The organism is Maribellus sp. YY47, assembly GCF_023111095.1.
Classification (GTDB): domain Bacteria; phylum Bacteroidota; class Bacteroidia; order Bacteroidales; family Prolixibacteraceae; genus Draconibacterium.
In genome coordinates, this window is the sequence record NZ_JALGYW010000014.1 from 115343 (window position 1) to 158979 (window position 43637).

Genomic DNA, 43637 nt, shown 5'->3' on the forward strand with positions numbered 1-43637 from the left:
GATTTTGATTTCGGTCTTTTTTAACTCCGGATGGCCCAGAATAATAAAACTCAGCAAAATCATAAGGTTGGAGTTTTCAGTATCCAGCGAATTGATCCAGATATGAATGCCGTTTCGCATGTTCATGGGTTTTTCCGAACAGGCCAGAATACAAATGTCGAACCGGCCACTGTTGACCAATGCAAAGTTTTCAATCACTTTTTTCAGGTTGTCGGGCTGCTCCTTGTCGTATTCAAAAATAACCATGTTGTTTTCCATTCCGGCAATGCCCGGAATCTGGATGGCCTGCGATATAGCCGAAGTGTAGGATGGAGAAATGATGGTATCTACATAAACAAAGTTGTCTACTTCGTTGATGGCTTCCAATATTTCACCCAGCTTTTTCTCTGCTTCTTTCACGGTATTTTTAGAGTAATAATCTTCAATTAAATGGAGGTAGGTGCCAAAGCCGTATTTGTATGAAATCCAGTTGAGCAGTTGAAAAGCTTTGTTTTTATGAATGGGCTTGTTTGAGATGCAGATGGCACTGGGGCGCCATTCCTGTTGCATAACTTTTGAACGTTTCTTTTGCAACATGATCTGTATGTCGCGGTTCAGCTGAAAAATGGCATTGGCAAAAATCGAGGCAAAACCTTTCCGGTGTTTGTGGTAGTGGTTCACATACAGGTAAACCAGGGTCATTACAACAATGGCAAGCAGGGCGTAAGTGGTACTTATTTTAAACATTACCCAAACCGAAACCAGAAAACCCACCAGTGAAATGTACCAGCGCGATTTAAAAGTTGGCCGGTACGATGGCGACGAACCGAAATGATTCAGGAAGGAAATTAAGCAGAGCGAACCATAGGTTACCATAAAAAACATGGAAATAATAGATGCTACTGCGTTTACGTTCCCCAGCGCCACAAACACAAAGGCGATTACTGAAGTGACCAGTGAAGCGTGTTTCGGTTCATTGTCTTCGGGATTTCCGGCAGAAAGCCAGGTATTTATTTTCTTCGAAGGAAAAGCTTTGTCTAAAGCCAGCGCCTGCAAAGTTCTCGGAGCCACCATAAACGAACCCAGCGCCGAAGAAAAAGTGGAGGCTGCCAACCCGAGCGGAATTACCACCGCTCCTGCTATGGCAATGTCTCCCATAACCAGTTGCTTGTTTAATAAATCCTCGACAGAAGCAGAACCGGCGAGTTTAAAAATCACAAAAAAGTAAATAATCATTCCGGAAAACGTGGCCAGAATCGTTCCAAGTGGAATCGATTTTGATGGCTTTTTTAAATCGCCGGAAAGACCAACACCTGCGGTCATGCCGGTAAAAGCAGGAAAAATAATCGCAAACACCAGGAAAAAGCTTTCCGGGTTACGGAATTTACTGTCAGCTAACGAATAGTCGACATTGGCAGCGTGGCTTGTACTTCCCATGAAAAACAGGATCAGTGAAATAAAAAGAATTCCTACTACAACATAGAGTGCTTTTACGCCCAGGTTGGCACCTTTTTTTACGATCATAACTGCCAATCCGAACATCACCGGCAAACTAATGACCTGCCGGGGTAAAATAAAATCATACGTTTTGGCCAGGAAGTCAAAGAAGAATTCAAAGGCTTCGGTAAATGCAATGATATAGAATGCCACACTAATGGCCTGCGAAAAGAACAGCGCAATACCGATAGTTGCACCGATATTCAGCCCAAACGACCGCGAAATAATAAAATACTCACCGCCGCCTTCCACACGTTTGTTGGTGGCAATTTCGGAGATTGCCAAAGCAGTTGGAATGGTTACCAGGTGCCCCAGCAGGATAATGATTACGACTCCCCAGAAACCGAGTGTTCCTACGGCAAATCCAAAACGCAGGAAAAGAATAGCTCCGAGAATGGTGGAAATAGCCGTGAAAAATACGGGTGCAGTGCCAAATTGTTTTGTCTGGTTTATCATAAAAGAATCTTTCTGGTATTATTATAAGTCCGATCGAATATAAAATGTTTTCCGGTATATCCGTAATTTCAGCGATTAATATTCTGCCACTACTGCCAGTCCTTTCGCTACTAGATCGTCGTTTAAAGTCACCGGACTGTCAGAAAATCGAATAATGCCGATATAACGGCCGAATTTGCCCACATCTTTGTTGGTTTCAACAATTACTTCGTAGTTGTTGTCTTCCATGCGCTGCACCACATATTCTTTGGCTTCCATCCCTTTTTTGTATTCTTCGCTGTCACGTTTAACGTTGTAGGTTTCGGGAGTATTTATTCCGCGAAGCCGGATACGTTGAAGCGTGGTAATTTTAAATCCGAGATCGATCACCAGATCCATCGTGTCGCCGTCTACAACGCGGTCGACTTTTGTATGATAAGTATACATGATGACGGTTTTTGTATGATTTGATTTCTAACACATAATTTACATCAAGATAAGGAATGTGCGGATAAATCGTAAATTTTAAACCAAAAGAAATCGCAATTCTTTCCGGTGTCTGTTATGTCGTAAAGGTGTATTTTCCCGGATAGCGCAAATTTAAAATTGTTTTAATGCCGTACTTGATGTGGCGCTTTTCTTTTGCTAACTTACGGCAAATCAAACTGAATGATCTGCCATGCCAAATCTTGCTGAACCCGTCAAAAGGAAATCGTCTGTTCTATCGTTGATAATACCGCCGCTGATTAGTTTGTGCATAATATTATTTGCAGACCTTGAACCCGGAAATCCCCGGATAACTTATTGTTTTGCCATTGCAGTACTGATGGCTGCCTGGTGGATTACAGAAGCAGTGCCTTTAGCGGTTACTGCCTTATTACCGGTAGCCTTGTTTCCGCTTTTCGGGGTGGTAGATGGAAAAACAGTGTCGGCTATCTATTTTAATCATCTTATCTTTCTGTTTATTGGCGGATTTCTGATGGCTTTTGCGATGCAACGCTGGAATTTGCATCGTCGCATTGCATTGCGGATTCTGATTCTTTTTGGTATCAGTCCGGGAAGAATACTGCTGGGATTTATGTTGGCCACTTCCATTTTGTCGATGTGGATGTCGAATACCGCAACAGCCATGATGATGGTACCGATTGCCTTATCGATTATTTTGAAATTGGAGGAAAGCCTGGGGGAAAAGAAAATGGGGAAGTATGCGATCGGATTACTACTGGGCATAGCTTACGCATCTTCTATTGGTGGAATTTCGACGTTGGTGGGGACACCACCGAATTTGTCGTTTGCCCGGATTGTTAGTATCATTTTCCCTGAAATGACAGAAATTTCATTTGCCGACTGGTTTATTTTTGCGCTTCCGGCTACTGTCTTGTTGTTCCTACTGGCGTGGCTGATTTTATTTGTGATGTACAAACCCAAAGAGAGCTGGAAAAAAATTCACATCGATCAATTTCGTGAAGAATATGAAGCACTTGGGAAAGCCCGAAAGGAGGAGAAAATTGTTCTTATTTTATTTATCGCGCTCGCTTTTTTATGGATATTTCGTTCCGGTTTTAGCATTCAGTCGTTTGAGATCCCCGGTTGGGCGAAATTGTTTAAAAATCCGGCATACATTAACGACGGAACGGTAGCCATATTCATGGCGGTTTTGCTTTTTATTCTTCCGGCGCCCTCTGAAAAAGGCGAACGCATAATGAACTGGGAAACGGCACGAAAAATTCCCTGGGACATCGTGCTGTTGTTCGGCGGCGGCTTTGCTTTGGCTCAGGGATTCGTAGAGTCAGGCCTTTCGCTTTGGTTTGGTGAACAGATGGCAGGCCTGGCCGATGTACAGCCCATTGTACTAACCTTTGCCAACGTTACCATGATGTCGTTCCTGACTGAATTAACATCAAACACGGCTACTACCGAAATGATTTTGCCTATTCTTTCAGGGCTTTCTACCAGTATCGAAGTAAATCCCTTATTGTTGATGATCCCGGCAACCCTTGCTGCTTCTCTTGCATTTATGTTGCCGGTGGCCACACCGCCTAATGCTATTATTTTCGGAACCAACCGGATAAAGGTAAAAGATATGGTCCGTACCGGTTTTTTACTAAATCTGGCCGGGATTATCGTTGCAACACTCGTCATGTATTTTTGGGGTACAACTGTATTTCATATCGATGTTTCTGTTTTTCCCGAATGGGCTACGGTTCCTCTAAAGTGACGGCTGGCTAAAATTTGGATATTTTTCATGTTAAATAGTGATCTTTAGAAAAAAATTAATAAGTTTGAGATCTATTCTGTATAATATCTATAATCAATTAATGCAATGAGTACTAATCGTAGAACATTCTTGAAGCATATTGGTCTGGGGGCCGGTGTTGCTGCAACTACTCCTTTGATGACTTCGTGCAGCACGGCTTCGGACGAGGAAAAGGCAAAATTCATCCGCGAATCGGCTGAACGTGTGCCTGCTATGAACTTTAACATGTGTGGCTATGCGGCTCCAAAACTCGAAAAAGTGCGGGTAGGTTTTGTTGGGATCGGCGACCGAGGTTCGGGTGCTGTACAACGTATGACTTACATCGACGGAGTTGAAATTGTGGCCTTGTGCGATGTGAGACAGTCGGCTGTTGACGGAGCGCAAAAAATTCTGGCCGATGCCGGTTTGCCAAAAGCTAAAGAATATGTGGGCAGCGAAACCGAATTTAAAAAACTGGCAGCTGATGGTATTTGCGATTTAATTTATACCGCTACTCCGTGGGAATGGCACGTGCCCGTTGGTATCGCAGCTATGGAAGGTGGAGCACACGCTGCACTTGAAGTTTCGGCAGCCAAAACAATGGATGAGTGCTGGCAGATGGTTGAGACCTCGGAGCGTACGAAAAAGCATTGCGTTATCCTTGAAAACTGTTGCTACGATTTCTTTGAGTTACTCACCTTAAATATGGTGCGTCAAGGCGTTTTTGGTGATTTGATTCACGGAGAAGGTGCCTACATTCACGATCTGGATTACTGGCATTTCAATAAACCGCAGGACGAAAAAATGACCGATGGCGCTTATTACAAAATGTGGCGTCTGCACGAAAACACCAGACAGGCTAACGTATATCCAACTCACGGTTTAGGACCTATTTGTCAGGCGATGAACATCAATCGTGGCGATAAAATGGATTACCTGACGGCCATGATTTCGGAAGATTTTACCCTGAAAAACAGAATAGAAGAAAAGGCAAAAGAAGATCCGTTCTTTGAACAATTTGTTGGTCAGAAAATGCGTGGGAACATGGACCTGCAAATGATTAAAACCAACAAAGGAAGAACGATCCTGATTCAACACGATATTTCATCACCTCGTCCGTATTCAAGAATTCATATGTTGAGCGGAACCAAGTGTTTTGCACAAAAATGGCCGTTGCAGCATATTGCTTTCGGACACAATGTAGTTGATGATGCCAAAATGAAGGAACTGGAAGAAAAATATACTCCGGAAATTGTTCGCAGAGTAGGAGAAATGGCCAAAAAAGTTGGCGGACACGGTGGTATGGACTTCATTATGGACTGGCGACTGATTGATTGTTTGCGCAACGGGCTTCCGGTTGATATGGATGTTTACGATGCAGCAGCCTGGAGTTGTATCACTCCGCTTAGCGAGTGGTCGATTGCCAATGGTTCAAAACCAATCGATATACCTGACTTCACTCGCGGAGCATGGAAAACCAATAAACCGGTTCAACCAGACTTCTCTGCCGGAGGAGGAAACACTAAAGTACGGAATTTAACAGATGCGAACGCTGAAGGACAGCTAAGCGTATAGTAGTATAATTTTCATAGATTTAATTAAGCCGTTTCCATTTGGGAGCGGCTTTTTATTTGCTGTCCGATAAGGTTATCGAATGGTTCTTCTTTATGGTTTTCCCTGAAATTAAGCAAACGAAATACTTCCCCGGAAAGAGGTTGGGATGAGATATCATTTCCAGATAAAAATCAGGCTTGATACTGTCTGTGTTCCCCTATTTCAGGTTTACATTAAACAGTTTCCGGTTTCCGGCTAATTCGCCTAACGATGCCGGACCATTGATACAACCTCCTTCGCAACACATCACTTCAATAAAATTGGCAGGCGCTTTACCTTTGGCGTAGGCTTTTAGCATGCCCAGCGCTTTTTTGTCGATGCCGTTAATCGCCAGTTCATTGATTTGGATGTCGGGACGTTCTGCTTTTACCGCTGCAGCTACACCTCCCGATAATGCAAAACCGCGATCGAGCGTTTTGGAGTTGGTTCTGTTTTCGTTGTCTGCCAGCTTGCCGAGGTCAATATCCAGCGCCACAATCATTGCGTTGAGTTCTTCAAACGACATCACGAAATCTACTTTTTCGTTTTTCCGGGCTTCTTTGCGTTTACCAATACAGGGGCCGATAAACACGGTTTTTGTTCCCGGGTATTCGCTTCGGGCAATATCTGCCGCATACATCATGGGCGAAGGAGTGTCGGAAACAAAAGGACGAAGTCCCGGCACGTGCTTGTCAACGGCTTCCACATAGCTTGGGCAACAACTGGTGGTCATAAACGACTGGCCGCTTTCCATGCGTTCTTCAAATTCTGCCGATTCGTGAATAACGGTTTGCCTTGCCCCATCGGCAACTTCCACCACTTCGTTAAAGCCAATTTCCTTTAGCAGGCTTTCAATCTGCCCGGTAGTCAGGTTAAACTGTCCGTGTATCGACGGTGCAAACATCGCTGTAATGTGTTCTTCGTTGCGGATGGCCATCATCACGTCGATGATCTGACTAACTTCAAAAATACTTCCAAACGGACAAGCTACAAGACATTTTCCGCAGTAGATGCACTTTTCATCGTCGATCCGTTCAACGCCAAATTCGTCTTTCGAAATGGCGCCCACAGGGCAAGCAGCTTCACAGGGAATCGGAACATGAATAATGGCGTGGTACTGGCACTGATTTTTGCAAATTCCGCAGTTGATACAGCTTGACGGGTCAATTTTTGCCTGACCGTTTTGCATGCTCACTGCGCCTTTGGGGCAATTCATAATACAAGGGCGGGCAACACAACCGCGGCATAAATTACTTACCACATACTGTGCTTTTACACAACTGGTGCAGGCCTCGTCAACCACTGTCAGGATTTCGTTTTTTAGCGACTGGCGTTCTTTGGCCTGTTCAGCATAATAACGCAAGGGAACAAGCTCGTCTTTCTCGTCGTCGACTGTAAATCCGAGTAGCGGAAACATTTTGTATTTGATAACCGCTCTTTCCTTGTGGATACAACAACGGTGTTGTGCAGGTTTTTTCTTCGGGGCCATTTTAATCGGAATACGGTCGATTTCGTCTTCCAGCCGGCCATCGGCAAAAAGTTGTACAATCTGACGTAATAATTCTCTGCGAATGATGTGTGTGTTGCTTGTATAACCCATTTCCCTGCTTTGATTTTGAAGTCGCAAAAGTAGCATTTTTAGTGCTTCTTCCATATGAATACGACATTTGAGGGCACTAGTTAAGAATCGGTTAACGAAGTGTATTTTTATGTCTTAAAAAAAGCGCATATAAGACTTAAAAGACTGTTTTTCTATTGTTTAAAAATGTTGAACCAAAGCTGATCTCCACCAGGCAAAATGAGTGGATTCCAGTTCTTCCTGACCGGGGAACGGATAGAACAGATAATGATCCCGTTCGCCGATAAAAAAGCCATCCTCAATGGTTCGGTAGGGGAGTTCGCTGTGTCGTTCCCGGAGAACGGTTTTGGTCAGTCGCTGCGAAGTTTCATTCAGTTTTATCAAGCACTCGCGCAGGTGTGCGGGATTTCTGTAAGGCAGGTTCTGGATGGGCAATGTCGGATCGTTCGCCAGCTGGTTCAATTGAAGCTCGACAAAGAAAAGTTTGGGAACAGCCACCGGCCTGGAACCGTCGGTTAAGTACTGAATAAACTCGGGAGGATTAAGCTTGCTTGCTACCATGGTTGAAAACGGATTGTACTGCTGATACAGGTGAATGTCTTTTTTGCTTTTTGCTACATAGTCGGTAGCCTGTATTTCCAGTACTTTCCCATCATCGGTGGCCAGGTACAGGTTTTTCAAGGCTTCAAGCGGAATGGCTTCAAAAACACGGTAAATCGATAAATAAACCGATCGTTTGGGTTCACCGTTTTCATAGGGTACAAGTTTTTCCTTTACATAATCCAAAGGGAGGTTTACTTTAGCGGGATCAATTTCAAAATACACCGACTGCGCCCGAAGATTTTTCTTTGTCCCGACTGCCAAATAGTTTCCAAATTCGACAGGCCCCAGATGAGAGGCAATGAGCGATTCGGGAGTAGCAACCAGGTAGTAATGACTTTTCATGGCTATGAATTTTAGTTAGTTGATACTGTAGTCTCATTTGAACCTCTGAAACAAGATGTACAAATGCAACTGTGTTTACGAAAATGGGGTGGGCGGGGTTAGAGAAATGTTGCGGCATGTAATTTCAAACCAAAGAAAAAGCCACTTCCGGGTAAAGAAGTGGCTTTTATATCTTGAAATACTTTTTCTGAATTAGCTTCCGAAATCGTCAAATAAAACGTTTTCAGTCGGAACCCCCAGATCGTAAAGCATTTTCTGCACAGCGTCGTTCATCATTGGCGGACCACACATGTAGAAATCGATTTCTTCTGGTTCTTCATGCTGTCTCAGGTAATTGTCGTAAATCACCTGGTGAACAAATCCTGTTTTGTAAGTAATTCCTAATTCATCGGCTGCCGGATCGGGACGGTCAAGCGCCAGGTGGAACTCAAAATTCGGGAAATTCTTCTCTATTTCACGGAACTGATCGTAGTAAAATACTTCTTTCCACGAACGTGCACCGTACCAGAAAGTAACTTTCTTTTTGCTTTCCTTTACGGTATGAAACAGGTGGAACAAATGTGAACGCATTGGAGCCATACCGGCACCACCGCCTACAAACATCATTTCGCTGTCGTTGTCTTTCAGGAAGAATTCCCCGTAAGGACCCGAAACAGTTACTTTGTCGCCCGGTTTCAGATTGAAAATGTATGAGGAACAAACTCCAGGATTAACTTTCTTAAAGCCATTGCTGACACGGTCGAAAGGTGGAGTGGCAATACGAATGTTCAACATTACGATGTTGCCTTCGGCAGGGTGGTTGGCCATTGAGTAAGCACGGAAAGTTGGTTCCGGGTTTTTCATTTTCAGGTCAAACATGCCGAATTTTTCCCATTCATCACGGAATCTTTCTTCGATGTCCATATCCTTGAAGTCAACATCCACTTTCGGAACGTCGATCTGGATGTATCCACCCGATTTGAAATCCAGTGTTTCGCCTTCAGGAAGTTTAACCACGAATTCTTTGATGAAAGTAGCCACGTTCTTGTTCGAAACCACTGTGCACTCCCATTTTTTAACACCAAGAATTTCCTGGTGCATATGGATCTTCATGTCTTCCTTCACTTTTACCTGGCAACCAAGTCTCCAGTGGTCGTTTTGTTCTTTACGCGTAAAGAAACCGGTTTCGGTTGGAAGAATTGAACCACCGCCTTCAATTACCTGACAACGGCACATTCCGCATGTACCCCCTCCGCCACAAGCAGAAGGAAGAAGCACTTTATTGTTTCCAAGCGTACTTAAAAGTGTAGCTCCCGGTTCAGCTTCCAGTGCCAGATATCCGTCGTTAATATCGATTTTTACAGTTCCCGAGGGAGTCAGTTTTTTCTTGACATATAGCAAGATGGCAACCAGAAGTATAATAACAGTGAGGAAAACCACTACACTGGTAAGAACTACGGTTGTTGTTGATAGTACTATCATTGTTCGTTGATTTATTCTGTTCTACAATTTAATACCCATGAATCCCATGAATGCCATCCCCATCAAACCGGTAACAATGAAGGTGATTCCCAGTCCGCGCAACGGAGCAGGTACGTTTGAGTATTCGATTTTTTCACGGATAGCTGCAATTCCAATAATAGCGAGGAACCAGCCCACTCCCGATCCTAAACCGTATACCGAAGCTTCACCAATGTTCACGAATTCTTTTTGCTGCATGAATAATGAACCTCCAAGGATCGCACAGTTTACCGCGATCAACGGAAGGAAAATACCCAATTGGTTGTACAGCGCGGGAGCAAATTTTTCAACTATCATTTCCACCAGTTGAACCATTGCCGCGATAACAGCGATAAACATGATAAATGAAAGGAAGCTAAGGTCAACATCAGCAAATGCGGGACTTAGCCAGGTTAAAGCGCCTTCTTTTAAAACTTTAGTTTCAAGCAGGTAGTTCACCGGAAGAGTGATACCCAGAACGAAAATTACTGCGATTCCAAGACCGGCAGCTGTACTTACTTTTTTCGATACAGCCAGGTAAGAACACATGCCCAGAAAGTAGGCAAATACCATGTTCTCGATAAAAATCGACTTGATAAATAGATTTATATAATGTTCCATAATACTCCTTTTTTGGCCTTGTTAATTCTCAATTAATTTGCGGTTTTTGCTACGCTGAACCCAAATGATAACTCCTACGGTGATCAAAGCCATCGGAGGGAGAATCATCATACCGTTGTTGGCATAGGACCCACCATTGGTAATGTACAAGCTTTCGGGAATGACACGGAATCCGAAAACAGTTCCCGATCCAAGTAATTCGCGGAAGAAAGCTACGATGATTAGAATAGCAGCATAACCTGCTCCGTTACCAATACCATCGAGGAATGATTGCCACGGGCGGTTACCCAAGGCAAATGCTTCCAGACGTCCCATCAGGATACAGTTGGTAATGATCAAACCAACAAATACCGATAACTGCTTGCTTACGTCGTAAACATAGGCTTTCAGTACCTGGTCAACCAGGATTACCAGCGCTGCTACAACTACAAGTTGTACGATGATTCGGATACGGTTAGGGATAGTATTTCTAATCAGCGAGATGATCACGTTTGCGAAAGCCAGTACTGCGGTAACCGAAATGGCCATAACCACAGCAGGTTTTAGCTGTGCTGTTACTGCCAGCGCCGAACAAATACCCAGTACCTGCACGGTAATCGGGTTACTGTTATTCAGCGGATCAGATAACAGTTTTAAATTTTTCTTTGAAAATAATGGTTCGCTCATGGCTTAAGATTTTTTCTTTTTTAAGAATTCTTCATATCTGGTAAAGTCGTCAAGGAGCATTTTTTCCAAACCTTTGCTGGTGATGGTACCTCCCGAGATACCGTCCACTTTGTGATCGGCGGGCGCTTCCTGTCCAACTTTCGCAACGATAATGGAAACCAGTTGATCTTTGTCGTCAAAAAGTTTCTTACCCACAAATTGTTTTTCGAATACCGAAGTTGAAATTTCGGCACCTAATCCGGGAGTTTCACCCTGATGGTCGAAGTTGGCACCGTAGATGGTGTTCATGTCTTCGTTCAAGGCAATAAAACCCCAAATTGGGCCCCAAAGACCTGTTCCGCGTAACGGAAGCACGTATTTTACTCCTTCGTCTGTTTTGCATTCGAAAACCGGCAAACGCATTTGGTCGGCTGCTTTAGCGTATTCTTTTTTGAGGTCGGTATTAAACGCATTGCCTTCAACCTGGTCGCCGCTAACATTTACCACATATTCGTTTACTATCTTATCAGCATAAATTTTTTCGGCATCAGCAGCTGTACTTTCAATATTTACTGACGCCAAAATGCTTTGCTTTTTCTCAATCTCTACGTTTCTGACTTGTTTCGGCTTAAGCGCCATTGCAACGGAAGCCAGAATAGCAGCAACCAGGATTACCATAATCGCTGCGTACATAACTGTATAAGTATTACCGTTTCTGTTCATGATCTGTAATTTTTAAGCAGTTTGACCTTTAACGGTGGCACGTTTCAGTCTGCGTTTAATATTGCTCTGAACAACGTAATGGTCGATCAGCGGAGCGAAAGTGTTCATTAGCAGAATGGCAAGCATCATTCCTTCCGGATATGCAGGGTTGATCACGCGGATCAGTACCGCCAGAATACCGATAAGGAAACCATAGATCCACTTTCCTGTTTGTGTTTGTGACGCTGATACCGGATCAGTTGTCATAAAAATAGCACCAAACATAAAACCACCCAGAATGAGGTGATGCCAGAAAGGAATTCCGAAGAATACCTGGTTGGCTTCAGAGAGGGCAGAGCTGTCTGCAAAAGCATTTAAGATAAGTCCCATAACTGCGCCACCGGCAATGGTTGAAAGCATGATTCTCCAGCTTCCGATTCCGGTGATAATAAGAAAAACTGCACCGATTAAAATAGCCAGTGTTGACGTTTCACCGATCGATCCGGGGATCAAACCGAAGAAGGCATCTGATGCTGTATAGGAAATCGTTCCGGCGGCAGCATCTCCGAGCGGCGTGGCGCAGGTAATGGCATCGGCCGTTTGACTGCCCGCTACCCAAACTTTGATACCTGACATTTGTGCCGGATAAGCAAAGAAAAGGAAAGCACGTGCAACAAGTGCCGGGTTCCAGATGTTCATTCCGGTTCCGCCAAATACTTCTTTACCAATGATAACTGCAAAAGCGGTTGCTACGGCAATCATCCAAAGCGGAGTTTCAATTGGCATTACCAAGGGAATAAGCATCCCCGAAACCAGAAATCCTTCCTGAATTTCGTGGCCGCGAATTTGTGCAAACACAAACTCAATTCCCAAACCAACAGCGTACGAAACGATGATGATCGGAAGAACTTTTATTAATCCGAACACGAAAATTTCAAAAAAACCGGTCGAAGCCAGTTCCCCGATGACTTTGTAGTGTTGGTACCCGGTGTTGAACATTCCCATAAGAATGGCCGGAACCAGCGACAACACAACAATCGACATGGTACGCTTCAGATCTATGTAATCGTGAATGTGCGCACCGGTCTTCGATGTGGTTTTTGGTGTGTATAAGAATGTAAAGAATCCGTCGTGAACAGACTGAAGCCAATGATATTTGCCCCCTTTCTGAACCAGCGGTTCTGTTCTTTCGAAAAAGTTTTTTATAAATTTCATCTTAAAAAGACTAAATGATTACATGTAAAAATTAACCAAGCTCTTTAATCATGGTGTTAATACCATCGCGAATAATTTTTTGCACTTCAATTTTCGATGTACACGCATATTCGCAAAGGGCCAGATCTTCTTCAATAACTTCGTAGATACCCAGCTGTTCCATTTTGTCGATATCGTTAACCAATACAGCTTTCAGCAAGTGCACCGGAAGAATATCCATCGGAACCAGCTTTTCATACTGTCCCGACATTACAAAAGCACGTTCACCACCATGCATGTTTGCATTGATTGTGTACTCTTTTTTAGGGAACAGTTTTGAAACGAAGGTTTTTGAAGCTGTGAATTTGTCGGCTCCGGGTGTGGCCCATCCTACAAATTCATATTCGTCACCTTCAGGGATCACGGTCACCATCGAATCATAGAATCCCAGGTATTGCTGAGGACCTACTTTTGTTCCGGTGAGCACATTTCCGCTGATGATGCGCAAATGATAACTGGCTTCTACCAATCTTTCCTGTACCAGTGAGGCAACGGGAGCGCCTACCAGCGTTTGGTAATATTTGGGTGCAGCAACTTCAGAACCCGCAAGTGCTACAATTCGGCTGAAATCTACACTTCCGGTTTCAAAAAGGCGACCGATAAACAGTACATCCTGTGCATTAACCGTCCATACTACTTCTCCTTTGTTCAGCGGCTTGGTATTGGCGATCTGAACACCAACGTTACCGGCCGGATGCGGACCTTCGAATGTGTTGATCACTACATTTTTTACTCCGGTAAATGCCGAATCCTTATTAACTCCCAGGTAAACTTTACCCTCGGTAAGTTTTGCAAGGGCATTTACTCCGGTCTGGAACGTAGCAAGCTGTCCGTTGATCACAAAATTGTAATCGGGTGCCAGTGGCGCCGTGTCAAATGTTGAAATGTAAATCGACAATGGTTTCTGATTCGGAGATGCAATCACTCCGTACGGCCGTTTTTTTATAAATGGCCATAAACCACTTTTCAGTAACTGCTCTTTTACCTCTTCTCCCGACAAGCTGCTGGGATCTGCTTTTTTAAACGAAGCGGAACCTGCGTCTTTGTCTGTTTCAATAACCACTTCCAAAATTTTACGACGCTCACCACGGTTGATAGAAACTACTTTACCGCCATAAGGAGCAGTAAAGACAATTTCAGGGTGGTATTTATCGTAAAAAAGTGCATCACCCGCCTTTACAACGGCATCGGCTTTAACACTGAGTTTTGGAGTAAGTCCGGGAAAATCGGTTGGTTTCAGAGCGACTGTTGCCGGGACCGGCAATTTTTCGAGTACTTTTTCAGCACTGCCTTTCAGCTTGATGTTCAGCCCTTTTTTTAACCTAATCACTTCTGACATATTGATTTAAGACTAAGATTTATTTCAGGATGGCAAAAGTAATAATTAATTGCTGTTAGACAATGCCAAACGCTAAAGAGTTGTTATCAAAGTATGTGAATATATTAATAGTTGGGTTCTTTTGTGAAAGTTTCAATAAATCAGTGTAGTTACGATCCCGTTAGCGATAAATAGGACTTCAGATTAAATTAACATTTTTCAGCTAAATTTATTTTGGATTGTATTTTTGCATACTTAGTGACACCATTTGAATTACATAAATTTGACCTGTGTTGGCCGGAACTAATTATGATATTGTTTTTTTTGATTTGATTGCAACGGAGTACAACAGTTTGTTGTTTGAAACGTTTGAATTTTACCAAATTTGTACACAATTTCTTTTCCGCTTCGGTTTTGAGGTGGCTTTAAAAAAGGACTAAAAATGAGAAAAATCCTGATTTTGACGATAGGGTGGTTGAGCCTGGCGACTTTTGTGAATGCACAAAACGACGATTTCTATTACGAAACAGCTGTTTTCAAGGAAGAAATAAAATCGGCAAAAATGTTTCGCGAGGGCTTTGTTTTGTCCAATCCGGTATTGGGATTAAATGAAGATCAACGGCTTGTGATGAAATTTGACGACCTTTCGTCCGATGTAAAAGATTACTATTACACCATTATTCATTGCGATGCCGATTGGAAAGAGAGCTTTATAACACAGCCCGATTATCTTGATGGTTTTCTGGAAAATCCGGTGGACGATTATGCCAAATCGTTTAATACAACCTTCGATTATTTCAATTATCAGATTGTATTGCCTAACGAACAGGTGAGATTCAAAGTGTCCGGGAATTATGTATTGGTAGTGTTCGAAGATAACGACAAGGAAAATGTGGTACTAACACAGCGGTTTCATATTTACGAAGATGCAGTAGGTATTGAAGGAACTGTTCGGCGGGCAACTACCGATGCGTTTAAGGGCGAAAGCCAGGAGGTTGATTTTACCATTAACCACCCGAATGTGCCGATTCTGAATCCACGGGATGAAGTAAAAGTGGTGATCATGCAAAATTACCGCTGGGACAATGCCATTAAAGATTTAAAGCCGCTTTATATCCGCGAAGGCCAGTTGGTTTATGATTATAGCCGCGAAAATGTTTTCAAGGCAGGAAACGAATTCCGGTATTTCGATATCCGGTCGAACCGGCTGAATGGTGAGAATGTACTTTCAACCGATTTTTTCCGTCCGTATTATCATAAAACACTCAAAACAGATGAAATAAGAGCCAACAAAAAGTTTTTTCCCTACAAGGAAATGAATGGAAAATATTCGATTGAAAGTCAGGATCAGGAAGTACGCGATTACGATACGGAATGCGATTATGAGTTTGTACATTTTAGTTTGCCCATGGAATCTCCGCTGGTTGGGGGAAGCGTAAATGTTTTTGGGGCACTTACGCAATGGAACGCCAATAAGGGAAATGAAATGACTTACAATTTTGATAACAGTACTTACGAACTGACACTCTTGTTAAAACAGGGATATTATAATTTTTGTTATGTGTATGTTCCCCGGGGAGCTTATGTAGCCGATCATACAAATATTGAAGGGAGTTTTTGGGAAACAGAGAATGATTACCAGATTTTTGTTTATTACCGCGACATTGCCGGTCGTTACGACCGTTTGGTGGGCTACCGTCAGTTAAATTCTACAGTGAATCGCTACTAGTGATTAATACTCTGACGTTTCGTATTAAAGAATCAGCTGACAATTCTCATGTAGCCCTGACCTTCACTAAAAGGTATGGCAAACCAGAATTGACTTCCCTGCCCGAGCGTTGAATCAAACTCAAGTTCGCCTCCCAAAAGAGCAACATAATGTTGGGCAATTGGTAGCCCGATACCTGAACCGGAAGTGCTTTGGTTGACAACATTGGGAACCCGGTAGAAACGGCTGAAAATGTTTTCGAACTCCTCTTTTGGAATACCAATGCCGGTGTCGGTAACCACAAATTTTACGAATTCGTTCCGGATCATTTCGTATCCGATGGTTACGGTGCCTTTGCTGGTGTATTTTAAGGCGTTATCGAGTAAAATGCTTAGCGCCTCTTTCAGCAGTTGATTGTCGGTACTAAAACCAAATTCCGGATTGTGAACATCCAGATTCATCCGAATCCGAACATCTTTTGAATCGGGAATGTGCGGTGCAAATTGGTTGTAAATGTCACGGATAAGACCGTTCACCCGGCAAAACGAATGCCTGACTTCGATCGCCTCAGTTTCAATTTTTGAAAGATGGATCGTATTGTCGATCATGTTCAGCAGCTGTTTGCCGTTTTCGGTAATCGCGTCAGTCAGTTCCAGCCGGTCGCCTTGCTCCATTTCAGCATCCGACAGCATTCGGGTGAAATTGGTAATAATGTTCATTGGGGTTCTTATCTCGTGCGATAAGTTGGCCAGGAAAGCAGATTTCAACCGGTCAGATTCTTCGGCTCGTTTCAAAGCTTTTTCGAGTTTGAATTCGGCTGTTTTGCGTTTTGTAATGTCGCGGGCAACCGAGATCACCGAATTGGCATTTAGTTTGGCAAGCCGCATTTCAAACAGGAAAGTTCCGTTGGGCGTATTTAGCGAATATTCAATGCTCTCGATGGAATTGGTACGGATACAATTTTGAATACAGGCGTAAACTTTATTGGCCAGGTTTTCAGGAAAACCCGTATTGAAAATAGAGCTGCCGATAATATTGGCATCTTCCACTTTAAACAAATCACTTTCTTTAATCACAAAGTCTTCGTAAACACCGTCTTTGTCGATCACAAAGAAGATGTCGGGAATGGCTTCCAGTAGTACCTTGTATCGCCTTTTGGCGGTTTCCAGTTCTGCCATTTTCTTCTTTGCTTTTGTGATGTCCTCAAAAATCAGGTAATAAAGATTGTAACTTGGATTTATGACATGAATCTTAAACCATTTGTCGATGTGTAAAGCCTGAATTTCTGAAATTCCCTTCCGGTTAAACAAAACAGTCTTGTTAACATCGAGTTTTCCTTTAAATATAAGGTTAAATACATAGTCGGCGTCTTGTCCCTGTACTTCGTGCAGGTTGAGCTTGAATGTGGATTCAAACGCATTGTTTACTTTATCAATAACCAACCGTACTACATTGCCTCCTTCGTCCCGTTCGGCCGAAATACGGGATATAAGAAAAGTAGAATTCTGAATGACACGGTTGAGACTGACCGTTTGTCGTTGCAAGGTATCCTTTAATCGCTCGATTACGTTGTTGAAACGCCGGCGGAGGTAGAATGTTGGCAGGAAAAAGGCCAGGAAAACAAAAAACGGATTGGTAACTACCGGGTCAAAATAAGTAAAGGAATCCACCAGGTGGTCGCCCTGGAATAACTGGAAGCCGATTGTTATAACTGACATTAAAAAATACAGCAGAATTTTACCGTCGTTGTTCGAAAAGAAATACAGGAAAACCAATCCCGCAATTAGCCACCAGGTTGATAAATGTACGGTTTCGATAGGGGGCAGGTGTACACTGAATTCCGATATATAATAACCATACAGAAACACCGGAACAAGAAAAATCATGTTAATGGCACACTTGTTTTTACCATTTAGTACACACACTACACCTAAAAGAGAAACGGTCAGTAAGAGTAAATCACAAATCAGACATATTGTAGCATCGGGCAGGAAAAAATGACTTATCAAAATAGCAAAAGCCAGTCCACCGATGATGCTCCAGATCATCAGCAGATGGAACAGCTGCTTTTGCCGAACCTCCGGTAAAGCAGCCCAAAACCTTTCACTCAATATTTTAGCTAATCTCTTTAACAATAAGGTAAAGGTATTAAAAATGTCTTAAATGACATTCGGAAGAATTTTATTTCGCTAATATATAATTTCCGTTGGTGAAAAAGCAGATTTCCTGATTTTGATGTGTTGTCGCGCATTTTGCAGGGGCTCTTTTGAGATTGGGCCAAAAACTAAAAAATACTTGTTTGTCTGAAGTTTATCTTTCTGGAAAATAGGGCTTTGTGTGGTATCTGGTTGGTTTTTAATTTGTTATTGGTTGATGTTTTTTGAAAGCCCTGATTTTTGTTATGATTTTAGCGGAGTTCATTTTATAGTTTTGTTGCGAAGAAAGGAATTTAGTATTAAAAGTATAGAATTATGCCAAAAGGAATTTTTAATGTACCGGTTGCAAAAAATGAACCGGTTTTAAGTTACGCTCCCGGATCTCCGGAGAGAAGAGAACTGCAGGCAAAGTTAGCTGAGTTGCGTTCAGAGGAAATTGATCAGCCAATGATTATTGGCGGAAAAGAAGTTTATACTGATCGTAAGGTTAGGATGTTCCCGCCTCACGAAATCAATCATACTTTGGGGTATTTTAACCAGGGCGATGCATCTCATGTTGAGATGGCCATTGATGCGGCATTGCTTGCCCGCGAAAAATGGGCGAATATGTCGTGGCAGCACCGTGCTTCCATTTTTCTGAAAGCCGCCGATCTGCTTTCGGGGCCGTATCGCGCAAAGATCAATGCAGCTACCATGCTGGGGCAGTCAAAAAATGCTTTTCAGGCCGAGATTGACGCTGCCTGCGAATTGGCCGACTTCTTCCGTTTTGGAGTTCAGGTGATGACCGACATCTACAAAATTCAACCCGAATCTGCCAAAGGAATGTGGAACTACAACGAATACCGTCCATTGGAAGGATTTGTATACGCATTAACGCCTTTCAACTTTACTTCTATTGCCGGTAACCTTCCTGCTGCACCTGCAATGATGGGTAACGTAGCGGTTTGGAAGCCTTCAAAAACTGCTGTTTATTCAGCCGGAGTAATTATGGAAATTTTCCAGGAAGCCGGATTGCCTGATGGCGTAATTAACCTGGTTTTTGCTTCAGGCCCGACTGCTGCCGATGTAGTGCTTACGCATCCTGAATTTGCAGGAATTCACTTCACCGGTTCAACCGGAGTGTTCCAAAGCATCTGGAAAAAAATCGGTGAGAACATTTACAAATACAAGTCATACCCAAGAATCGTTGGTGAGACCGGTGGTAAAGATTTCATTTTTGCCGACAATACCGTTAACAAACGCGCACTGGCTATTGCCATGTTGCGTGGTGCGTTCGAATACCAGGGACAAAAATGTTCTGCGGCTTCGCGGGTTTATATCCCGGAAAGTATCTGGCCGGAAGTAAAAGAAATTTTTGGCGCTGAACTGGCTACTGTAAAAATGGGACCGCCCGAAGATTTTACCAATTTTATCAATGCCGTTATCGACGAGGCTTCATTCGACAAATTGAAAAGCTTCATCGATGCTGCGCGTGAAGACGAAGATGCAGAGGTAATTTTTGGTGGTAACTGTGATAAATCGGTGGGTTATTTTATTGAGCCAACTGTTATTCTTGCAAAAAAGCCTGACTACATTACCATGCAGGAAGAACTGTTCGGTCCGGTGCTGACAGTTTATGTTTACGAAGATGAGAAGATGGATGAAACACTTGCCATTCTGGATAAAACTTCGATTTATGCTTTAACAGGCGCTGTAATGTCGCAGGATCGTTACAATATTGAGAAGATTACCAAACGCCTTGAAAACGCTGCAGGTAACTTCTATATCAACGATAAACCGACCGGAGCAGTAGTGGGGCAGCAGCCATTCGGAGGTGCACGCGGTTCGGGTACCGACGACAAAGCAGGATCAATCTTTAATTTCCTGCGCTGGACTTCAATCCGGACCATTAAGGAAACTTTTGTTCCGCCGATGAATTACACTTATCCGAACTTTCAACCGGATAACGAATAAAACATACCAACTTTAAGTTGTTCATAAAGGGGAGCTGAATTATTCAGTTCCTCTTTTTTTTGATACAAACGATACTTATTTTTGTGCATCAATTGGTTTTAAATGATAAAAGAACTGTTAAAATCGGGTGCATCTAAGATTTTGGGCAATAAGTATTTAATTGCGTCAATTGTATTTCTGGTCTGGATCCTGTTTTTCGATGAAAACAGTATTTCACGTCATTTAAAAGACCGACGACAACTCAGTGAACTCGTTCAGCAAAAGGCCTATTACCAGGAGCGCATTGCTGCCGATAAACAAAAATTCGAAGACCTTCACAAGGGAAAAGCCGAGCTCGAAAAATTTGCGCGGGAACAATATTATATGTCAAAACCCGACGAAGATGTTTTTGTAATTGTAGAGGAATAGAACAATTTTCCGGCCCGCCTGTTTCTTGTCTTTAAGAATATTCAACTATTTGATGCATAGTAATATTTTCTTATATTGCTTATAGAATGGCTAGTAAACTTGACATATTCAAAATTAGAACGAACAACGTTGCACCTCAGAAAGGGCGGATTCTTATTGCTGAACCTTTCTTGTCGGGCAATTATTTTAACCGCTCGGTAGTGTTGTTGGTGTCGTACAGCGAGAAAGGCGCTGTGGGATTTATTTTGAATAAAAAAGTTGAATTCCCCATTCAGGAGGCATTTCCAGATTTTCCTGATTTTGATACCCAGATGTTCCTGGGAGGGCCGGTGGCTACCGATTCGATTTACTTTATTCACCAACTTGGCGATCGTATTCCGGGAAGTATTCATGTAATGGATAACCTGTATTGGGGAGGTGATTTCGATGCCATAAAGAAAGAAATCAGACAGGGAACCATTCATTCTTCCGAAATTCGCTTCTTCCTCGGTTATTCGGGCTGGGATGCCGGTCAGCTGGAAGAAGAGTTAAAAGACGATTCGTGGCTGGTGACCGATGTTGACCAGGAAGCCGTGATGGGAGAGATGGACCCGAATTCGTGGTTTAGCTTTGTTAAAAAAGCCGGTGACCGTTATTCCGTCTGGAAGAACTTCCCCGAGAATCCCTCGATGAATTAGATTCTGAAAACCTTTCAATAATCCAAACAAAAAGCCGATCCATAATTGCAACGGAACGGCTTCGTTTGTCGATATATTAAAAAAATGTTTTGGCAGAACCTGTAAAATCCTGAATTCAGCTAAATCGATTCGGTCAATACAACTTTCGACAGGATTTCGGAATACGGCAGCAACAAGTATTTTTTCCCGTTGAAGTCGATTTCGGTACCCGCATACCTTTTGTAAAGAACCTCGTCACCAGGTGCTATTTCCGCATTTTCGATGGTACTAATTGCGACAACTTTTGCCACTTCTTGTTTCTCTTTTGCAGAATCAGGAATAATAATCCCGGAAGCCGTTGTTTGTTCCGATTTGTCTTCGGTCAGCTCCAACAACACATTTTGGTTAATAGGCTGTAATTCTTTCATTTTACACGTTATTTTAAAAATTAAACCATTAGTTAATCTACATCCGCTTAGTTATCACAAATCTTGTATTGAGTAACAATTACTGTTTTCCTTGTTGCTTGTTGACCTGAAAATATAACTCACCCTGATTGAAACTGCGTTCCAATCGTCCCTCTCTTCGTGAAGAGAGGGAATGAGGGAGAGTTCATTCAATCAAATATAACCGTTGTGGTATCAATTCAGATAGCGTAATTAGTTATTTGCCAAAAGCAATTTATCAATGTTTTGTGCAAACATTTTCTTTGTATCCTCTTTGGTACGTGCAATTCCAGAGGTCATCGTGGGTTTTCCGCTCATCGGGATGTAGAGAAATGCAGGAATTCCACTTACTCCAAAAACGGCTGCCAGTTCGCGTTCTACCTGGGTGTCGATTTTATAAACCTGAACTTTTCCGTGATAATCTTTTGCAATTTCCTCTAAAATGGGAGCGGCAATTTTACACGGACCACACCAGTCGGCATAAAAGTCGATAAGCGCCGGTTTGTCGCCTTTAAATTTCCATTCTTTGGGCGAAGCTTCATAATCCCACACTTTTTCAAGGAACATGGCTTTGGTCAGCTTTACGCTGCCACCTTCTTCTGACACTGAACTAACGGCCGGTTTTTCACCACTGTTTTTGTTCTCCGATTTCGCCTGGCAATTGCTAAATCCCAAAAGGATGCCCCCGACGACTAAAAAGCTTAAAAATGTTTTTTTCATTGTATTTTGTATTTAATTAATTTCCAGTAAACGATTTATTTTTGCTTTGTCAAATCCCACCACCATTTGTCCGTTTATTTCGGTTTGCGGAACTCCCTGCTGGCCGCTTTTCTGCATCATTCGCATCGCTGCATCCTGATCTGCTGCTACGTTAATCTCGCGGTATGCAATTCCATTTTCCTGAAAATGTCGCTTTACTGCCGTACACCAGCTGCAGGTTGGTGTGGTGTAGACAATTACGTTTTTCACGGCTTTCGAAGTTACATTTTCTTTCGAAACGGTGCCGATATGCTCAACGATGTTTTTGTATTGAGCCGTAAGCTGGCAACCCTTTACTGTGTTTTTCAATTTCCCCCGTTCAAAACTCAGCAGGGTGGGAACGCTGTTGATCCCAAATTCCTGATGGATGTCGCGAACCGTATTTACATCTGTAACACACAATGTTTTATCTTTTACTTCAGAAGAAAGTGCAGCAAAATTTCGGTAGGCACAATCACTTTGATCTGAACCTTTCTTCATTAACAAAAGCCAAAGGTTTTCGTTCCCGGCCAGTTCATTTTTTAGCGAATTAAAGGAATCAATTTCTTTCATATGACAAATATATGTAAAAATCTAGATGTGTGCATACAATTGTCGTGCCAAGGATTTAGCTGAACTTTTGTCTGCCCAAATGAGTATTTCACAGATTTTTTTTCAGGCACGCAACCTTTTTGTCATGAAATAAATCTTGGTACTGTGAATAAATATTAAAGAGTGATGAAGAAAATAGCATTTGGTTTATTGATCGCTATGAGCGTGATGCTGGTATCCTGCTTCGATGATGATGACGGATACTCGGTGGGAAATTATTGGATTGGTTTTGGAATTTTGCAGGAAGAGGATGGAGTTTCGGTTTTTGCGATGGATGATCATATAAAACTTAAACCCCTTGGCTGGAGTCATAACTCGGGATGGAATGACGAATATACGCCCGGATCGCGTGTGTTGGTCAACTATACTGTACTGGGCGACGATGCCGATGAAAACGGAGATATCTCCACTTATTTTGTCAGGGTAAACGAAATCCGCAAAATTCTGAAAAAGGGTATCCTGGAGCTTACCCCTGAAAATGCCGACAGTATTGGGAATGATCCGATTATTGTGGAAGATGTATGGGTGACCGACAGTTTGCTGAATTTTCAGTTAAAATACTGGGGTTACCAAAAAATTCATTTTTTGAATTTAGTCGAAAATCCCGACAATACTTCGTCAGAGGAAGGGACCGTGAAATTGGAATTGCGTCATAATGCAAACGACGACGATTTGACTTATCCTTATTCTGCGTTTGTTTCATTCAACCTGAATGAATTACGTATGGAAGGTCGCGATTCAATTCGGGTAGAAGTGATTTCAACAGACTATGACGATGTTGATCATACCTACAAAAAAGTGTTTAATTACGCTAACCTCGAATTGCCCGAATAATAAAAACGATTATTACAAAAGTTTGTATTTACTGAGAGGCGCCGGCTGGTGCCTCTTTTTTTGTGAATGTCAATTTTTAAAAATATCCAATTCTCAATTTCGAAGGTAAAATATCCAACAAAATCCGGAAAATCGGATATTGGGAATTCTACATTGGATGTTTTGAATTAAAAACAAATTCCGCATAGAAGTAAACAGCTGCACTTTCATTTCTGCAGGTGATTTTTTGAAATCATGATTGTTTTGTTTGGAATAGTGGTACTTGTCATTGCTAAGCTGCCCACATTTTGTTTATTTTGAAACTTCATTTAGGAGTAAAATATGATGAGAACTATTGCAACAATTTTTATGCTGGCTCTGCTTTTGTACAGTTGCCAACAGAAACAGCAGCCGGGTGAATCGGCAAAGAACTTTGTGCCGGAAACTCCTGTGCTGCAATCCGACCGGATGACACCGGAAGTATTGTGGTCGTTTGGCCGGCTGGGAGGAGCACAGGCTTCGCCCGATGGAAAAACCGTACTTTACACCGTAACGTATTACAAAATTGACGAAAACAAAGCCTACCGCGATGTTTACACGATACCGGTGACCGGTGGTGAAGCAAAGAATATTACCAACTCGTTGGGGAACGAATCAAATGTGGTTTGGCGGCCCGATGGCAAAAAGATCGCTTATCTTTCAGGAGCTTCGGGCAGTGTGCAAATGTGGGAAATGAATCCCGATGGAAGCGGCGCCAAGCAGATTTCTGATATTGAAGGCGGAATATTCGGATTTCAGTATTCGCCCGATCAGTCAAAAATTTACTATCTGAAAAATGTAAAACTCGATCAGAGTGTTCAGGATCTTTTCCCCGACTTGCCGAAAGCCAATGCACGGATTGAAACCGATATCATGTACCGCCACTGGGATACCTGGCACGACTATACTTATCAACATGTTTTTGTAGCTGATTATTCCGGAAAAATAAAGGAAGGCAAAGACATTATGGAAGGTGAGCGTTTTGATGCGCCGATGAAACCTTTTGGCGGCACCGAACAAGTTGTATGGAGCGCCGACAGTAAAACAATTGCATACACCTGCAAAAAGAAGGTGGGGAAAGAATATGCGCTTTCAACCAACTCTGATATTTATCTGTACAATACCGAAACCGGAAAGACGATCAATTTTACATCCGGAATGATGGGCTACGATCAGAATCCGGTGTTTTCGCCCGATGGTAAATACATGGCCTGGGAAAGCATGGAGCGCGATGGTTACGAGGCCGACAAAGTACGGTTGTTTATTGCCGACCTGGAAACGGGTGAGAAAAAAGATTATTCCGAACATTTTGATCATAATGCTGCCGGTTTGAACTGGAGCGCCGACAGCAAATCCATCTACTTTATAAGTGATATTCACGCTACCGAAGAAATTTACCGGCTCGATTTGGCAGATGGTTCCATTGCACGCATAACCGACGGAGTACACGATTACCACAGCGCAACGCCGGTGGGAGATAAGCTTTTAGCTGAGAAAGTTTCGATGTCGCAACCGGCAGAGCTTTATTGGGTTGACCCCGTAACCGGCAAAGATGAAGCCTTGACAACCGTTAATAAAGGCATTCTGGATCAGTTGACGATGGGAAAAGTGGAAAAACGCTGGATGGAAACCACCGACGGAAAACAAATGGCCGTTTGGGTGATTTATCCGCCGCATTTCGACCCCGCTAAAAAATACCCGACTTTGCTTTACAACCAGGGGGGACCGCAGGGAACCGTTAGCCAGTTTTGGTCGTACCGCTGGAATTTCCAGATGATGGCGGCCAACGATTATATTATTGTGGCGCCTAATCGACGTGGTTTGCCTGGATTTGGTCAGGAATGGAACGAACAGATTTCGAAAGACTATGGTGGCCAGAATATTGAAGATTTACTGACGGCCATCGATGTAATGGCGAAAGAACCTTATGTGGATGAAACCCATTTGGGGGCTGTAGGTGCCAGTTATGGCGGTTTTTCGGTATTGTATCTTGCCGGCCACCACGAAGGGCGTTTCAAAGCCTTTATTGCACACGATGGTATTTTTAACTTCGAACACATGTACACTTCTACCGAAGAAATGTGGTTTGTGAACTGGGATTACGGCGGTGCATACTGGGACAAAACCAATGCTGCCGCACAACGTTCGTATACTTTCTCTCCGCACAAATATGTTCAAAACTGGGATACGCCCATTCTGATTGTTCAGGGAGAAAAAGATTACCGCGTTCCGGCAGAACAGGGAATGGCTGCTTTTAATGCAGCGGTGTTACGAGGAGTTCCGGCAGAAATGCTTTATTTTCCGGAGGAAAACCACTGGGTATTGCAACCACAAAACGGAATTTTGTGGCAGCGCGTTTTCTTTAATTGGCTCGATAAATATTTGAAATAAATCAAGGGAATCCTGTATAAGAAAGTCGTCATCTCAAAAAAGGTGGCGACTTTTTTTTGAAAGTCGATCAAAGAAGGACAGCTATTTTTTGTCCGGAAGTCCTGGCAATCTGTGATCAACTAACTGTTCCGGACGATTTCCCTTCGGTCATTTCATCCCGGTGCTACACACCGGGGTAATCACATTCAACGCTTTCAGTGTCAGTTTAATCATAACCCTGTAGGGGTTAAATACTAATAACCGGGGGTAAACGAACGTAGAGAGTGCAACCCTCGGTATGGATCAGAAAGAGTAACAGGCGCAATCTCTTGGTATTTCAGAGACATGAAGTTGTATGCGCCGCACAACAACTGTTCATTACTAATAATTGCCCAAAGAATATTTGCTCACAGAGGGTAGTTGCTCGTATAAAGGGAGAATTGGGTAAGGATAGCAATACACTCATTCCTGTCGGTGATTGATTTGGATCAGATTGTTTTATTGGTACACTTTTACCCAATCCACAATCATACTCACGGGCAGATCTGCCTTCTCAATCCGGCCTACCCAATTGCCGCCAAGTTGCTGGTCGATTAACACATAAAACGGTTGGTCGTAGGGCCACTGCGAAGCATCTGCATCGGCCACCCGCGGATAGGTAAAAGTAGTTTTTCCGTTCACCATAAATTCCAGTTCGTCGGGATACCATGCAAGTCCGTATACATTGAATGCGGCAGTGTCTATTTCAGCGGTACTGCCGTGTGGCGGATCGTCAGTATGGCCGAGCTCGAGCGTGTAGTACGAATGTGTCGTCTGGTATATTTTGGTTTCGAAATTCAGGTGTTCCATAATGTCGATTTCGCCGTTACGCGGATAATCGCCATACTTTTTTTGTTCCGACAACATCCACATGGCGGGCCATGATCCACGGGCATTTTCCAAGCGGGCACAGATTTCAATTTTTCCGTACTGAAAAGCAAATTTCCCCTTGGTGTAAATGCCGCCGGTCAGAAACGGGCGGGAATCACTCAATGTATCCCGGTTGACCACGCCGGTTAGGTAGACACAGCCGTTTTTGAACGAGTAACAATCCGGATTATTCGACATGTGTTTTCCCCAATCAGCGCCGTTCGGAGGTATTTTTGTCCATTTCTGCGTGTCAAGTTCAGCGGCGTTAAAGTCATCTTTCCAAACCAGTTTCCATTCTTTTTCACTTCTTTCATCATTTTGGATGAAAATGTAACCGTTTTGGGTTGTATAAGGTTTTTTTACCAGGCACGAAGTGAAGAGGATCAATAAAAGGAAGAAAGGAATGTATTTCATTTGAATGTTATTTTAACAGGTGTTGAACCATTGATACCGCTGTTGCTTCACCTTTTTTCTGAATCAGATTGCGCGGTGTGTCGTCTCCCACTTCGTAGGTAAATGCTTCGGCATGGAACGCATTGAAAATCGATTCAGAAGAACTGATGTGCGGCGCGTCTTTATCGTTGGGTCTGATGTTGGGGACATAACCGGGAATCTGTTTTGCCGAAGCGGCAATAATTTGCGGAACCACACCCGGCATATTGCCTTTTAACCTGGGTGAAATGGTGTAATAAATATCTTCAAAAGTGGAATGAAAATCGATAGCAATATAAAATTTGGCGCCCTTAATTACTTTGTCCTGCATAAAACGGCGGATGAGTTGGGTTTCCGGTTGGCGGAAAGCTTCCCAGTCGCGGTTTAGATCGATGCCGCCGGCATTGTGTCGCCAGTGTCCCAGGTCCACACCATCAGGGTTCATACACGGAACCACACAGGTCAGGTATTCGTTTCGGAAGTTTTGAGTCAGCGAGTCCGTTACACAGAGGCGTTCCACAAAAGCTTTCATCGCCAGCCAGCCGCTGACTTCGGGCGGGTGTTGCCGCGACAGGATCATCACCAGTTTTTTACTTTCGGGATTTCCGATTTGCAGCATGCTGATCGGTTTTCCGCTGCGGCTTTTGCCAATTTCCTGTAGCGTGACAAACGGAAGGGGCTCAAGCTGTGCCTCCCAGCGGTCGATGTCTTTTGATACAATCAATTCCTGCGCTGCAATCCATGTGGTATCCGGACTTACAGACAGGTCAAACTCACAAAACTTTGGCGCCTCTTTATGGGCTACCGAAACCGAATCAAGAAGGTAGCTGGCCGAGTCAATTTTTGCCCAGGTTTTGCAGTCTTGGCTGTATTTTGGGTAATACCTATGGCTGACTCCTTCGTTGTAAGTAATTTTTATCCGGATGTTTCTCGGGGTGTCGCTCCACACTTTAAAGGCATACCAGGGGCTGGAATTGATGGGCGTATTTTCGGGCGTAATCAGCACGGTTACCTGCTCTTCGCCGGTCATGGCAATACCATTCAGCCGCGCGCCGTCAAATTCGTTCGAAAAATGAAGTCCTTTCCCAATGTGATAGGTTTTCTTCCATTGGTATTGTATCGGGCGGGTTTCTGTACTCACCCGTTGAATGGGTTCCTGGCCTTTCCATTGTTTATCTCCACACGACCAGAGAATGGCCCAAAGAAAAATGAAATAATACCATCGTTTTATCATACCAATCCGACTAATGATTTTAATGACTAAACATAAAAAATTCAATGATTGTTTGTATCGTACACTCCATTCGTTGGTTTAGATTATTCAGCCCTCGGGCAGTTCAATCATAATTTTGCATAAAGCTAAGCATTTTCGATCAAAACTTTAATTTTGCAACACAATCAATTCATTGAAAAATGCAAAAAATACACGTTGGTTTTATTGGGGCAGGAGGCATTGCGCAGGCACATGTTTATTCTATTGAAGCGTTGAAGTTTTATTACGATCAGATTCCTGAAATTGTTTTGGAATCGGTGTCGTCGGCAAGGCCTGAGAGCAGGGAACGTTTTGCCCAAAAATATGGTTTTCGTGAGGCACAAAGCCCCGAGGCATTTTTTGCCAATCCAAAACTAAATGCCGTTTTTATACTGGGTCCCAATAAAGTTCATTTCGAGCATTTTGAAAAAGCGTTGAAAATGCCGGGAGTGCGGTACATTTATCTCGAAAAACCGGTTTGCTCGTCGTTGGCCGAGGAACAACGAATGAAGGAACTGCTGGCAGAAGCCGGTTCATCCGTGAAAATTCAGGTTGGATTTCAGTATTTGCAAACTTCGGCGGTGCGCGAAGGCTTGAACTTCTGGAAGTCGGGAGTATTGGGCAAGCCTGTTCATTTCGATTTGAAATATTATCATGGCGACTACCTGCACGAGGAATACCGCAAAAAAAGGGTGACGCGCCTGACACCGGCCCCCGATGGTGGTGCAATGGCCGATTTGGGCTCTCACGGCATCAGTTTGTTAATGGCTTTTATGGGCGAAGAAATTCAAATTGCCAGCGCCTTGCAGGCAGGCGATTTTGAAGGCGTTCCTGCGGGGTCCGACCTGTTTAGTTCGCTTTCGTTGTTCGAACCGCAAACCGGGGCAGTTGGCAACATGTCGGCAAGCCGCATCAGTTCGGGCTCGGGCGATTTGGTACATCTCGAAATTTATGCTGAAAAAGGTGCGTTTCGCTATTCTTCTCAGCACTCCGAATATTACGAATACTACCTTGAAGGCTCCAATCAGTGGGTAAAGCAGATGGTGGGCAGCCATTATAAACCGATCACCAGTTTCCCGTCGGGGCACGTGCCTCCGGGATGGTTGCGTTCGCTGGTGCATGCGCACTACCTGTTTTTCTCGGGTGATGATGCCGCTGCGAATATCGCCGATTTGCGCCATGGATTGGCGGTGCAACGCATTGTAAGAGAAACAGCCGATCATCTGTCCATCTTCAGAAAGAAATTCAAAAATGAATAAGCGAAAAAGCGGAATATTGCTGCACATTACTTCCCTGCCGGGGAAGGAGGGGATCGGAACGCTGGGAGCGGAAGCTTTTAAGTTTGTGGATTTTCTGCAGGAAACCGGTCAGAAGATCTGGCAGATACTTCCGCTTGGGCCCGTGGGATACGGGAACTCGCCCTACCAGTGCTATTCTGCTTTTGCGGGTAATCCGCTGTTGATCGATCTGGAAATATTAAACGCTGAAGGTTTAATTTCGGATGAAGATATGGCCGTAGTTCCCCGGTTTTCATCCAGGCAAGTCTTATTCGAAAAATTGGAAGATTGGAAAATGCCCTTGCTTCGAAAAGCGTTCCTGATGTTCCGTGAAAATGAATTTGACCGTTACCGCGATGAATACGGACGTTTTCTGGACGAGCATAATTGGTGGCTGGGCGATTATGCCTTGTTTATGGCTGCCAAACAACATTTTAATAACGACGACTGGCATCTTTGGCCGCGTACGGTAAAGTTCAGGGAAGAAGCCGGTTTGAGTGAGTTAAAGCAAGAGTTGGCCGATGAAATTGAGTTCCGGAAGTTTCTGCAGTTTGTATTTTTCAGGCAGTGGCACCGTTTAAAGGCTTATGCTAACGAAAAAAGCGTGGAAATACTGGGCGATGTGCCGTTGTATGTTTCGGGCGATAGCGCCGATGTGTGGGCGAACACCGATATTTTTGTACTCGACGAAGACCTGCAACCCACGGAAGTGGGAGGCGTTCCGCCCGATTATTTTTCGGAAACCGGCCAGTTGTGGGGAAATCCTGTTTTCGACTGGGAACGCCTGCAAAAGCGGGATTACGACTGGTGGGCCGCGCGGCTGCATTTTAACCTGAGGATGTTTAACCTGGTCAGAATAGATCATTTTCGCGGGCTCGAATCATTCTGGTCGGTACCGGCCAATGAACAAACAGCGATCAACGGCGAATGGATTCCGGCACATGGCCATAATCTGCTGAGTTTGATCAAAAGTCATTTGGGAAAACTGCTGTTTATTGCCGAAGATCTGGGGATCATCACACCCGAGGTTGACAAACTGCGCGAAGACTTTGGTTTGCCGGGAATGAAGGTGTTGCAATTTGCTTTTACCACCGATGCTGCCAATAAGGACCTGCCGCACAACTACGGGAAGAATTTCGTGGTGTATACCGGCACGCACGACAACAATACAACGCTTGGCTGGCTGAATGCGCTCGAAGGGGAGGAGAAGCGTTGTGTGCAACAATACCTGAAAGGCGAAGGCAAGGAAGCATTGGCAGAGTTGCTGGAAATGGCGCTGGCTTCGGTGGCGCGAACCGCCGTAATTCCGATGCAGGATGTGCTTGAACTGGGCGAAGAGGCCCGGATGAATACGCCCGGAACACCGAGTGGTAACTGGGCCTGGCGGTTTCGATGGAGCGAACTGAAAAACAACCGGCGAAAATTCCTGAGATCGCTGACCGAGAAATACAACCGAACAGAACTTGCACATTAACATTGGGATTGGTAAGAGATTCAAAACAGAACTTGATGAATACGACAGATTATATTTCCTTTTTCAAAAACGATCGTTATGCAGCGCTTACCGGTGTTGAAATTGTTGAGTTTCGGGACGGCTATTGCAAAGCCCGGCTCGAGATTTCGGATAAACACTTGAATGCCGCCAATGTAGTGCAGGGCGGGGCGATTTTTACCCTTGCCGATTTTGCTTTTGCCGTGGCTTCCAACACGGGAGGTCAGCTTGCCCTGGCCGTAAATGTGAATATCACCTTTTTAAAGGGAGTGGGCGAAGGAACCTTGTATGCAACCGCCACAGAGCTGGACAAACCCAAAAGATTGGGTGCGTACGATGTGATTGTCACCAACGAAAAAGAGGAAATCATCGCCCGGTTTAACGGACTTGCTTACAGGAAAAACAGTACCCCCGGAAAATAGAAAGAATTACAGGCAGAAATAGAAAAATCCTGTGCGGAATGGGATTTACCTGGTACGATCGTATTCCGCAATGGGAATTTGCATTTTGACAGGGTTTAATTGCATTCCGCTGCGGAAATTTCTGTTCCGCTTAGGTCTTGTGGCATTTCGCGTTGGAAATTTGCTTGTCGATGTTGGTTTGCAGCATTTCGCAACGGTCGGAGTCAGTTCGCGTTGGGATTTTCCTGTTTTCCGACGGAATGGATGTATCCGCAACAAAAAACTACTACAAATACATTTGAACGCAGATAACAGGGATTTGGATGATTTTCTCGGCTTTTATCTTTGTATTTCAGTGAGACTTTGATTTCAGGAGTGATAGTGAACTGAAATTATGAAGTCGAACTGATCCCAATGTGTAGCCATCGGGATCTATTAGTTTCTATCGGATCACCTGTAAGATCAGGAGGATTAATTTGGAAATTGACTATTATTCCATGCCTGCCGGCGGCCTTCATTTTTGTCTTACCACAAAAACGAAGCAAAAAAGGCAGGGCTGCTTTGGGTCATTACCCTGCGTTTTCATAAAACCCAAGTTCGGACGGGTGATCTCCTCGCACACTCGGAGCTTCCCGCTCTCACTAAGGTTTTATCTCAACTCCGGGCAATGACCCAAAGAGGCCGTTCACTTATGCAAGGCCGCTACCTCGAACACTGGTCTCGGCCGGTGAGCCGGAAAACAAGTGGTGACGACGTTAAAAAATTACTGCTGTTTGACCCCGAGTGCTAGGGGGAGTTCAGTAATTTTAGTCGGCATCGCGTACCTGCCTGCCGGTAGGCCGGGCTTTCCCGAGGGAAGCGGGCGCAGCCTTGGGTTTTCTGTCTACTCTTTGGGCTAAACCGGCAGCGAAGAATCCGGCTAGCCAAAAGAATGTTGATTATTCTTGGTAGCTTTTATTCAATATTAAAACTTCCGGGTAAACAATTTTTACTCTATCTGCTCTGCTGCGGGAAATTCATTACGCGTTTTCAGCGTTCCGTTTTGCTCAGCAACAAAGCATCACCGCCTCCATAAATTTTTTGGGTTGTTCGGCATGAAGCCAGTGACCGGCCCCCGGAATGTCTACAATTTTAGCTTCGGGGTAGATGCTTTTGATGAGTGCTTCATCTTCGGGCAAAATGTACCGCGACAACATACCGCGGATAAAAATTACCGGATAAGCCGTAATCGGGGTGCGGTCGTCGAGCCAGCTTAGGTTTACCCCGCCTACAATTTCATCCAGGTGATCGTACAATACTTCTACGTTTACTCTCCACTGGTAGAGTTTCGTGGCTTTGTTTTTCTCCACATTCTTTAGCAAAAACTGACGGATGCGGGCATCGTCAAGTTTCTCAGCCAGAAAGTCATCTACATCGGTACGCGATTTTACCTGCGAGAAATCGATTTCCTGCATGGCCAGCAGAATATTCCGGTGCAGGTGAAACTGGCTGTCTTCTTTCAGTAAAAGGTAATCTTTGGGTGCAATGTCGGCAATCACCAGTTTTTCCACGCGCTCGGGGTAATCGGCAGCAAACCACATGGCTGTTTTACCGCCCATGCTGTGCCCCAACAGTGTGGCCTTTTCAATGTTGTGCCGGTCGAAAAACTCCAGCAGATCGGCCCGCATATCGTTGTAGGTGTGCGAAGCAGAAAAAGGAGAGCGTCCGTGATTGCGCTGGTCGAGCATGTACACCGTGTGCTTTTCCGCCAGGCGTTTCCCAATGTTCATCCAGTTATCCGACGATCCGTATAATCCGTGAACCACCACCAGCGGCGATCCGCTTCCTTCTTTTCGGTAAAATAATTCCATAAAATAGTTTTTAGCTACAAGCCACTAGCTGCGAGCCACGAGCATCTAGTATCCAGTATCCAGCATCCAGCATCGAGTATCTGTTTACTTTAAACAATCGAGGTATTTCTGGATGGTGGTTTCGAGTCCGAGATACAAGGCATCGGCGATCAGAGCGTGTCCGATCGAAACTTCCTTCAGATTAGGTATTTTGTGGTACATAAACTGCAGGTTTTCAAGACTGAGGTCGTGCCCGGCATTTACATCGATGCCCAGTTTTTCTGCCACTTTGGCTGCCCGAACAAAAGGTTCAATTGCCCTGTTTCTGTCGATCGGGTAAAGGGTCGCATACGGTTCGGTGTACAGCTCGATACGGTCGGTGCGGGTTTCGGCGGCTCCTTCCACGGCTTCTTCGTTCGGATCGACAAAAATGGACGTTCTGATTCCATGCGACTGCAGACGTGCAATTACTTCTTTTAAAAAGCCCATGTGTTTCCAGGTGTCCCATCCGTGGTCGCTGGTCAGCTGATCGTTCGAGTCGGGAACCAAGGTTACCTGGTCGGCCTGAACTTCGATCACCATTTTAAGAAATTCTTCACTGGGATAGCCTTCGATGTTAAACTCAGTTGAAATCAGCGGTTTAATCTCGTAAACATCCTTCCGTGTAATGTGCCGTTCGTCAGGCCGTGGATGGATGGTAATTCCCTGTGCCCCAAATTTCTGGCAGTTAATGGCTGCATCTTTAACACTCGGCATACTGCCCCCGCGGGAGTTTCTCAGTGTTGCAATTTTATTTATATTTACACTTAGTCTGGTCATTCCGTAAAATTTTAGGAACGCAAGTTACAATTTTCGGTTTTAACCACTAACGATAAATGGTAAAGTTTTGTTGGCAGATCGACTCATATCAGATGCAATTATACCGGTGCGAAGCAGCGACCTTGGGAAAAAAGCCTTGAATTACATGGACGTAAACCGTGTGTCGCATATTCCGGTGGTGGACGAATCAAAATACCTGGGACTGGTTTCGGATAAGCTTATTTACGATCTGAACCTGATGGATGAACCCGTGAGTAAGGAGTTGGACAAGCTCAATACTACGCATGCACACATCGACCAGCATATTTTTGAACTGGCTGTGCTGATGTATAAACTCAAGATCAGTGTTTTGCCGGTGCTCGATAAAGATCACTATTATATGGGTTCCATAACATTATACGATCTGGCCCGAAGGTTTGCCAGTTTGTTTTCGCTTCAGGAACTGGGCGGTGTGTTGGTGCTCGAAATGAATGTAAACGATTATTCGGTGGCACAAATCACCCAGATTATTGAAAGCAACGATGTAAAGGTTCTTAGCCTTTTTGTGGATCGAAAACCCGGGACCAACATGCTCGATGTAATCATTAAGTTAAACACCGAAGAGCTTTCTGCGGTGGTGCAGGCGCTGATGCGTTATGATTATAATGTAAAAGCCACTTACCAGGATCGTTCGATGCTGAACGATTTGTATAAAGATCGTTACGACCAGTTCATGAAGTTTATGAATATCTAATATAATGTATTAAATGAAAGTAGCGGTTTTTGGTACGCACGTATCGGTGCACTTTACACCCGTTTTGCAGGAATTTTTTGGTTATCTGAAAGCCCAAAATATAACCGTACAATTGTACAAGCCTTTTTATGACCACCTGATGAGTGACATCGACGGAGATGTTTATTATTCGTCGTTTTTTCATTCGCATACCGACTTTGACGATGAGAATGAATTTATATTCAGTGTGGGCGGCGATGGTACCTTTCTGCAATCGGTGTTGCATACGCGAAACTGCAAGGTGCCGGTAATTGGCGTAAACAGCGGAAGACTGGGATTTCTGGCAGATATTTCGGAAGACCAGATGAAAGATGCGCTGATCAATATATTTAACCATAAATATAAGGTAGTGGAACGGTCGATGCTCGAAGTGGAGTTTTCTGACCGCGAAAACCTCGATTTTAATTATGCGCTTAACGAAACCACGGTATTGAAGACCGATAACTCGTCGATGTTAAATGTGGTGGCTTATATCGATGGAGAATTCCTGAACAACTACTGGGCCGACGGGTTGATTGTTTCCACGCCCACCGGATCAACAGCATATTCGCTTAGTGTGGGAGGCCCTATTTTAACGCCCGATTCCGAGAATTTTATCATCACACCGCTGGCACCACATAACCTGACCATACGGCCGATTGTGGTACCCGACAATTGCGAGATCGAGTTAAAAGTAGAGGGGCGCGGCTCCAATTACCTGATTTCGCTCGATTCGCGCTCGGTAGCTGTCGAATTTTCAACCGTCATAAAAATTCGTAAAGCGTCATTTAAGTTGAAAACGCTTCAGCTTCCTGAACAGCCCTTTTTCAGCACTTTACGGAACAAGCTGATGTGGGGCGTAGACCGCCGAAACTGAATTTCATTCAGAGCTTAACAATTTTTAATCTTTGTTTGTGTTTTATAAGAGCGCTAGGTTATGTTATTTTTAGAATTATATTACTTTTGTAGCTTTTGAAAAACGAAGGTAAGATCGATTTTGTCGATTAAAAATGTTGAAATTCAGTTGTTTATGAAAGTTGCTGGCCGGGTTTGAAAAATGAAAATTTTACCCTGCTTTTTTTGAAAATTAACCGTCGAAAATTCAGCTCTACGCTTTCAGAAAACAACCCGACAACAAGGATGAAAATAACATGCCTGAAATCAGAGTTTAAAAAACGAAAGGGAATGCCAATATGAAAAAACTAGCGTTGGTGTTTGCAGTTGTTTTGATAACGACATCAGGACATGCACAAAAAACAGTCGACATTGGAATCTGGGGAGGCTCGTCAACCGTTTGGGGAGATATGGACGACAACTCCGCTTTTGAAACGTTCAATTTAAATGTTGGAGCCTATTTCAGGTATAATTTTAACGCCAGAGTTGCTTTAAGGGCTATGTTTCTTACCGGAAATATGTCTCGTGAAGGCGCAGTGGAGGAAGCTCCCTGGGATTTTGACAAAAGCGCCCAGGATCTGACACTCCAGGTTGAAATCAATTACCTGAAATACATTTTGGGAAGGAAAAAACTCAGGTTTAGCCCGTATGTTACGGCAGGTTTAGGGGTCAGCTATTTTACCTACACCTTTCGCCCTGAAGAAATTTATGCGTTCAATCCAGAGTACCCCATGTTGCAGTATGACGGAAGCGGGAACTTAATCGTTCCTGATCCGGCCGAAGAAGAATCAGAAGTGGTACCTACCATCCCGTTTGGATTTGGTTTTAAATACTCCGTTAGCGAGAGACTTGGAGTAGGAGTGGAGTACCAGATGCGAAAATACATGAGCGATAGGTTGGATGATCTGGATGACCCTTTGGCACACGAAAATGAAACAGGAGTAGTGTCGTATAACCAGGGAAGCCACAACAACGATTGGATCGGATACCTGGGAGTACATCTTACTTATAAAATATACATCGGCAAAAAGATTTGTCCGGCCTACGAAAGCAAATAATAAGAATGGAAACGTTCAGAGAAAGGATAGACAGTAACAATATACCACAGCACATTGCGATCATTATGGATGGGAATGGCAGGTGGGCTGCCCAGCATGGTCAGGCCCGGATTTCGGGGCATGAACATGGTGTTGAGGCCGTCCGCTCGGTGGTCGAAGGCGCCGGAGAAATAGGAGTGAAACATTTAACCCTCTATGCTTTTTCTACCGAAAACTGGGACAGGCCCAAGGCCGAAGTGGATGCGTTAATGGCGCTGCTGGTGCACGCCATCGAAATGGAAACCGACTCGTTAATGAAAAACAACGTGCGTTTGGATGCCATTGGAGATATTGAAGCCATGCCCGTTCCTGTTCGTAAACAATTGGAAAGTTGTATCGAGCGCTTAAGCAAGAATACAGGTTTGAACCTGATTTTGGCGCTTAGTTACAGCGGACAGTGGGACATTATGAACGCTGTCAGTAAAATCGCAAAAGACGTTGCTGAACATATACTGAAACCAGAAAAGATAAATAATAAACTGTTCAGAAGTTATCTGGCTACATCCGGCGTGCCGGATCCGGAGCTGCTCATCAGAACCAGTGGTGAGTACCGGATCAGTAATTTTTTACTGTGGCAGATTGCTTATTCTGAATTGTACTTTACTTCAAAGTTATGGCCTGATTTCAGGAAGAATGACCTTTTTGAAGCGATCGTAGATTACCAGAACAGAGAGAGAAGATTTGGAAAAACAAGTGAACAGTTAATGAGCTAATTTTATGATTAAATTACAAAAGTCTATAATAGGACTACTATTCCTATTAGTAACTTTTTTACCGCATGCTAAGGCACAGGAAGCAGATAGTACAAATTTTTCGATCTACTACGCAAGTGCCAGGAAATACACGATTGCAGATATTCAGGTTACCGGAATCCGTTATCTGGATAAAACCGTTCTAATCCAGTTATCAGGGCTTTCGGTGGGCGACTACATAGAAGTGCCGGGTGATAAAATTACAGAAGCGATCAAAAAGCTTTGGCAACAGGGATTGTTCTCTGACGTAAAAATAACCGCTTCAAAAATCGTAGGAGGCGATATCTGGCTGGATATTTACCTGCAGGAAAGGCCCCGCTTGTCGGACGTGAATTTTTACGGAGTTTCGAAATCGGAAAAAGACGACATTACCGAAAAAGTGCTTTTGCTGCGCGGTAGCCAGATCACCGACCACCAGGTGAACAGTGCACAACGTACCATTAAAGGGATTTTTACCGCAAAAGGCTTCTTAAATACCGATGTCAACATTGTTCAGCGTGACGATTCCACGCAAAACAACAGTGTTGTTCTCGATATTTACGTCGACAAAAAAGAAAAGGTAAAAGTCAACAACATCGAAATTGAAGGCAACGAAGCCTTGTCGGATGTTGCATTGGAAAAGGCCATGAAGAAAACCAACGAGAAATCGTTACGAAACTTCTTTAAAACCAAGAAATACCTCGAAGAAGAATACGACAAAGACAAGATCAACCTGGTTGACAAATACAACGAGAAAGGATATCGCGATGCAGTGATTACCAACGACACGGTATACCAGGTAGAAGTGGGGCGGAAAAATAAACCCCGCGTTAATATCGATATGACGGTTGACGAGGGAAGCAAATATTACTTTGGAGACATCAAGTGGGTGGGCAACACCGTTTACCCGTCAGATTACCTGGGCATGCGCCTTGGAATCAGAAAAGGAGATGTTTTCAACCAGAAAATTCTGGATAAACGCTTGTTCGACAACGACGAAGGTTTGAATAACCTGTATCTCGATCAGGGATATTTGTTTTTCAACCTTGAACCGGTTGAAGTCAACGTTAATAAAGATACGATCGACTACGAAATGCGTATTATGGAAGGCAAACAAGCGACCATTAACGAAGTACGCATTGTAGGAAATACCAAAACACACGAGCATGTGGCCCGAAGAGAGGTTCGTACTTATCCGGGCGATCTGTTCAGCAAAACATTGTTAATGCGTTCGTACCGCGAATTGGCCCAGTTGGGACACTTCGATCCCGAAGCGATCAATCCCGATGTTCAGCCCCATCCCGAAGACGGAACGGTTGACATCGAATACCAGCTGCAGGAAAAAGCCAACGACCAGATCGAGCTTTCCGGAGGTTGGGGAGCAGGTATGTTCGTAGGTTCTGTGGGCTTGAAATTTGCCAACTTCTCGGTGCGTAACATCTTTAATAAAGAAGCCTGGAGGCCGCTTCCAACCGGCGACGGACAAACACTTAGCTTGCGCTATCAAACCAGTGGAAAATATTACCGTACGGTAAGTTTATCGTTTATCGAGCCCTGGCTGGGTGGTAAAAAACCGAACTCCTTGTCGGTTTCGCTGTCTCACTCAAGAATTAACTACAGCGCCAACAAATATTACCAATCGTATAATCCGTATTATGGATACGGAGGTTATGGTGGCAGTAGCTATGGCTATTCGCCCTACGGTTACGGAGGCTATAATCCCTATGGATACGGATACGGCAGTTATTACCCGACGTACAACTATAACTACGCATCGGAGAACGACAACGCCGATAATGCACAGATTTGGGAAACCACAGCGCTGGCTCTCGGATACGGTTACCGTTTGTCGTGGCCCGATGACTACTTTACGATGTACCACGAGGTATCGCTCGAGCATTACAACCTGAGAAACATGGGAAGTTATTTCTCTTTCCTTGCCGATGAAAACGGCCAGGTAAACGGAACATTCAATAACCTGAGTTTCAAAACCGTTTTTGGACGCAGCTCGATCGACAACCCGCTGTATTCGCGCAGTGGTTCGAACATCTCGCTGACCATGAAGTTAACACCTCCTTATTCGTGGTTAACCAACACTGATTATTCCGATCCGAATATTTCAAATAACGACCGTTACAAATGGATTGAATACCACAAGTGGTTGTTAAAAGGGCAGGTGTATAACCCGCTGACCAAAAATACCAACCTGGTACTGAGAACAGCATTCGAAATGGGATTCCTTGGATATTTCGACAAAGGAAGACAGTCGCCGTTTGAAGGCTTTATCGTTGGTGGTTCGGGTATGTCGGGATACAACATTTACGGAACCGATTATGTAGCCTTAAGAGGTTACAAAGACTTTAGTTTGAGCCCGAACAGCGGATCGAAAATGTATTCGAAATTCACCATGGAACTACGTTACCCGATTACGCTGAAACCAAGCGCTACCATTTATGCACTGGCCTTTATCGAGGGGGGTAACACCAGTATGTCGTTCCAGAATTATTCTCCGTTCAACCTGCACCGTTCTGCCGGTTTGGGCGTGCGTATCTTCCTGCCGATGTTTGGTTTGATGGGGATCGACTGGGGATACGGATTTGACGATATACCGGGCTATTCAGACGCAGCCGGAAGCCAGTTCCACTTTGTTATCGGACAACAGTTCTAAACCCGTGGTTTTGGATTTGGCACAGAATATGATAGGTAAAACACCAGATAATTAAAATTGAGTTACCATGAAGAGAATCATTCTAACAACAGCGATACTGCTTTCAATTGTGTTTGCATCGCAGGCACAGAAATTTGGTTTTATCGATTCAGAATACATTATGGAAAACATTCCTGCGTACACAGCTGCACAGGAACAGTTAGACCAGCTTTCGTCGCAGTACCAGAAAGAACTAGAGTCGATGCATGCCGAAATTGAACAAATGTATCAGGACTTTCAGGCTGAAAGTGTATTGCTTTCAGAAGATATGAAACGCAAACGCGAAGACGTGATCATCTCGAAAGAAAAGGATTACAAACAATTGCAGCGGAAGTATTTCGGACCCAGCGGAGACTTGTTCAGCAAGCGTCAGGGATTGGTTAAACCCATTCAGGATGACATCTTTAATGCTGTTCAGGAAATTGCTACCGAAGGAAGTTACGCGGTGATTTTCGACAAGGCCAGCGGAACAACTTTGTTCTTTACCAATCCGCGCTACGATTTAAGCGATCAGGTATTGCAAAAACTCGGATATAAGTAAAATAAAATTATATTTGCAAGCAAAAATTTTTAGACCACGCAAAATTATGAGAAATTTAATGAAACTAATTGCAGTGCTCCTGTTTACCGTAACCGCTGCTACTGCTGCACAAGCACAGACACTAAAGTTCGGACACATTGATCTGCAGGCACTGATACAAGTAATGCCCGAAAGAGCTACAGCTGAAGAAGAATTTGGAAAATTTCAGGGCGAATTGGAAGAGATTCTGGGCGATATGCAAAATCAATATCAAACAAAAATGGGCGAATTTGAAGCTTTGGGAGCTGATGCATCTGAGATTAAAAGAAATGCAAAAGTGGCCGAAATTCAGGATATCCAACAACGTATTCAGAATTACCAGGTAACAGCTAATCAGCAACTACAGCAAAAACAAAGCGAGCTGTTGCAGCCCGTTTTCGACAAAGCAGAAAAAGCAATTGAAGAAGTTGCCAAAGAAAAAGGTTTGATCTATGTATTCGATTCAGGAATGGCTAACCGTACTATCCTGTACAAATCGACTCAGAGTTTGGATTTGCTGCCTTTGGTAAAAGCAAAACTCGGAATTCAGTAATTCGTTACTAACACCATAGAAAAGCCATTCGTCAACCGACGGATGGCTTTTTTTTTAGTGTATCAGCTTAAATCTTGTGTAAACCCTTCCTCTTATCCTTCCCTGCAAGCAAGGAAGGACGACCGGTTATCGCTACTTTGTAAGCCTTTTTCTTTCCGAAGGCTAATCGTCTTTCCCTTCATGGAAGGGAGAGACAGGAGTGAGGGTAAATGAGCCTTAAAGTCATGCGATGTTAGATATAGCCGGGGGAGAAGGTGCTAAAGCGCCTAAAGTACAAATTTAATTCTGTTGCGATGGTCCACTTAAGTAGTGTAATGAATCGGCGGCGGGGATGGTAGACCTTCAAGGTTTTCGAAACCTTGAAGATCTGTGTTTACAAGCCCACCTGGCATGAATCTTCATGTTATTCTGTTACCGGCTCTTCCTCTTTTTTGCCGCGTTTTTTTACCACCTCGTTGTTTTCGGCAATAATAACCGCAACGGTGCGTGCAAAAGCGCCATAGGCAGGCTCGTCCACTATTTCCATGGCACGCAGGTACACCACAATTTTTTCGTTGATAAGTGCCAACACTTCCGCCTTTATTTTGGTAGCGTTTAGCTGCGTGCTTTCCTGTGCTTTTTCCTGTTCGTAAACAATTCGGGCGGCTTCAAATTCGTCGTCGGTGGTTTGCAGCGCCGAGAGCACATCGGCACAACCCGGCAAAAGAGCAATGGCATCCTGTTGTTTTTGTTTCGAGAGGTCGATGAGCAGCGAGGCAATCAGCGACGACTCGGTGGCATAACTCTCACCCGTGATAGCCACGCCGTATTTTTCAAACACCGCATTCACGGTTTGGGCGGCTGCTTTTATGGCGGCATCGGGATGATGCAGGTAACCCTGGATGAGATAGTACAGGGCGCGGACCTGTTGGTCGCGGGCTTCGTCTTTTACTTCGAGGTCGCTTTCGGCCTTGCTGCGGTTAATGGCAGCAGTAAGCAGCGCCGAGCTGGTTTCGAGAGCGGTAAACATCGCGCTGAGGTGCAGATCGGTGTTAAGCGAGGTGTTTTTGTAGGCGCCAATCATGCGCATACTGGCTGCGTCAACTTCGGTGACACGGCTAACTGATAACAATTTTTCAATCATGGTTTTAAAATTTTTAATGTTTGACCAGGTTACCATTGCAGTTTTAATACGGGATAGCAGATGTATAGTTTGTGCGATGGTATGATTATCAGCTTCAATTTACGGACGATAAAACAATTAAACAGTATAATAATGAATGTTTTACGGCACCCCGCCAGAATGTTCCTCTTTTTACCGGGTAAAGCAACGTACTGAGTACGTTCGCCCACTTTTTGGTTGGGGAAGCAATGTACTGAGTACGTTCGCTCCCTTTTTGGTTGGTGAAGCAACGTACTGAGTACGTTGGCTCCCTTTTGCGTTGGTGAAGCAATGTACTGAGTACGTTGGCTCCCTTTTTGGTTGGCGAAGCAATGTACTGAGTACGTTCACTCCCTTTTGGGTTGGTGACGTAATGTAATAAGTACGTTCGCTCAGTTTTTGTTGGGTGAAGTAATGGATTGAGTACACCGATCCTCTTTTTGTGTTGGACGTATCTTCCTCGATATTTTATTTAGAAATTATGTCATAAGCGGGCACTTAAAACCCGCTGATTATTAATTGTTTATTTTTTAGTTCTTTGACATTTTTGTAATCGTATTTCGTAAGTACTTCTTTTATAGGAGTTTTGTCGAGTAGAGATATGCTAAGGA

General features: G+C 43.9%; 37 protein-coding genes (1 of these 37 cut by a window edge). 18 read left to right on the forward strand and 19 right to left on the reverse strand.

Features of this window, described 5'->3' with window-relative positions:
- Positions 1-1932, reverse strand: partial view of an amino acid permease gene (locus tag MR764_RS13015; protein ID WP_247979859.1) — the 5' portion only. 288 nt of this gene lie to the left of the window's left edge; 1932 of the gene's 2220 nt are visible here — the first part of the coding sequence; the start codon lies at positions 1930-1932; its stop codon lies beyond the left edge, outside the window.
- 75 nt (positions 1933-2007) lie between these two features.
- Complete coding sequence (locus MR764_RS13020) at positions 2008-2358, reverse strand: thermonuclease family protein (RefSeq protein WP_247979860.1); 351 nt, start codon at positions 2356-2358, stop codon at positions 2008-2010.
- Between the two features lie 232 nt (positions 2359-2590).
- Here MR764_RS13020 and MR764_RS13025 point away from each other — a divergent pair, with 232 nt between their 5' ends.
- Together MR764_RS13025 and MR764_RS13030 are read left to right on the forward strand one after the other, a co-directional pair.
- On the forward strand, positions 2591-4129 hold the full coding sequence (locus MR764_RS13025; RefSeq protein ID WP_247979861.1) for a DASS family sodium-coupled anion symporter: 1539 nt from the start codon (positions 2591-2593) through the stop codon (positions 4127-4129).
- Positions 4130-4234: 105 nt separating this feature from the next.
- On the forward strand, positions 4235-5722 hold the full coding sequence (locus MR764_RS13030; RefSeq protein ID WP_247979862.1) for a Gfo/Idh/MocA family oxidoreductase: 1488 nt from the start codon (positions 4235-4237) through the stop codon (positions 5720-5722).
- Positions 5723-5918: 196 nt separating this feature from the next.
- Here MR764_RS13030 and MR764_RS13035 read toward each other — a convergent pair whose 3' ends face one another.
- The 8 genes from MR764_RS13035 to MR764_RS13070 all read right to left on the reverse strand — a co-directional run bounded on the left by MR764_RS13035 (position 5919) and on the right by MR764_RS13070 (position 14304).
- The gene (locus MR764_RS13035) at positions 5919-7394 is read right to left on the reverse strand and encodes a monomeric [FeFe] hydrogenase (protein ID WP_247979863.1); all 1476 of its coding nucleotides are present in this window, start codon (positions 7392-7394) and stop codon (positions 5919-5921) included.
- 105 nt (positions 7395-7499) lie between these two features.
- Positions 7500-8264 carry a hypothetical protein gene (locus tag MR764_RS13040; protein ID WP_247979864.1) on the reverse strand — a complete coding sequence of 255 codons (765 nt, stop codon included), beginning with the start codon at positions 8262-8264 and terminating at the stop codon, positions 7500-7502.
- Between the two features lie 192 nt (positions 8265-8456).
- Positions 8457-9725 (reverse strand): NADH:ubiquinone reductase (Na(+)-transporting) subunit F, encoded by a 1269-nt coding sequence (gene nqrF / locus MR764_RS13045; protein WP_247979865.1) that lies wholly within the window; start codon positions 9723-9725, stop codon positions 8457-8459.
- Positions 9726-9746: 21 nt separating this feature from the next.
- Entirely contained in the window at positions 9747-10364 is a 618-nt protein-coding gene (gene nqrE, locus MR764_RS13050) for an NADH:ubiquinone reductase (Na(+)-transporting) subunit E (protein ID WP_247979866.1), read from the reverse strand.
- A gap of 21 nt (positions 10365-10385) precedes the next feature.
- Positions 10386-11030: an NADH:ubiquinone reductase (Na(+)-transporting) subunit D gene (locus tag MR764_RS13055; RefSeq protein ID WP_247979867.1), complete on the reverse strand. Its 645-nt coding sequence runs from the start codon at positions 11028-11030 to the stop codon at positions 10386-10388.
- A 3-nt stretch (positions 11031-11033) separates the two neighbouring features.
- Positions 11034-11732, reverse strand: coding sequence for an NADH:ubiquinone reductase (Na(+)-transporting) subunit C (nqrC, locus tag MR764_RS13060; RefSeq protein WP_247979868.1), 699 nt, complete (start codon positions 11730-11732; stop codon positions 11034-11036).
- 12 nt (positions 11733-11744) lie between these two features.
- The gene (locus MR764_RS13065; protein WP_247979869.1) at positions 11745-12926 is read right to left on the reverse strand and encodes an NADH:ubiquinone reductase (Na(+)-transporting) subunit B; all 1182 of its coding nucleotides are present in this window, start codon (positions 12924-12926) and stop codon (positions 11745-11747) included.
- Between the two features lie 31 nt (positions 12927-12957).
- Entirely contained in the window at positions 12958-14304 is a 1347-nt protein-coding gene (locus tag MR764_RS13070; protein ID WP_247979870.1) for a Na(+)-translocating NADH-quinone reductase subunit A, read from the reverse strand.
- A 421-nt stretch (positions 14305-14725) separates the two neighbouring features.
- Between MR764_RS13070 and MR764_RS13075 the strand changes: the two genes are divergently transcribed.
- Positions 14726-16012 (forward strand): DUF5103 domain-containing protein, encoded by a 1287-nt coding sequence (locus tag MR764_RS13075; RefSeq protein WP_247979871.1) that lies wholly within the window; start codon positions 14726-14728, stop codon positions 16010-16012.
- Positions 16013-16044: 32 nt separating this feature from the next.
- Here MR764_RS13075 and MR764_RS13080 read toward each other — a convergent pair whose 3' ends face one another.
- Positions 16045-18102: an ATP-binding protein gene (locus MR764_RS13080; protein ID WP_247979872.1), complete on the reverse strand. Its 2058-nt coding sequence runs from the start codon at positions 18100-18102 to the stop codon at positions 16045-16047.
- A gap of 360 nt (positions 18103-18462) precedes the next feature.
- On the opposite strand from MR764_RS13080, the gene pruA reads away from it, so the two are divergent.
- The 3 genes from pruA to MR764_RS13095 all read left to right on the forward strand — a co-directional run bounded on the left by pruA (position 18463) and on the right by MR764_RS13095 (position 21185).
- Positions 18463-20100 carry an L-glutamate gamma-semialdehyde dehydrogenase gene (gene pruA, locus MR764_RS13085; RefSeq protein WP_247979873.1) on the forward strand — a complete coding sequence of 546 codons (1638 nt, stop codon included), beginning with the start codon at positions 18463-18465 and terminating at the stop codon, positions 20098-20100.
- 102 nt (positions 20101-20202) lie between these two features.
- A complete protein-coding gene (locus tag MR764_RS13090) occupies positions 20203-20508 on the forward strand; it encodes a septum formation initiator family protein (protein ID WP_247979874.1) in 306 nt (101 codons plus the stop codon).
- Between the two features lie 86 nt (positions 20509-20594).
- Positions 20595-21185, forward strand: coding sequence for a YqgE/AlgH family protein (locus MR764_RS13095; protein ID WP_247979875.1), 591 nt, complete (start codon positions 20595-20597; stop codon positions 21183-21185).
- Between the two features lie 119 nt (positions 21186-21304).
- On the opposite strand, the gene MR764_RS13100 is transcribed toward MR764_RS13095, so the two are convergent.
- The 3 genes from MR764_RS13100 to MR764_RS13110 all read right to left on the reverse strand — a co-directional run bounded on the left by MR764_RS13100 (position 21305) and on the right by MR764_RS13110 (position 22921).
- Positions 21305-21592, reverse strand: a complete 288-nt coding sequence (locus MR764_RS13100; protein ID WP_247979876.1) for a co-chaperone GroES — start codon at positions 21590-21592, stop codon at positions 21305-21307.
- A gap of 231 nt (positions 21593-21823) precedes the next feature.
- On the reverse strand, positions 21824-22330 hold the full coding sequence (locus MR764_RS13105) for a thioredoxin domain-containing protein (RefSeq protein WP_247979877.1): 507 nt from the start codon (positions 22328-22330) through the stop codon (positions 21824-21826).
- Between the two features lie 12 nt (positions 22331-22342).
- Positions 22343-22921, reverse strand: a complete 579-nt coding sequence (locus MR764_RS13110; RefSeq protein ID WP_247979878.1) for a thioredoxin family protein — start codon at positions 22919-22921, stop codon at positions 22343-22345.
- Between the two features lie 165 nt (positions 22922-23086).
- Here MR764_RS13110 and MR764_RS13115 point away from each other — a divergent pair, with 165 nt between their 5' ends.
- Both MR764_RS13115 and MR764_RS13120 read left to right on the forward strand, forming a co-directional pair.
- Positions 23087-23794 carry a NigD-like C-terminal domain-containing protein gene (locus MR764_RS13115; protein WP_247979879.1) on the forward strand — a complete coding sequence of 236 codons (708 nt, stop codon included), beginning with the start codon at positions 23087-23089 and terminating at the stop codon, positions 23792-23794.
- Between the two features lie 321 nt (positions 23795-24115).
- Positions 24116-26203: a S9 family peptidase gene (locus MR764_RS13120; protein WP_247979880.1), complete on the forward strand. Its 2088-nt coding sequence runs from the start codon at positions 24116-24118 to the stop codon at positions 26201-26203.
- A 477-nt stretch (positions 26204-26680) separates the two neighbouring features.
- Here MR764_RS13120 and MR764_RS13125 read toward each other — a convergent pair whose 3' ends face one another.
- On the reverse strand, positions 26681-27505 hold the full coding sequence (locus MR764_RS13125; RefSeq protein WP_247979881.1) for a glycoside hydrolase family 16 protein: 825 nt from the start codon (positions 27503-27505) through the stop codon (positions 26681-26683).
- A 7-nt stretch (positions 27506-27512) separates the two neighbouring features.
- A complete protein-coding gene (locus tag MR764_RS13130; RefSeq protein ID WP_247979882.1) occupies positions 27513-28757 on the reverse strand; it encodes a M14 family metallopeptidase in 1245 nt (414 codons plus the stop codon).
- Positions 28758-28936: 179 nt separating this feature from the next.
- On the opposite strand from MR764_RS13130, the gene MR764_RS13135 reads away from it, so the two are divergent.
- The 3 genes from MR764_RS13135 to MR764_RS13145 are packed head-to-tail and all read left to right on the forward strand — an operon-like array spanning position 28937 to position 31966.
- Positions 28937-30034: a Gfo/Idh/MocA family oxidoreductase gene (locus MR764_RS13135; RefSeq protein ID WP_247979883.1), complete on the forward strand. Its 1098-nt coding sequence runs from the start codon at positions 28937-28939 to the stop codon at positions 30032-30034.
- A complete protein-coding gene (malQ, locus tag MR764_RS13140) occupies positions 30027-31526 on the forward strand; it encodes a 4-alpha-glucanotransferase (protein ID WP_247979884.1) in 1500 nt (499 codons plus the stop codon). Before MR764_RS13135 ends, malQ begins: the two co-directional genes overlap by 8 nt.
- Positions 31527-31561: 35 nt before the next feature.
- A complete protein-coding gene (locus MR764_RS13145) occupies positions 31562-31966 on the forward strand; it encodes a PaaI family thioesterase (protein WP_247979885.1) in 405 nt (134 codons plus the stop codon).
- A gap of 1025 nt (positions 31967-32991) precedes the next feature.
- Here MR764_RS13145 and MR764_RS13150 read toward each other — a convergent pair.
- Together MR764_RS13150 and MR764_RS13155 are read right to left on the reverse strand one after the other, a co-directional pair.
- Positions 32992-33795, reverse strand: a complete 804-nt coding sequence (locus MR764_RS13150; protein ID WP_247979886.1) for an alpha/beta fold hydrolase — start codon at positions 33793-33795, stop codon at positions 32992-32994.
- An 84-nt stretch (positions 33796-33879) separates the two neighbouring features.
- Entirely contained in the window at positions 33880-34593 is a 714-nt protein-coding gene (locus MR764_RS13155; protein ID WP_247979887.1) for a pyridoxine 5'-phosphate synthase, read from the reverse strand.
- Positions 34594-34663: 70 nt separating this feature from the next.
- On the opposite strand from MR764_RS13155, the gene MR764_RS13160 reads away from it, so the two are divergent.
- The 7 genes from MR764_RS13160 to MR764_RS13190 all read left to right on the forward strand — a co-directional run bounded on the left by MR764_RS13160 (position 34664) and on the right by MR764_RS13190 (position 41885).
- Entirely contained in the window at positions 34664-35326 is a 663-nt protein-coding gene (locus tag MR764_RS13160) for a CBS domain-containing protein (RefSeq protein ID WP_247979888.1), read from the forward strand.
- Positions 35327-35339: 13 nt separating this feature from the next.
- A complete protein-coding gene (locus MR764_RS13165) occupies positions 35340-36221 on the forward strand; it encodes an NAD kinase (protein WP_247979889.1) in 882 nt (293 codons plus the stop codon).
- 316 nt (positions 36222-36537) lie between these two features.
- Positions 36538-37296: a DUF6089 family protein gene (locus MR764_RS13170; RefSeq protein WP_247979890.1), complete on the forward strand. Its 759-nt coding sequence runs from the start codon at positions 36538-36540 to the stop codon at positions 37294-37296.
- A gap of 5 nt (positions 37297-37301) precedes the next feature.
- Positions 37302-38048 (forward strand): isoprenyl transferase, encoded by a 747-nt coding sequence (locus MR764_RS13175; protein WP_247979891.1) that lies wholly within the window; start codon positions 37302-37304, stop codon positions 38046-38048.
- A 4-nt stretch (positions 38049-38052) separates the two neighbouring features.
- Positions 38053-40734, forward strand: a complete 2682-nt coding sequence (gene bamA, locus MR764_RS13180; RefSeq protein ID WP_247979892.1) for an outer membrane protein assembly factor BamA — start codon at positions 38053-38055, stop codon at positions 40732-40734.
- A gap of 67 nt (positions 40735-40801) precedes the next feature.
- Positions 40802-41314 (forward strand): OmpH family outer membrane protein, encoded by a 513-nt coding sequence (locus tag MR764_RS13185; RefSeq protein WP_247979893.1) that lies wholly within the window; start codon positions 40802-40804, stop codon positions 41312-41314.
- Positions 41315-41372: 58 nt separating this feature from the next.
- A complete protein-coding gene (locus MR764_RS13190) occupies positions 41373-41885 on the forward strand; it encodes an OmpH family outer membrane protein (protein ID WP_247979894.1) in 513 nt (170 codons plus the stop codon).
- Positions 41886-42288: 403 nt separating this feature from the next.
- Here MR764_RS13190 and MR764_RS13195 read toward each other — a convergent pair whose 3' ends face one another.
- The gene (locus tag MR764_RS13195; RefSeq protein WP_247979895.1) at positions 42289-43008 is read right to left on the reverse strand and encodes a DUF6261 family protein; all 720 of its coding nucleotides are present in this window, start codon (positions 43006-43008) and stop codon (positions 42289-42291) included.
- Between the last annotated feature and the right edge of the window lie 629 nt (positions 43009-43637).

Bases quoted from the DNA above. Each gene is read 5' to 3' on its own strand.
- MR764_RS13185 (WP_247979893.1), top strand. From the start codon at position 40,802: ATGAAGAGAATCATTCTAACAACAGCGATACTGCTTTCAATTGTGTTT.
- MR764_RS13070 (WP_247979870.1), bottom strand. From the start codon at position 14,304: ATGTCAGAAGTGATTAGGTTAAAAAAAGGGCTGAACATCAAGCTGAAA.
- nqrF (WP_247979865.1), bottom strand. From the start codon at position 9,725: ATGATAGTACTATCAACAACAACCGTAGTTCTTACCAGTGTAGTGGTT.
- MR764_RS13090 (WP_247979874.1), top strand. From the start codon at position 20,203: ATGATAAAAGAACTGTTAAAATCGGGTGCATCTAAGATTTTGGGCAAT.
- MR764_RS13130 (WP_247979882.1), bottom strand. From the start codon at position 28,757: ATGATAAAACGATGGTATTATTTCATTTTTCTTTGGGCCATTCTCTGG.
- MR764_RS13065 (WP_247979869.1), bottom strand. From the start codon at position 12,926: ATGAAATTTATAAAAAACTTTTTCGAAAGAACAGAACCGCTGGTTCAG.
- MR764_RS13095 (WP_247979875.1), top strand. From the start codon at position 20,595: ATGGCTAGTAAACTTGACATATTCAAAATTAGAACGAACAACGTTGCA.
- pruA (WP_247979873.1), top strand. From the start codon at position 18,463: ATGCCAAAAGGAATTTTTAATGTACCGGTTGCAAAAAATGAACCGGTT.
- MR764_RS13115 (WP_247979879.1), top strand. From the start codon at position 23,087: ATGAAGAAAATAGCATTTGGTTTATTGATCGCTATGAGCGTGATGCTG.
- MR764_RS13035 (WP_247979863.1), bottom strand. From the start codon at position 7,394: ATGGAAGAAGCACTAAAAATGCTACTTTTGCGACTTCAAAATCAAAGC.
- MR764_RS13165 (WP_247979889.1), top strand. From the start codon at position 35,340: ATGAAAGTAGCGGTTTTTGGTACGCACGTATCGGTGCACTTTACACCC.
- MR764_RS13040 (WP_247979864.1), bottom strand. From the start codon at position 8,264: ATGAAAAGTCATTACTACCTGGTTGCTACTCCCGAATCGCTCATTGCC.
- malQ (WP_247979884.1), top strand. From the start codon at position 30,027: ATGAATAAGCGAAAAAGCGGAATATTGCTGCACATTACTTCCCTGCCG.
- bamA (WP_247979892.1), top strand. From the start codon at position 38,053: ATGATTAAATTACAAAAGTCTATAATAGGACTACTATTCCTATTAGTA.
- MR764_RS13110 (WP_247979878.1), bottom strand. From the start codon at position 22,921: ATGAAAGAAATTGATTCCTTTAATTCGCTAAAAAATGAACTGGCCGGG.
- MR764_RS13190 (WP_247979894.1), top strand. From the start codon at position 41,373: ATGAAACTAATTGCAGTGCTCCTGTTTACCGTAACCGCTGCTACTGCT.
- MR764_RS13120 (WP_247979880.1), top strand. From the start codon at position 24,116: ATGATGAGAACTATTGCAACAATTTTTATGCTGGCTCTGCTTTTGTAC.
- MR764_RS13055 (WP_247979867.1), bottom strand. From the start codon at position 11,030: ATGAGCGAACCATTATTTTCAAAGAAAAATTTAAAACTGTTATCTGAT.
- nqrE (WP_247979866.1), bottom strand. From the start codon at position 10,364: ATGGAACATTATATAAATCTATTTATCAAGTCGATTTTTATCGAGAAC.
- MR764_RS13100 (WP_247979876.1), bottom strand. From the start codon at position 21,592: ATGAAAGAATTACAGCCTATTAACCAAAATGTGTTGTTGGAGCTGACC.
- MR764_RS13025 (WP_247979861.1), top strand. From the start codon at position 2,591: ATGCCAAATCTTGCTGAACCCGTCAAAAGGAAATCGTCTGTTCTATCG.
- MR764_RS13150 (WP_247979886.1), bottom strand. From the start codon at position 33,795: ATGGAATTATTTTACCGAAAAGAAGGAAGCGGATCGCCGCTGGTGGTG.
- MR764_RS13020 (WP_247979860.1), bottom strand. From the start codon at position 2,358: ATGTATACTTATCATACAAAAGTCGACCGCGTTGTAGACGGCGACACG.
- MR764_RS13155 (WP_247979887.1), bottom strand. From the start codon at position 34,593: ATGACCAGACTAAGTGTAAATATAAATAAAATTGCAACACTGAGAAAC.
- nqrC (WP_247979868.1), bottom strand. From the start codon at position 11,732: ATGAACAGAAACGGTAATACTTATACAGTTATGTACGCAGCGATTATG.
- MR764_RS13135 (WP_247979883.1), top strand. From the start codon at position 28,937: ATGCAAAAAATACACGTTGGTTTTATTGGGGCAGGAGGCATTGCGCAG.
- MR764_RS13030 (WP_247979862.1), top strand. From the start codon at position 4,235: ATGAGTACTAATCGTAGAACATTCTTGAAGCATATTGGTCTGGGGGCC.
- MR764_RS13075 (WP_247979871.1), top strand. From the start codon at position 14,726: ATGAGAAAAATCCTGATTTTGACGATAGGGTGGTTGAGCCTGGCGACT.
- MR764_RS13105 (WP_247979877.1), bottom strand. From the start codon at position 22,330: ATGAAAAAAACATTTTTAAGCTTTTTAGTCGTCGGGGGCATCCTTTTG.
- MR764_RS13145 (WP_247979885.1), top strand. From the start codon at position 31,562: ATGAATACGACAGATTATATTTCCTTTTTCAAAAACGATCGTTATGCA.
- MR764_RS13175 (WP_247979891.1), top strand. From the start codon at position 37,302: ATGGAAACGTTCAGAGAAAGGATAGACAGTAACAATATACCACAGCAC.
- MR764_RS13125 (WP_247979881.1), bottom strand. From the start codon at position 27,505: ATGAAATACATTCCTTTCTTCCTTTTATTGATCCTCTTCACTTCGTGC.
- MR764_RS13195 (WP_247979895.1), bottom strand. From the start codon at position 43,008: ATGATTGAAAAATTGTTATCAGTTAGCCGTGTCACCGAAGTTGACGCA.
- MR764_RS13170 (WP_247979890.1), top strand. From the start codon at position 36,538: ATGAAAAAACTAGCGTTGGTGTTTGCAGTTGTTTTGATAACGACATCA.